The sequence below is a fragment of the Bradyrhizobium sp. 31Argb genome (genome assembly GCF_043638955.1).
Taxonomy (GTDB): domain Bacteria; phylum Pseudomonadota; class Alphaproteobacteria; order Rhizobiales; family Xanthobacteraceae; genus Bradyrhizobium.
On the sequence record NZ_JBEGDB010000036.1, the window covers coordinates 1 to 47278 of the forward strand.

The window sequence follows — 47278 nt, forward strand, 5'->3', positions numbered from 1 at the left end:
CTCATTCTGGCACAACTGATGCCGTAGGGGGCCGTCCACCCCATCAACCACAGGCCGTTGTCGTGTGCTCCGCTGCACCCGCTTGCTCGCGCCACAATAACCGCCTGTGGTTATGCGTCCCCGCTTTCGCGGCGACGACGGCCGTAGGGTGGGCAAAGCGCCTACACGCACCGTCGCTTAAACACACTCCGGCGGAAGCGTGCCCACCATTGTGAGCGCGGCGCTGGATGGTGGGCACGGCGCAAGTGCGCCTTTGCCCACCCTACAGCCTGGATCGTCCGCTTTCGCGACGACGACGGCAGGGCTGTCACTTGTCCGGTGGCGGTGGATCGCTCGCCGCGCTCCGGCTGGCCATCAGCCCCAGCGCCAGCCCGCCGATCGCCAGGATCGGGACCAGCCGTTTCACGCCGATGGCGCGGACGAGCTGCAGGCCGGTTGCTAGCACCGCCGGGTTGGTGAGGAGGGATTGGCGTGCCGCCCGGGCCATCTCCTCGGCGCGCAGCCGCATCTGCCGCTTCCGTGCGACGTAGAGGGCGGCGGCGATCACCGCGACCACCACGAAAAGCGCGGCGCAGGCAAGACATGCCCAAATCGGCCCATAGGTCTGGTGCACCCAGACGAAGAACGCCGCACAGAGGAAGCCGAGCGCAATGAGCGCGGTTGCGGCGATCACGACCGCAAGCGACGTCAGCCGCATGGCATTGCCCGCCTGCTCCCTGACGTCACTGACCAGTCGCTGCAGCATGGGGACGTGTCCGCCGCTACCTTCGCCAGGCCATGCCGATCAGGAAGCCGAGGCCGAGCGCAATGCCGACGGTCGCCAGCGGGCGCTGGGTGATGGCGTCCTCCAGCGTCTCCTCGATCGAGGAGTACGCATCCTGCGCGGCGTCCATCATCGCGCTGCCGCGCTCCGACATGTCGTCGACGGCGGTTTCGGCGCGGTCGCGCGCCTGGTCGTATCCACGGCGTGCCTGCTTTCGCGCGCTGCCGGCGAACGAGTTGAGCGCCTCGGTGATCTGGTCGGTCAGCGCGGCGATGTCGTCCTTCACGGTGGCGACATCCTTCTGCAGGCGTTCATAGGTTGCTTTGTCTGTCATGTTCTTCAATCCGAAATCGCTTGTCACCGACATCGAACAGCTCCCGAACCAATGTTGCTTCACCAATGTTGTTCTTGGCAGAACGCCGCGTCGGGAACTAAGTTCCCGAGCCGAAATCCGGTTCACTCCTCCGGCAGATGCGGCGAATTGACCGGCATCAGATGCTCCTTGAGGATCAGCGCGACGATCAGGAGTGGGGAGGCCAGGAAGGCGCCCATCGGGCCCCACAGCCAGGTCCAGAACGCCAGTGCGATGAAAATGGCGAGCGCATTCAGGGCAAGTCTTCGGCCGATGATGGTCGGGGTGATGAAATGCCCCTCGAGGAAGGTCAGCACCGCAAAGCAGGCCGGCGCGATCAATCCGGCGCTGATGGTCGAGAAGCTGACGAGACCGACCAGAACCAGCACCACGAACATCGCGACCGGCCCGATGATCGGGATGAAGTTCAGCGTGGCGGCGAGCGCGCCAAGGCCCGCCGGGTTGGGCATGCCAGTGACGGCACAGATCAGCCCGGTCCCGATCCCGACGCCGATATTGATCATGGTCACCATGAGCAGGTAGTTGCCGAGATGTCCCTCGATCTCGTTGAGGATGCGCAGGGTGCGGAGCCGCCAATCGCGATCGCCGAAGGCCATAACGAGCCCCCGCCGCAGATCCTTCCAGCTTGCGATGAACAGGATCAGGGTGGCGATGAACAGCAGGAATTCGGCAAAGGTCGGCGACAGGAATTCCACCGTCGGCTGCACCCATTCGAACTTCGGCAATTGCAACGGGGCAAGCGTCTCGGAGCCGCCGATCATGCTCTGCAATTGCTGCCACAGCGCGAGCGGCCGGTCGAAGATGTGCATCTTTTCTTTCAGCGCCGCTGCGAGCTCCGGCAACCGGGCGCTCCACTCGATCGCCGGAGCGGAAATCAATCCGATAATGAAAGTGGCGGCAGCGCTGACGGCGGCCACGATCAGCACTGCGGCGACCGCGCGGGGCACGCGGTAGCGCTCGAGGAAGCTTGCCGCCGGCGACAGCATGGTGCCGACGATGAAGGCCATCGTGATCGGCAGGAAGAAGGCCTTGGCCAGATAGAGCGCCGCGACGATGGCGATAACCAGGAGCCCGACCAGCGACAGGGCGACGAGCTCGGTGCGGCGGATGACCGGCGGCAGCTCGGCGTGGCCATCGGGGGCGGGCGTGCCTTCGGCGCCATTGGACAGGAGACGCTCACTGGGAAAGACACGCACGCTGGTTCTCTCCCGCCACGGGCGCATGTCAAGGCGACGCGCGGGTGTGCGTGCCACGACCGGAAATTCTTGGAGGGCCAACTCCGGGCCGGCCGCCAGGTTCCATCGCGCGATCGTGAGCGGCTGTGTTCTTGACTGATGCGACTCTGCCACGGCGGAGCCGGAACCGCGAAGCGATGGCGCGCGTTTGGTTGGGGCAGAGCATCAGCGTGATGCGTATCCAATGGGGCAGCACATGACACCGTCATCCGCTCTATTCCGCCGATCGTCGCGCGCGGCAAACGCGCTTGTCTTCGCCGTCAGCCTGCTGGTGACGCCTATCGCCCTCTCGAACTCCGCGAGCGCCCAGTCGCTGGGCTACGCCCCCATCCGGCAGGGCGCCTTTCCGTCCGACGAGGCCTTGACGCCCGAGGGGAGGGACGCGGAGGCCGGCGTGCTGCCGGAGCGGTTGCGCCGTGCGGTGGTGCCGTTTGCGAGCAGCGAAGCGGCAGGCACGGTCATCATCGATACCGGCAACACCGCGCTCTACTATGTGCTCGGGCAGGGCCGCGCGATCCGCTACGGCGTCGGCGTCGGCCGCGAAGGCTTCACTTGGTCAGGCGTGCAGACCATTAGCCGCAAGGCGGAATGGCCGGACTGGTATCCGCCCGCCGAGATGATCAGGCGCCAGCCCTATCTGCCGCGGTTCATCGCCGGGGGTCCCGGCAATCCGCTGGGCGCGCGTGCGATGTATCTGGGATCGAGCGAATACCGCATCCACGGCACCAACGATCCCTCGACCATCGGCAAGTTCGTCTCCTCCGGCTGCATCCGGATGACCAATGAGGACGTCACCGATCTGTTTGGCCGCGTCAATGTCGGCACCAAGGTCGTGGTGCTGCCGAAGAATGCGCCAGTGCTCGCCCGCGGTTCGGATACCAGGACCACGATCAGCGTGCGCCCGGCGCCGCCGCGTCCGCAAGCCGCGGCGACCACGCTGCCGTCGGGCCAGCAAGCGATACGACTGAACGTGTCGTCGGTGAATTGAGGCGAAAATGGCCCCGATCTCGCATTGGCGATGGATATTCGGCGCGACGGCGCTCGTCCTTGCCGTCGCCGCGCCCGCGGCGCAGGCCCAGGATTTCTTCTCGCTCCTGTTCGGCGGCTTCGGCCGGCCTCCGATGTTCCGGCCGCCGTTCGACGACGGCCCGCCCGCCGTGCAGCAACGGATTTGGCGGCCGCGCGCCTATGACCGCAGCTATGATCGCGCTTATAGCGGCGGGGGTCAGGCGTTCTGCGTGCGTACCTGTGATGGTCGTTACTTCCCGCTGCCGGTCTCCGACAATGCCAGTCGCGCGCAGAGCTGCAATAATTTCTGTCCGGCGAGCGAGACCAAGCTGGTCTATGGCGGCAGCATCGACAACGCCGAGACGGAGGACGGAACGGCGTATTCGGAACTGCCGAACGCGTTCCGTTACCGAAACGAGATCGTGGCGGGTTGCACCTGCAACGGCAAGGATCCCGGCGGGCTGGCGCAGGTCAAAATCGAGGATGATCCCACCCTTCGGAAGGGGGACATCGTCGCCAGCGAAAACGGCCTGATGGTCGCCGGCCGCCCCGACAAGCGCGGTGCCTCGCTGCAGCTCTCGCCCGCGCCCGACCGCATCCGCGCCAAATATGGGCGCGTGCCGGTGGTGGCGCGGGAGTGAGTGGTGAATAGGGGCTAGGCGGCGCGGATCTTGCCGAGGAAATCGGTGACTTGGTCGCCGAGCCCACGGCTTTGCGTCTCCAGCGTCTCCGAGGCGACGCGAACGTCCGCAGCGGCGGCCGCCGCGGTGTCCGCATCGGCCTTCACGCCGGTGATGTTCTCGGACACGTTCTTGGTGCCCTGGGCGGCAAACTGCGTGCTGCGCGTGATCTCCTGGGTCGCGGCGCCCTGCTCCTGGACGGCGGCGGCAATCGCGGTCGCGACTTCATTGACTTCGCCGATGATGCTGCCGATGCCCTTGATGGCGTCGATGGCTTCGCCGGCGACCTTCTGGATGTCGGCCATCTGCTCGGAAATCTCCTCCGTCGCCTTTGCGGTCTGGCTCGCCAGCGACTTGACCTCGGAGGCGACCACGGCGAAGCCGCGTCCGGCCTCGCCGGCGCGGGCGGCCTCGATGGTGGCATTCAGCGCGAGCAGGTTGGTCTGCGCCGCGATGGTGTTGATGAGGCCGATCACCTCGCCGATGCGGCCGGCGGATTTCGCAAGTCCCTGCACGGTGCCGTCGGTGTTGCGGGCCTGGTTGACCGCGCGGCTGGCGATACCGGCCGCATGCGCCGCCTGCTGGCTGATGTCGTTGATCGAGGCGCTCAATTCCTCGGAAGCCGCTGCGACCGTCTCCACGCTCATCGACGCCTCGCCGGACGCCTTTTCGGCGATCTCGACCCGTTCATTGGTCTGGCGCGACACGGCGGAAAGGTTGGCGGACGTCGCCCGCATCTTGCCGGAGGCGTCGCCGAGATGTTCGAGCGTCTGGCGCACCAGATGCTCGAACTCGCCGACATGGTTCTCGATCGTCTGCTGGCGGGCGGCTGCGCCGGCATTGCGCTCGCGCTCCTGCGCTTCGATGCGGAGCTTGTCCTTGGCCTGCTGCTTGAAGGTTTCAAGCGCACCGGCAAGCGCGCCGATCTCGTCCTTGCGCCCGGCATAGCCGCTATCGACATTGAGGTCGCCGGAGGCGACTTTCAGCATGGCATCGCGGATGTTGTGCAGCGGCGTGATGACGCGGCGGCCGATCGCGATCATGGCGCCGACCGTGAGCGCGATCGCGCCGGCGAGCAGCGCAAGCTGTGTGATCAACGAGCGCTGCGCCAGGGCGTATTGGGCGGCAGCGTGATCCTTCGCCGCATCGAGCGCCGCTTCCGCGACCGCCACGGCCGTCCCCATCCGGCCGACGGTGACCGGGCTCCACTGGTTCGCGGCCATCTCCGGCTTCCCGCCATTGGCAAGCGCCGCCATCAGCCGGTCGCGCAGCCTTTGATAATCAGGATCGAAATAGGCGGTCTTGGAGGCGGGAATCGCAGCCGCGAGCTTCGGCGGCAATTGCATGCCTGAGGTTGCCACCTCGAGCGCCTTCCAGGCGGCATCGATGCCGCCGACGAATTTGGTGTAGCTTTGGTGGATTTCCGGCGTGATACGGCCTGCACCGAGTCCGTCTGACACCAGCGCGGAGGCTTCGCCGGCGGTGTTGCGCAGCAGCCAGGCAGTCTGCTTGATGTTGAGCAATTGGTCGATCACCGCATCCTGGTGATTGACGTCGGCGGCAAGCGTTCCCGACAATTTATTGAGCACGTCGAGCAAGGCCTGCGTCGTTGCCTGATACTCCTTCGCCAGCTCGGCGCGACGCGCTTCCTTCGGCTTGGCCATCTCCTGCCAGAATTCCGTCTGCTCGGCCGTCAGCAGCGAGAACAGCCGTTCGAACTCCGCCACCAAGGTCTTCTGCTGGGCGAAGTCCATGGTCTTGAGCCGGGCGAGCCCGTTCGCCATCGCCAGCATTTCGGCATCGCGGAGATCGCGAAGGTACTTCTCGATCCCGCCGTCCATCGGAGACCCGCCGGTCAGAAGGCGGTTGGTGGACGAACGGTCGGTTCGCAGGCTGTGCATCGCCTTGAAAAGGTCGGCCGAGACGTCGGCAATCGTCGAAATCCGGCCCGCCGCCTGCAGCCGGCCCCAGCTATCCCACGCATTCAGCGAGAAACCGACGACGATGCAGAATGCAGTGCTCAGGATAACGATCTTCAGCAACGCGGATACAGAAAGGCGATTCAGCATGTGGCTCCCCCAAAGCTGTCGCCATTTGGAACAATAAGGGTAAAAATTTCCGGAAACGCTATTGCCGTATATTTACGGAGCGCGCTGAAATGACCGAGCTTTTCGCAAGTGGGCAAGTTCCCCGTCAGGAACCTCGCAGGCTTCCGGCAGTTAAGAAAGTGCTAACACGCCATTCATGACGTCCTCGGGGGCCGCATGCTCATCAGCATACTCATCACGTTTCTGGTCGTTATCCTCGTCCTTTACCTGATCAACCTGCTGCCGCTCGACGCACGCGCCAAGCAGATCGCGCGTGTCGTCGTGATCATCCTGGGCGTAATCTCGCTCTTGAAATACATCTGAATACATCGCGGTGTTCTGACAACACCAAGCAAAAGCCCCGGCGTCGGCCGGGGCTTTTGCTGCGAGAGCCTATCGCAGGCTTCGGAACCAGTCGTCCACATCCTTGCGGATCTGGTCCTTGGCGAAACCGTAGCGCTGCTGCAGCTTGCCTTCGAGCTGCTCGCGGCGGCCTTCGATCACGTTGAGATCGTCATCGCTGAGCTTGCCCCATTTCTCCTTGGCAGCGCCCTTGAACTGCTTCCAGTTGCCCTCGATCCGGTTCCAATCCATTGCCATCTCTCCGATGCTTCAGTTGAGATGGCGTTGAAACGGATTGATGCCGCACGGGTTCCAACCATGCGGCGTCATGCTCTGTAGCTCGGATGAAGCGAAGCGTAATCCGGGGATGGTGGTCCCGGGTTGCGCTTCGCTCCACCCGGGCTACGGCGATGCGCCAGATCAGCCGGCGGCCTTCGCTTCGCGACGGCGGGCGGTGAGAATGAACTCGGTGTAGCCGTTCGGCTGCTCGCGGCCCTTGAAGATCAAGTCGCAGGCCGCCTTGAAGGCGACACCGTCGAAGGACGGCGCCATCGGCTTGTAGAGCGGATCGCCCTTGTTCTGGCCATCGACGACGATAGCCATACGCTTCAGCGACTCCATCACCTGGTCCCTGGTGACGACGCCCTGGTGCAGCCAGTTCGCCAGATGCTGGCTCGAGATGCGCAGGGTGGCGCGGTCTTCCATCAGGCCGACGTCGTGAATGTCAGGCACCTTGGAGCAGCCGACGCCCTGGTCGATCCAGCGCACGACATAGCCCAGGATGCCCTGGCAGTTGTTGTCGATCTCCTGCTTCACGTCATCGGGCGCCCAGTTCGACTGCGACACCGGAATGGTGAGGATGTCGGAGAGTTTCGCGCGCGGCCCACCCTTGGCCAGCTCCTGCTGGCGCGCGATCACGTTGACCTGGTGATAGTGCAGCGCGTGCAGCGTCGCAGCGGTCGGCGACGGCACCCAGGCGGTGGTGGCGCCGGCCTGCGGATGGCCGATCTTCTGCGCCAGCATGTCGGCCATCTTGTCGGGCGCTGCCCACATTCCCTTGCCGATCTGCGCATGGCCGGGCAGGCCGTCGATCAGGCCGATGTCGACATTCCAATCCTCATAGGCCTTGATCCAGGGCTGCGCCTTCATGTCGTTCTTGCGGATCATCGGACCCGCTTCCATCGAGGTGTGGATCTCGTCGCCGGTGCGGTCGAGGAAGCCGGTGTTGATGAACATCACGCGCTTGCCCGCATTCTGGATGCTGGCCTTGAGGTTGACCGTGGTGCGGCGCTCCTCGTCCATGATGCCGACCTTGAGCGTATTCTCCGGCAGCGAGAGCAATTTCTCGACCTCGCCGAACAACTCACAGGTCAACGCGACTTCATCGGGGCCGTGCATCTTCGGCTTGACGATGTAGACCGAGCCGGTGCGGCTGTTCTTCACCTTCGACTTGCCCTTGATGTCATGGATCCCGAGCAGGCCGGACACCGCGGCATCGAGGATCCCTTCGGGGATCTCCTCGCCCTTTGCATCGAGCACGGCGTCGGTGAACATGTGATGGCCGACATTGCGCATCAAGAGCAGGCTGCGGCCGTGCAGCGTCAGATCCTTGCCGTCGGGCGTCTTGTAGACGCGGTCGGCATTGAGCGAGCGCGTCAGGGTCTTGCCGCCCTTCTCGAAATCAGCCGACAGCGTGCCGGCCATGAGACCAAGCGTATTGCGATAGACCAGCACCTTGTCCTCGGCGTCGACGGCCGCGACGCTGTCTTCCATATCGAGGATGGTGGAGACCGCCGCCTCCAGGATCATGTCGGCGACCCCTGCCGGATCGTCCTTGCCGATCGGATGATTGCGGTTGATCGTCACGTCGATGTGCAGGCCGTTGTTGACGAGCAGCACGGCGCTTGGCGCGGCGGCATCGCCCTGATAACCCGCGAATTGTGCGGCCGATTTCAGTGCGGTGGTGTTGCCTTTCTTGAGCTTCACCGCGAGCTTGCCGCCGCTGACGCTGTAGGAGGTCACATCAGTGTGGCTTCCGGTCGCGAGCGGCGCGGCCGAATCCAGGAGCGCCTTGGCCTTCGCGATCACCTTGTCGCCGCGCGCCTTGTTGTAGCCCTTGCCACTCTCGCTCGGGTCGTGCGGGATCGCGTCGGTGCCGTAGAAGGCGTCATAGAGGCTGCCCCAGCGCGCATTCGCCGCATTCAGCGCATAGCGTGCATTGGTCAGGGGCACCACGAGCTGAGGACCGCAGATCTTGCCGATCTCTTCGTCGACATTAGCGGTCTCGACCTGCCTGGTCGGCGGCTCCGGGAGCAGATAGCCGATTTCCTTCAGGAAAGCGGTATAGGCGTTGATGTCGAACTTCTTGCCCTTGTTGGCGCGGTGCCAATCGTCGATCTTGGCCTGCAGCGTGTCGCGGAAGGCGAGCAGCTCGCGGTTTTTCGGCCCCAGTTTTGCGATGATGGCGGCGAGCCCCGCCCAGAAGGCGTCGGGCGCGATCCCGGTGTTGGGGGTCGCTTCCTTGGCGATGAAATCGAACAGGACAGGGGCGATCTTCAATCCGTGGGCTTCGACACGCGTCATGTTGGGCTTTCCAAGAGAAATGGCGTTTACGGACTGTTTTCGGGACGAAAACAGCAAAAAACGCGCCAAAAGGCGGGCGGTTCAGCGCCCTTTTAGCGCTAAAGCCACGGCCATGAGAAGGCCCCCCGGGTGGCCATATTACCCGCAACCGTCATGCCCCGCGGAGGCGGGGCATCCAGTACGCCGCGGCTTCTTCAACTACGATCGTCTCTGGAATACTGGATCGCCCGGTCAAGCCGGGCGATGACGGGGAGGGGAGATTGCCTGCCTAAATATTCGCCGCGAGGTCGGCGACTTCCTCGAATAGGATGCCGGTTTGGGCCAGCATCCGTTCGATCTCGTCGACGGCGTCCGCCACCGACCGATTCGACGTATCGATGGTCAGTTCGTTGCCCGCCGGCGGCTCGTAATCATTGGTGATGCCGGTGAAGGAGGGCAGGCCGCCCGCGCGGGCCTTGGCGTAATGGCCCTTTGGATCGCGGCTTTCGCAGATCTCCGCCGGCGTTGCGACATAGATCTCACGGAACGCGCTGTCGGCGATGCGGCGCGCGGCGGCGCGGTCGGATGCGGCGGGCGAGACCGCGGCGACGATCGCGATATGGCCGTTGCGCGCCAGATGCGTCGCGACCTCCGCGAGGCGGCGGATGTTTTCGCTGCGATGCGCGTGCGAGAAGCCAAGGTCGCTGTTGAGGCCGGCACGCAAGGTGTCGCCATCGAGCAGGATCGGCGAGCCGCCATTCGTGAACAGCCGCCGCTCCAGCGCAAGCGCCAATGTCGATTTGCCGGAGCCGGGCAGCCCCGTGAACCAGAGCACGGCGCCGCCATGACGATAGCGGGCCGCACGCTCGTCGGCGCGCAACGCGGACTCCACCGGCACGATGTCGACGGGCACGGCGCGCTGGCCGGCATCGACCGACAGCACGAGGCCGCCACCGGCGATCCGGCCGTTCACCTCGATCACCAGCCGCCCGGTGCGCGGGCTTTCGCTGTAGGGATCGGCAGCAATCGGCTGCGCCAGCGAGATGTCGATCTCGCCGACATGGTTGCGTGCGATCGAATTGGTTTCCTTGTTGGAGAGCGCGCCGGGATCGACTGCCTTGTCGATCGCGACCACGCTCGCGCGGGTCTCGCGCGTGCCGAGCCGGATCAGGATCTGGTCGCCCTTCGACAATGGCTTATCGTGCAGCCAGAAGATCCGGGCGTGGATGCGGCGGGTGTCGCGCGGGCTCAGGCCGACATGGCCGATGACGTCGCCGCGCTCGATGAAGAGCTCGCGGTCCAGCGTGATGCCGACCGAGCGGCCGGCCGTTTGCGGTCCCTGAAGCGGCGTCACCGGCCAGCTCTCGACGGTCTTGATCTTCGCGATCTTGCCGGCGGGCATGATCACGATCTCGTCGCCGGCCTTCAGGCTGCCGGATTCGATGCGGCCGGCGATGATGCGGCGGTCGTCGAACTTGTAGATCGCCTGCACCGGCAGTCGCAGCGGCAATGTTTCCGCCGGCCGCGCCGGCTCCAGCGCATCCAGCGCCTCGACCACGCTCGGCCCCTTGTACCAGCCGATCCGCGGCGTGTGCGCGGCAACGCCGTCGCCGTCGCGCGCGGAAATCGGAATCACCGCCGATGGCTTCACGCCAAGACCGGTCAGGTGCGCCGATATCTCGTCGCTGATCTCGTTGAAGCGCTCGGCGCTAAAATCGACCCGGTCCATCTTGTTGACGACGACAGCGACCTGCTTGATGCCGAGCAAATGCAGGAGATAGCCGTGCCGCCGCGTCTGGTCGCGCACGCCTTCGAGCGCGTCGATGATCAGCACGGCGCCGTCGGCCTGCGAGGCGCCGGTGATCATGTTGCGGAGGAATTCGGCGTGGCCGGGCGCGTCGATCAGCACCACGTCGCGCGAGCGGGTACGGAAGCGGATCTGCGTGGTGTCGATGGTGATGCCCTGGTCGCGCTCGGTCTGCAGCGCGTCCAACAGGAACGACCATTCGAAGGGCATGCCGCGCCGCGCGCTGACGGCTTTCAGCATTTCGAGCTTGCCATCGGGCAGGCTGCCGGTCTCGTGCAAGAGGCGGCCGACGAGGGTGGATTTGCCATGATCGACATGGCCGACGATGACGATGCGGACTTGCGGACGCGTGGTGCCGTTCGGTGTCGCGGAGATCGCGCTGGGAAGAACCATGTTCATCGAAGATCGCCTTAACTTGCCAAGAGCTCAGAGATAGCCGGCGACACGCAGCCGCTCGAACGCATCCTCGGTCTCATGATCGAGTGCGCGGCCCGCGCGTTCCGGCACCTTGGTGTCTTCGAGCTCGGCCAGGATCTCATCGATATCAGACGCGGTCGACGCGACGGGGAAGGTGATGTCGGCATCACCAAGCGAACGATAGCGCTTGCCGTCCTTCGCCAGATAAAGCGGGATGATCGGGATGTTCTCGCGTCTTGTGTAGGCCCAGATGTCGGCCTCGGTCCAATGCAGGATCGGATGGATGCGCAAATGCGCGCCTTGCGGCGGGGAGGCGTTGAAATGATCCCAGAATTCCGGCGGCTGGTCGCGCACATCCCATTCGCCCTCGAGTCCGCGCGGCGAGAACACGCGCTCCTTGGCGCGCGTGGCCTCTTCGTCGCGGCGGATGCCGGCGATCAATCCGTCAAAGCCGTGCTTGACCAGCGCGAGCTTCAGGCCCTCGGTCTTGCGCGCAGCAGAGCGCGCCGCAGGCGGCAGCGTGGGGTCGACACTATCGATCGGCGGGCAGGGTTCGACGCGCAGGTCGATATCCCATTCCTTCGCGTACTGGTCGCGGAAGGCATACATCTCCGGAAATTTCTTGCCGGTATCGACATGCAAGGCAGGGAAGGGCACGCGGCCGAAGAACGCCTTGCGCGCGAGCCAGATCATCACGTTGGAGTCCTTGCCGAGCGACCACAACAGCGCGAGCTTCTTCAACCGGGCGAACGCCTCGCGCAGAATGTAGATGCTTTGCGCTTCGAGCTCGTCGAGATGATCCATTGAAGGGACGGTCGCGGGTGCTTCGACGAGGATTTTGCGCGACGCCTTTATTCCCTCGCGGGGCTCGGATGAGCGCAACCGTGCTGTGCCGGATTCATTGTCGAGAAGATGCATCTCTGTGCCTTGGCCTTTGGAGGCGAAAATTCTATAGTTGCGATGCAATAGAGAAGAAATAAATTTCTCTTTGCGGGCGCTTGCCGACACATATATAGAATAAAATTCCAGTCAACCCATAAGTTGGGGAAGCGAGCGGCGCATGCGGTTCTTGCCGGTGTTCCTGGATCTGCAAACAGGCGTGGTGCTGTTGGTCGGCGCCGGAGACCTCGTGCGTGCGAAGCTGCGTCTGCTCGCGGCAGCCGGCGCGCGCGTCCGCTGGTTTGCGACCGATGGCAATCATGATGTGAGCGGGATCGATGCGACGCGTGTCGAACTCGCGACAGGCGATCCGCTCGTCGCCGATCTCAGCGGCGTCATCGCGGTGCTCTGCGCGGGCGCCGGCGATATGGGTGTTGCGATGGCGGCGCGTGCGAAGGCTGTCGGCCTGCCCGTCAATGTGATGGACGATCTCGACCATTCCACCTTCATTTTCCCGGCGATCGTCGATCGCGGCGATGTCGTGGTCGCCGTTGGCACCGGCGGCGCTTCGCCTGTTGTGGCGCGCCGCGTGCGCGAGCGGATCGAGGCGGTGCTGCCGGCCCGCATCGGCGATCTCGCGTCTTTCATCGGCCAATTCCGCAAATCAATTCACGCGCGTATCGGCGAATTCGCGCTGCGCCGCCGCTTCTGGGAGCGCATTGTCGACGGTCCGATCGGCGCGCTGGTGCTGGCCGGCAAGAGGGGCGAAGCGGAAAAGGCGCTGCAGCAGATTTCCGATCCCTCCGCCTTTGCCGGCGCGACCGCACTCGGCAAGGCCAAGGGCCATGTGACGCTGGTCGGTGCGGGACCCGGCGATCCGGATCTCCTCACTATCAAGGCGCTGCGCGCGCTGCAGGACGCTGATGTCGTGTTCTACGATGAACTGGTGTCATCGGAGATTCTCGACCGCGCGCGCCGCGACGCATCGCGCATCCCGGTTGGCCGCCGCGTCGGCAAGCCCGGCATCGGCCAGGACGCGATCAACAGACTGATGATCGAGGCTGCGAAATCAGGACAGCGCGCGGTGCGGCTGAAGGGCGGCGATCCCTTCATCTTCGGCCGCGGCGGCGAGGAGATCGAAGCGCTGCGCCAGGCGGGCGTCGCCTATTCGGTGATCCCCGGCATCACGGCGGGCCTCGGCGCCGCCGCACAATTCGAGACGCCGCTTACCTTCCGCCATGAGGCGCTGCGCATCACCTTCCTCACCGCGCACAAGGCGCGCGACGCCGAGACTGTCGACTGGTCGGCGCTAACAGACAAGAAGATGACCGTCGTCGTCTATATGGGCATGACCGCGGCGCCGACGATCCGCGCCGGCCTCCTAGCCGCCGGTCGCTCGCCGCAAACGCCGGTCGGCGTGTTCGCGCGGGTGACGCGGTTGGATGCCAAGGCGGCGGTCGGAACGCTCGAACATTTGCCGTCGCTGGTCGAGAAGATCGATGGCGGCCCCGCCATCCTCGTCATCGGCGACGTCGTCTCCCACTCCGCGCCGTGGCGTCAAGCCAACCTCAACCAAGTGATCTCGGAACTTTTGGAAGCTGCCGAATGACCTCTCCGCTTGAACAGAAGAAAATCAGAATTACCGGGCCTTCGGTAGTGACCGCCAACCGCACTCATGACGGCGTGGTGATCTATCGCACGCCGCAGCATGGCTGGTCGTCGCGCCTCGCTGATGCCGCGATCGTGCGCACATCCGACGATGCGCGGGCGCTGCTTGCCGAAGCGGTTGCCGACGATGTCGGTGCCATCGGTTCCTACATCGCGCCTGTCGAAATCAAGGACAATGGAGAGATTGCGCCCGGCAATCTCCGCGAACATATCCGGTCGGAAGGCCTCACCATCGAGCTTCCGGTTCCGGCTTAAGGTTCTCCCTCATGTACGCATATGACGAACTCGATCGCACGCTCCTTCACGAACGTGTCGAAGAATTCCGCGACCAGGTGAAGCGCCGCCTTTCCGGCGAACTCACCGAGGACGAATTCAAGATCCTGCGATTGCAGAACGGCGTGTATCTGCAGCTCCACGCCTATATGTTCCGCGTCGCGATCCCCTATGGCACGCTGTCGTCAAAGCAACTGCGCGCGCTTGCCTATGTCGCGCGCCGCTACGATCGCGGTTACGGCCACTTCACGACGCGGCAGAACATCCAGTTCAACTGGATCAAGCTCGCCGAGCTGCCGGACGCGCTCGCCGATCTTGCCGAAGTCGGCATCCACGCCATGCAGACCTCCGGCAACAACATGCGCAACGTTACCTCGGACCAGTGGGCGGGCGTCGCGCCCGGCGAGGTCGAGGATCCCCGCATCTGGTCGGAGCTGCTCAGGCAGCACACGACGCTGCATCCGGAATTCTCGTTCCTGCCGCGCAAGTTCAAGATCGCGATCACCGCGTCCGATCACGACCGCGCCGCGATCCGGATCCACGACATCGGCCTGCGGCTGCACAAGAATGCCGATGGCGAGACCGGCTTCGAGGTGCTGGTCGGCGGCGGACTCGGCCGCACGCCGTTCATCGGCAAGACCATCAAGCCGTTCGTGCACGGCCGCGACATCCTGAGCTATGTCGAGGCGATCCTGCGCGTCTACAACCAGTATGGCCGCCGCGACAACATCTACAAGGCGCGCATCAAGATCCTGGTGCACGAGCTCGGCATCGAGAAGTTCGGCAAGGAAGTCGAGGAAGAGTGGCAGCTATTGCGCGACAGCGCGCTGACGCTGGATGATGCCGCGATCGAGGAAGTGCGCTCGCGCTTCAGCTATCCCGCCTACGAGAAGCTGCCGCATATGCCCGACGAGCTCAGGCAGGCGGCGCACGATCCGCTGTTTGAGCGCTGGCGCAAGAATTCGGTGTTTCCGCACAAGGCGCAGGGCTATTCGATCGTGACGCTGTCGCTGAAGCCGGTCGGCGGCCCGCCCGGCGACGCCACCGCCGAGCAGATGGACGTGATCGCCGATCTCGCCGATCGCTATTCCTTCGGCGAGATTCGCGTCGGCCATGAGCAGAACCTGGCGCTGCCGCACGTCGCCAAGCGCGACCTACCGGCGTTGTGGAAGGCGCTCGACAAGGTCGGGCTCGCGACGCCGAACGTGAATCTGGTCTCCGACATCATCGCCTGCCCGGGGCTCGATTACTGCTCGCTCGCGAACGCGCGCTCGATCCCGATCGCGCAGGAATTGACGCGGCGCTTTGCCAATCATGACACCGCGGGCCTGATCGGCCGGCTGCACATCAATATCTCCGGCTGCATCAATGCCTGCGGCCATCACCATGTCGGCCATATCGGCATCCTGGGTGTCGAGAAGAACGGCGAGGAATTTTACCAGATCACGATCGGCGGCCGCGCCGATGAGAGTGCCGCGCTCGGCACGCTGATCGGCCCCTCGGTGCCCTATGCCGAGGTCGCCGACGTGGTCGAGGACATCGTCGAGGCTTATCTGGCGCTGCGCGATTCCCCCGATGAACTCTTCATCGACACGGTCAAGCGGCTCGGCGTCGAACCTTTCAGGGAGCGGGTCTATGCCACTCGTTAAGAACGGAAAAATCGCAACCGACATCTACGTCTACGTCTCCGAGGGCGCGGAGATTCCAGCCGAGGGCGCGATCCTGGTGACGGCGGCGCGCTTCCTCGAAGATTCCGAGGCGCTGCTGCGCCGCCCCGGCAAGGTCGGCGTGGTCTGGCCCAACAACCGCGATCTCGACGAACTCGTGCCCTATCTCGACCGGCTCGCTGCGGTCGCGCTGGTGTTTCCATCGTTCCGCGACGGCCGCGCCTATAGCCAGGCGCGGCTGCTCCGCGAGCGCTATCGTTTCAACGGCGAATTGCGCGCCACCGGCCAGGTGCTGCGCGACCAGTTCGTGTTCATGCTGCGCGCCGGCTTCGACGCGCTCGACGTGAAGAAGGAAAAGGATGCGGACGCCTTCGCGGAGACGGTGAAACGCTACACCGTATTCTACCAGCCGACCGGCGACGGCCGCGCCACCGCGCTGAGCCGCCGCACGCAATTGCGCCATTCCGAAAGCGCCAGCCCATGAACGCGCTCGCGCCCGAGATGCCGGTCGAGGCGCGGTCGGCGCTGGAGCTCAATCGCGCCCTGCGCATGGCGACGCCGTTCGAGGTCATCGAGTCCGCGCTGAAGACGGTCGGCCGCGAGCGCCTTGCTCTGGTCTCGTCCTTCGGCACGGAATCGGCGGCGCTGCTGAAGGTGATGGCCGATGTCGATCCAGCCATCCCCGTGATCTTTCTCGATACAGGCTGGCTGTTCGCGGAAACGCTTGCCTATCGCGACACGCTGATCGACACGCTTGGTCTGACCGATGTTCGCTCGATCAAGCCGCTCGAGGAGACGCTTGGTCGCGAAGATCCCGAGCGCGATCTCTGGTTCTCCGATCCCGACGCCTGCTGCCGCATCCGCAAGGTCGAGCCGCTCTCGCGCGCGCTGGCGCCGTTCGCGGCCTGGCTCAATGGGCGCAAGCGCTTTCAGGGCGGCGCCCGCGCCGACATTCCCGTGGTCGAGGAAGACGGCGTCCGCCTGAAATTCAATCCCTTCGCCAACGCGACGCGCGAAGAGATTGAAGCGATCTACCGGGACGGCAAGCTGCCGCCGCATCCGCTTATTGCCTCCGGATACATGTCCGTCGGCTGCATGCCCTGCACCAGCCGCACCGCATCCGGCGAGGATGCGCGCGCCGGCCGCTGGCGCGGCCGCGCCAAGACAGAATGCGGCATTCATACGATGAAGACTTCTTAGGACAATGACGCTGCCACGCCGCAAACAATGAAATGCGGTTCCGTTGACTAAAGCGCTCTCCGCCGCGAGTTATGTTCCGCGTGCTCCGGTGTTGCTTCATCTGATTTGAATGGAGATAGAGATGGTCCGTCGTATCCTGCCGCTCGTCGCGGGCTTGCTGTGGGCGGGTTCGGCCTTCGCCGCCGATTACTCGCTGCTCAACGTGTCCTACGATCCGACGCGTGAGCTCTATGCCGATTTCAATAAGGCGTTTGCCGCCGCCTATCAGAAGGAGACCGGCAAGACCGTCGAGATCAAGCAGTCGCATGGCGGCTCCGGCTCGCAGGCGCGCGCCGTGATCGACGGCCTGCAGGCCGACGTGGTCACGCTCGCGCTCGCTTACGACGTCGACGCGGTCGCAGCCAAAGGCCTGATCGCACCGGACTGGCAGAAGCGCCTGCCGCAGAATGCCGCACCCTACACCTCGACCATCGTTTTCCTGGTGCGCAAGGGCAATCCCAAGGGCATCAAGGATTGGGACGACCTGATCAAGCCGGGCGTTGCCGTCATCACGCCGAACCCGAAGACCTCGGGCGGCGCGCGCTGGAATTATCTCGCCGCCTGGGGCTACGCACAGAAGAAGTTCGGCTCTGCCGACAAGGCCAAGAAGTTCGTCGCCGACCTCTATCAGAACGTGCCCGTGCTCGACACCGGCGCACGCGGCTCGACCGTCACCTTTGTCGAGCGCGGCGTCGGCGACGTGCTGCTTGCCTGGGAAAACGAGGCGTTTCTGGCGCAGCGCGAATTCGGCAAGGACAAGTTCGAGATCGTCTCGCCGCCGCTGTCGATCCTCGCCGAGCCGCCGCTCGCGATCGTCGATGCTGTCGCGGACAAGAAGGGTACCAGGACGATCGCCGAGGCCTATCTGAAATATTGGTATACCAGGGAAGGCCAAGAAATCGCCGCGCGCAATTCTTACCGTCCGCGCGATCCGGAGATTGCCAAGGAATACGAGAAATCCTTCGCCAAGGTTGAACTTTTTACCATCGACGACGTTTTCGGTGGTTGGACCAAGGCGCAGAAGGAGCACTTCGCCGAGGGCGGCATCTTCGACCAGATCTACAAGAATTGATCTGGTCGGGCCCGTAGGGGCAGAAGCAGGGGGATAGGTGAGCACAGCGGTTGCACGGCGCAGCACTTTGCCGGGATTCGGTCTCACCATGGGACTGACCCTGACGTGGCTCTCCGTTATCGTCCTGATTCCGCTCGCGGGTCTGTTTCTCAAGACGTTTGAGCTGAGCTTTGACCAGTTCTGGGGCATCGTCACCAGCCGTCGCACCCTGAGCGCGCTGAAGATTTCGTTCGGGCTGTCGTTTGCCGCGGCCTGCGTCAATCTGGTGATGGGCACGATCATCGTCTGGGCGCTGGTGCGCTACCGCTTTCCGGGACGGCGGCTGTTCGATGCGATCGTCGACATTCCCTTCGCGCTGCCGACCGCGGTTGCCGGCGTCGCGCTGACCCAGCTCTTTGCGCAGAAGGGCTGGTTAGGCGCGCCGCTTGCCGAACTGGGCATCAAGGTCGCGTTCACGCCGATCGGCATTTTCGTCGCCATGGTCTTCATCGGCATTCCCTTCGTGGTGCGGACGGTACAGCCTGTGCTGATCGATCTCGATCCCGAGATCGAGGAGGCCGCGGCAAGCCTCGGCGCCAACCGCTGGCACACGGTGTTTCGCGTGATCCTGCCGAGCCTGATCCCGGCGCTCTTGACCGGCTTTGCGCTCGCCTTTGCCCGTGCCGTCGGCGAATATGGCTCGGTGATCTTCATTGCCGGCAATCTGCCGAATGTCTCCGAGATCGCGCCATTGTTGATCGTGATCCGGCTCTCCGAATTTCGCTATGCGGATGCCACCGCGATCGCGGTGGTCATGCTGCTGGCTTCCTTCGTCATCATTTTCGCGGTCAATCGCCTGCAGCGCTGGGCGCAGACCCGCATTCCCACCCACTGAGGGGCCAGCATCGATGTCGCTGCAATCGAATCTGGCCTCCTCCACCACGCAGGTGCGGGCCTATGCCCCGACGGCAGACCTCAATGTCGTCTCGCCGCCGTCGCAGCGGGAGAAGGTGCGCCCGCACACGGCGGCCTCGAAGCGGGATCTGCGCACCGAGCCCCGGCCGATCCGCTTCCTGATCGTCGCGCTGGCGCTGATCTTCCTCACCGTGTTCGTGGTGCTGCCACTGGTCGTGGTGTTCGCGTCGGCGTTTTCGCGCGGCGTCACGGCCTATTTCGCCGCGCTCACCGAGCCGGAGGCGCTCTCGGCGATCTGGTTGACGCTTCTGATCGCGGCGATCTCCGTCAGCCTCAACCTGATTTTCGGCGTGATTGCGGCCTGGGCGATCTCGAAATTCGATTTTGCCGGCAAGACTTTTTTGATCACGCTGATCGATCTGCCGTTTTCCGTCAGCCCCGTGATCTCGGGCCTGGTCTTCGTACTGCTGTTCGGCGCGCAGGGCTTCTTCGGGCCATGGCTGCAGGCGCACAACATCTACATTCTGTTTGCGGTGCCCGGCATTGCGCTCGCCACCATCTTCGTGACCTTCCCCTTCGTTGCACGCGCGCTGATTCCATTGATGCAGGAGCAGGGCACGCAGGAGGAGGAGGCGGCGACTTCCCTGGGCGCGTCAGGGCTGCAGACCTTTTTCCGCGTCACTTTGCCCAACATCAAATGGGGCCTGCTCTACGGCGTCCTGTTGTGCAACGCGCGCGCGATGGGCGAGTTCGGTGCGGTGTCGGTGGTCTCGGGCCATATCCGCAACGAGACCAACACCATGCCGCTGCTGGTCGAAATCCTCTATAATGAATATCAGTTCGTGGCGTCGTTCGCGATCGCGTCGCTGCTTGCGATGCTGGCGTTGATCACGCTGGTCGTGAAGACGATCCTCGAACGGCGTCTGGACGAAGGGCAGATGGTCAGTGACGATTGAAGTCAAAAATATCGTAAAGAAGTTCGGCGATTTCGCAGCGCTCGATAATGTCAGCCTGAAGGTCGGCGACGGCGAGCTGTTGGCGCTGCTCGGGCCGTCCGGCTCCGGCAAGACCACGCTGCTCCGGATCATTGCCGGTCTCGACTGGCCCGAGGCGGGCGAAGTGACGATCGACGGCGAGGATGCGCTTGGCCGGGGCGCCAGCGAGCGCCATGTCGGCTTCGTGTTCCAGCACTACGCGCTGTTCCGCCACATGACGGTGTTCGAGAACGTCGCCTTCGGCCTGCGCGTGCAGCCGCGCGCGATCCGCAAGGACGAGAAGGCGATCCGCGCCCGCGTCAAGGAGCTGCTTGATCTCGTGCAGCTCGACTGGCTGTCGGATCGCTTTCCCAGCCAGCTATCCGGCGGCCAGCGCCAGCGCATCGCGCTCGCCCGTGCGCTCGCAATCGAGCCGCGCATCCTGCTGCTCGACGAGCCCTTCGGCGCGCTGGATGCCAAGGTGCGCAAGGAGCTCAGGCAATGGCTGCGCTCGCTGCATCAGGAAATTCACGTCACCTCGATCTTCGTCACCCATGACCAGGAAGAGGCGCTCGAGGTCGCCAACCGCGTGGTGGTCATGGACAAGGGCCGTATCGAGCAGATCGGCACCCCCGGTGAGGTTTATGACAATCCGGCGACGGCCTTCGTCCACGGCTTCATCGGCGAATCCATCGTGCTGCCGGTCGATGTCAGCGACGGCGCGGTCCGGCTCGGCGGCAGGCCGCTCAACATCGCCGCCAATGGCGCGGCGCCCGGCGCCTCCAAATTGTTCGTGCGCCGCCATGACATGCAGATCGGCCCGGCGGGGGGCGGATCGCTGGAAGGGGCGGTGCGCCGTGTCCGTTCCTTCGGCCCGATCCAGCGTGCCGAGGTCGCGCTTGCCGACAGCGAAGGCAAGACCGTGATCGAGATCGATGCGCCGCGCGACCGGGAACTGCAGGCCGGCGAAGTCATCTCGCTGGAGCCCCGCCGCTACCGCATCTTCGCAGTTCACGATTAGCCCTGTAGCCCGGGTGAAGCGAAGCGCAACCCGGGATCTGCATCCGCTTGCGAGAAAGCCCCGGATTACGCTTCGCTTCATCCGGGCTACGGGACCTCGCGGACGGCAACCGCCGCCGCAAAAAATCGTCCCGCGTTCACCATTCAGCCACGGTTGGTATGCAACAACGGCGGACCAACCTTGGGGGAATCCTTTCAGTGAAACGGACGACGGTCGCCCTTCTTGGGCTTCTGGTGCTGGGCGGCTGCGCGACAGACACTCCACTTCCGGAACAGCCGGCCATGTATGTCAACATGGCTGCACCCGGCGCTGTCCTGGACACCCAGGCCGCCGCGACCATGATCTCGCAATATCGCCAGAACAACGGCCTCGGCACCGTGGTGGTGGACCCTGCGCTCGTGAAGCTCGCCGAGCAGCAGTCGCAGGCCATGGCGGCCCGCAACAAGATGGACCATGACGTGAAGGCGCCGCTCGGCAAAAGGCTGGAAGGCTCCGGCTATCCAGCGACGGTGGCGGTCGAAAACGTCTCGGCCGGCTATCATACGCTGGCGGAAGCGTTTTCCGGCTGGCGCGATTCGCCGCCGCACAAGGCCAATATGCTCAAGGGCGGTGTCACAAAATTAGGCATCGCGGCGAGCTACGCACCGAACACCAAATACAAGGTGTTCTGGACGCTGATCCTGGCGTCAACCTAACTCTGTGTGATCGAAAGCCTCGATCACGCCGATTGACGCGGTCGCGAACTGCGGCCACGGTGCACGCCATTATGCCCCACTGATTGACGGTCACGATGGATACTTCCGATCCCGCGCCCGCCACGACGCCCGCCAAGGCGCAGCGCGTATTGGTCCTGCAGGGCGGCGGCGCCCTTGGCTCCTATCAGGCCGGAGCGTTTCAGGCGCTCTGTCGCGCCGGCTTCGAGCCGGAATGGATTGCCGGCATCTCGACCGGCGCCATCAATGCTGCGATCATCGCCGGCAACGAGCCGGACAAGCGCTTGCCGCGCTTAAAGGAATTCTGGGAGATGGTATCGCGTCCGGTATCCTGGAATCCGGTGACGCCAGGCGACCGCGCCCGCACCTTGTTCAACGAGACCAGCGCCGCCATCATCGCGACATTCGGCGTCCCCGGCTTCTTCGCGCCGCGGATCCCGCCGGCGCCGTTCTGGCCCATGGGCAGCTCGGAGTCGCAGAGCTATTACGACACCGCGCCGCTGAAGAAGACGCTGGAGCGGCTGGTCGATTTCGACCGCATCAACGATCTCAAGACCCGGCTTTCGGTCGGCGCGGTCGGCGTGACCTCGGGCAATTTCAGGTATTTCGACAATTACGAGTTCAAGAAGCTCGGCAAGAAGATCGGCCCCGAGCACATCATGGCCTCCGGCGCGCTCCCGCCCGGCTTCCCGTCCGTCCTCATCGAGGGCGAGCATTACTGGGATGGCGGCATCGCCTCCAACACTCCGCTCGACTTCGTGCTTGATGAGGAGACCCGCCGCGATCTCCTGATCTTCCAGGTCGACCTGTTCAGCGCCCGCGGGCCGTTGCCGAACTCGCTGCTCGAAGCGGCCGAGCGCGAAAAGGACATCCGCTATTCCAGCCGCACGCGGATGAACACCGACAAGAACAGGCAGATCCACAATGCGCGCATGGCGGTGCGCGACCTCATCGGCAAGCTGCCGGATTATCTGAAGAACGACCCCTCCGTTGAATTGCTGCGGCAGGCCTCCAAGGAGAACACCGTCACGGTGGTGCACCTGATCTACCGGAGCAAGAACTACGAGACGTCGTCGAAGGATTACGACTTCTCCCATGTCGCCATGGTCGAGCACTGGGAGGCGGGCGTCCGCGACGTGCATTTGTCGATGCGTCACAAAGAATGGCTAGAACGACCGCAGTCCGGCGAAACCATGGTGACCTACGATCTCACGGGGGACGTCGATCCGTTCCCCGCACGCAAGAAGGAGTGAAGCAGATATGGCTACGTTGACAGGCAAGACCGCCGTCGTGACCGGCTCAACCAGCGGCATCGGATTGGCGATCGCGCGCAAATTCGCCAGCGCTGGGGCCAATGTCGTCATCAATGGCATGGGCGTGCCGGCCGATATCGAGCGGGAGCGCTCCGGCATCGAGACTGATTTCAAGGTCAAGGCCGCCTATTCGCCGGCCGACATGACCAAGCCCGCCGAGATCGCCGAAATGATCGCGCTCGGCGAAAAGACCTTCGGTTCGGTCGACATCCTCGTCAACAATGCCGGCATCCAGTTCGTCTCCTCGATCGAGGAATTTCCGATCGAGAAGTGGGATGCGATCATCGCGATCAACCTGTCGTCGGCGTTTCACGGCATCCGCGCCGCGATTCCGGGCATGAAGAAGCGCGGCTGGGGCCGCATCATCAACACCGCCTCCGCGCATTCGCTGGTCGCCTCGCCCTTCAAGTCGGCCTATGTCTCCGCCAAGCACGGCATCGCCGGCCTCACCAAGACGGCGGCGCTCGAACTCGCGACCTTCAAGATCACCTGCAACTGCATCAGCCCGGGCTATGTTTGGACGCCGCTGGTCGAGCACCAGATTCCGGAGACCATGAAGGCGCGCAACATGACCAAGGAGCAGGTCATCAAGGACGTGCTGCTCCAGGCCCAGCCCACCAAGGAATTCGTCACGGCCGACCAGGTCGCCTCGCTCGCGCTGTTTCTGTGCAGCGACGACGCGGCCCAGATCACCGGCTCGAACTACTCCATCGATGGCGGCTGGACCGCGGAGTAGGGCCTTTCTCGCGTGTCCCTCTCGACGTCGGTCGGGAGGGGACATGACCCTATCACTCCAACCCGGTTGGAACGAAGGGACGCCGCGACGTGTGGCGGATGCGTAGAACGTCGACGGCATCGCCGCGGACTCGATAGAAAATCCTGAACGGATAGCGGACGACTGCAACGACGCGGACAGAGGAGCGTTGGGAGACCCGTGGCGCTGACTCGGGTGCGCGGCGAATGCGGTCTAACACGACCAGAAATCGATCCTCAATGGATCTGGCTACAGTCGGACTGGCGTTGGTCGAATAGTAAGTCGCGATTTCGGTCAGATCAGCGAGCGCTCGCCGAGACCAGACAAGCTTCATTTCGGACGAAACTTCGCAAAGGCGGCCTCGACCTCGCGCTCGGTAGCGACTTCGCCGGCGTCGATCGAGGCTATCGCGGCATCGATCGCCAGCAGTTCCTCATGCGTCGCGACATACTCGTCGCTTCGCAGTTCATTCTCGATTTGCTCTGCGACGGCAACGAGCTCATCCTGCGCGGCTTCGGGCCACGTCCGAACACGTTCCAGAAGATCTTTTAGGTGTGCTGCGGTCATGTTGAAAATATACGCCGCGTCAGCAGGAATTGCTATGGCCTGGAACCGATCTTCCCGAACGCCAGCACGTGCAGCCCGAGCCGCCGGCGGACGATCCAGAACAAGAGCACCGTCTCAAAGCTTAGCGAGGTCGATATAGCTATGGCGGCGCCATGGCCGCCGAAGTGCGGCACCAGCGCGACGCACAGTACCAGGTTCATGACGAAGGCGAGCGCGTAGGCGAGCGCGCAGATCTTCTGGTGGCCGAGCATGTTGAGGAGCCGCTCGACCGGGCCGATCGCGGCGCGCACCACGAGCCCGATCGCCGCCAGGAACATGATGTCATAGCCGACGACGAATTGCGGCCCGAACAGCCAGAGCAGCGGCTTGCCGAAGGCGAGCAGCAGGATGGTCGCGGCGAGCGAAGGCCAGAACGTCCACTGGATCGCATGGGCGACATAGGCCGACAGCCGCGCCTTGTCGCCGAGCGCGTTGTATTCGGCGAAGCGATGCGCTGTCGTTGCCGCCATCGCGTAGTGGATGAAGGACACCAGCGCCAGCGTCTTCACCACGGCGAAATAGACGCCGACCTCCTCGGAGGAGCGGAACTGCTGCAGCACCAGCACATCGGTGTAGGACAGCAGGAGATAAAAGCTTTCGACCAGCAGGATCGGCAGCGAGATCGCAAGCCAGCCGCTGACGTCGTAGGCCTTCTCACCGGGCTCGACATGGGCCGCGAGCCTGCGGTTCAGCACCAGCATCTGGCCGATCATGGCGATCCACACCGCCGCGGCGCTGGCGAGCATCGCGGCGGTGGCGCCGAGATCGAAGCCGAGCACGACAGCGCCGGCGGTGAAGCCGATGATCAGTGCCTGGCGCACGATGAATTGCGGCATCAGCCCGAGCCGCATCCAGTCATGCGAACGGGCAATCCCGTCCTGGGTATTGGCGACCACGAAGGCCGGGAGCGTCAGGCAGCCGATATAAAGCGGCACGATCGTGTCCGTGCCGACCCATGGCGACAGCAGCCTGACGAGGCCTGCGAGCAGCAGCGAGACCGCGGTCGACACCGCAAAAGTCAGCCAGCGGCTGCCGGAGAGAAAGCCGCGCAATAGCGCGTGCTCGCCTGCCGCGCGGTACTCCGGAATGAGCTTCTGCGCGGAGGCCGAAATGCCGAAATCCATCATGCTGCCGAGCAGCAGCACCCAGGTCCAGACATAGACGTAGACGCCATAATCCGAACTGCCCATCCAGCGTGCGAGCAGGATTTGCGAGAGATAGGCGGCGACCGCGCTGACGACGCGGATGACGAAGATCGTCCCCGCGAGCCGCCGCGTGACGGATGCCTCGCCCGAGCCGCCGATCAGGCCGCGCATGCGCGCCATCATGCCCGTGGGCGAAGCGGTTGCGGATTGGGCGTCCATCACGGCCAAGGCGAAGTTCCGGAAAAAGCGGCGGCGAGGGCCGTGAAGTATCAACGAAACGTTAAGAATGGGTTCGGTGGATAGCGGTGAAACCGTAGCCCGGATGGAGCGAAGCGCAATCCGGGGCCGGTCTTTCTGCGTGCGCCGCTGTTCCCGGGTTGTGCTGCGCTTCACCCGGGCTACAGGGGTCAATCCAGATTGGTGTTGAACTCGTAGGCGCGGTCGCCGCCGACCAGGGTCAATTTCAGCGCGGCACCGTCCGGATTGGCGCCCGGCGGCAGGCCGTCGAGCTCGAAGGAGAACCGTTTCACCCCGGGTGGCGAGTTCGGCTCGAGTTTCGGCACCGGCAGGGCCCAGTCCGGCGTCGGTCCCTCGACGAACAGGCTGACCTCTTTGCCTTCGGGCGCAGCGACATCGACCAGCACGGTCGACTTGCCGCTGCGTTTGACATCGCGGATCGTGACCGGGTTGGGATCGCCGATATTGGCCGGCTTCGGCACGGTGTCGAGCGCGGATGACAGCGCGCCGTCCTCGGTAGAGGCGACGCTCGCAAAGGCAAGCTCGACGCTGGTCTCCACAGGAATGCACAGCTTCTCGCACACCGCATAATTGATGTTGGCGCGCAGCATCAGCGGCTTGTCGGCACTCTTGGCGACGATCCGAAGCGGCAGCACCACCTGGTGCTTGTAGCCGAGCGAGGTGCCGCCGGCGCCGTCGTCAAATTTCATCGGCGCCGGCCATAACACCGTCACCGCGTCGACATTTTCTGACTTCGAGAAATCGAAACGCGGCGGCACGCCGGAATCGCCGGGGGTACGCCAATAAGTTTTCCAACCGGGCTCGAGTTGGATGGCTATACCGCCTAGCAAAACCGCGCCGCTGCGCGAGCCTGCGAGCAGCCGTACCGCCGAATGGTCGTCCCGCTGCCAGGGCGAGGAATCCTCGGCACGTACCTCTGTCGCAGGCCAGACGACTGAAAGAGTGGCTAGCAGGCCGAGCGCAACCCGCATGGGAACTATGGCGATCATGGAACGTCTTTACCGGCTGGTTATTGCGTAAACCATTGAATTGCGTGTGATGGATGGCGCGAATACGGCGTTGAGCTTGATTGACAGAAGCCTCACCCAATATCAGGATGTCAAATCAGCATGGAGGCCTTTCAGATGACTCCTGAAGGCAAAGCACCAAAGACCGCCCGCGGCAAGGTGGCCGGCGTCGGCGACAATTCGTCGGGCAGCGGTTATCTCGACGGCCAGATCCTGATCGCCATGCCGGTTATGAGCGATCCTCGCTTCGAGCGCTCCGTCATCTACATGTGCGCGCATTCCGCCGAGGGGGCGATGGGCATCATCGTTAACCGTCCGGCCGGAAGCATCGATTTCCCGGGGCTGTTGGTGCAACTCGACATCATCCAGAAGGCCGACCAGATCAAGCTGCCGGAAAATGCCGAGACCATGAAGGTAATGAAGGGCGGCCCGGTCGATACCGGCCGCGGCTTCGTGCTGCACTCCAGCGATTTCTACATCCAGGATGCGACGCTGAATATCGACGACGAGATTTGCCTGACCGCAACCGTCGATATCCTGAAGGCGATCGCCAAGGGCTCCGGCCCCAAGCATGCGATCCTGGCCCTGGGCTATGCCGGCTGGGCCCCGGGGCAGCTCGAAAGCGAGATCCAGCACAATGGCTGGCTGCATTGCGACGCCGATCCGGAATTGATCTTCGGCGACGACGTCGAGGACAAATACGACCGTGCCCTGCGCAAGATCGGCATCGACGTCGGCATGCTCTCGAACGAAGCTGGCCACGCGTAACTCCCGCTCTTTCTTGTTTCCCTGCAATAACCGCTTGCTCTACTCCGCCTCTCCCCTTGTGGGAGAGGCCGGATCGCATGCAGCGAAGCGGAATGTGATCCGGGTGAGGGGTCTCGGTCTACCGAGGGACGAACGCACGCGGAGGCAAACCCCTCACCCGGTATTTCCCGCGTGCCGCGTGAAATCCCGGCCTCTCCCACAAGGGGAGAGGCGGGGAGTTTGCGGCTCCAGTCTCACCTCATAGCACACTTGTGGTTATGGGGCCCAGCTCAAGCCCGGGACGACAGCTACTCCGCAGCCTGCTGCGCCACGGTCGGCTCGGTGCCGGCCACGGTGGCGCGGCGCATGTCGCGCGGCTGCGACTGGTCGTAGCGGCGGACGCGATGCATGGTCTGGCGATTGTCCCACATCACGAGGTCGTGCAGCTTCCACCTGTGGACATAGACGAATTCCGGCTGGGTCGCGTGCTCGGTGAGGTCGCGCAGCAGCAGCCGGCCTTCCGGCATGCTCATGCCGCGCACCGCGCCCGCGTGCGATGAAAGGTAGAGCGACTTGCGGCGATGCACCGGATGGGTCCGCACCAGGCGCTGCAGCACCGGCTTGAACATTTCCTTCTCTTCGTCGCTATAGTCGAGGAAGCCGAGCGAGCCGCGTGAATACATCAGCGAGTGCTCGCAGATCAGGTCCTCGATGTCAGCCTTGGTCTCGTCATCAAGCGCGTCATAGGCCGCGCGCATGTCGGCGAATTCAGTGTTGCCGCCCTTCGAGTTCACCACCCGCGCCGACAACAGCGAGAATTTCGCCGGGATCGGCCGGAACGAACTGTCGGAATGCCACAGGCAGTTGCCGAGATTGAACAGATGGGTGCGGTGATCCTTCGGCAGCGGCTTGCCGTCCTTGCCGAGATTGGAGACGTCGTTCAGCCCTGAGGACAGGCGATAATCCTCCTTCTTGGTCACGTTGCCGCCGCGCGCGTTTTCGCGCTCGCCGAAGTTCAGCGCAAAGGCCAGTTGCTGCTCGTCTGTTATGTCCTGGTCGTGGAAGACGAGCACCGCGTATTTGTCCATCGCCGCCTCGACGTCGATCGCTTCCTGCCTGGTCAGCGGCTTTCGCAGATCGAGGCCTGTGACCTCACCGACAAAATGCGGGTGGAGCTGCCGGATCGCGATGGCCATGGCGTTCTCTCCTCATGTGCAGGCGGTTTTCCGCTTCGTTTGAGGAAAGGCTATCCTGTGACGTTGCCATGTCAACGCGGCGCCGGCGCATGGCCCCTTGCACGAGGATGCTCGGACACGCTGCAGCGCATCACGCGTTTCGCGCCATCAGCCCGCCATCCACCGGGATCACCGCGCCGGTCAGGAATGACGCCGCCGGCAGGCACAGGCTCAAGGTCATGTGCGCGACCTCCTCCGGCTCGCCATAGCGGCCGAGCGCCGTGCGGCGCTTGGCATAGATCGTCTTATGCTCTTCCGGAATCCGGTCGGTAATTCCAGTGCGGATCGGGCCCGGGCAGACGCAGTTCACGGTGATGCCCTCGCGGCCCAGTTCCACGGCAAGCGAGCGTGTCAGCCCGGTGACGCCGGCCTTCGCCGCGGAATAAGGACTGTGCAATGCGGTAGCGCCGAGCGCTTCGGTGGAAGCGATATTGACGATGCGCGGGCATTTCGATTTTCGCAAATGCGGCAAAGCGGTGCGGATGATGCGCTGATGCGCGGTCAGCATCACAGCGATCGCCTTTGCCCAGGCCTCGTCATAGCCGTCGTCGTCGATCGCGACCCGCACGGAGATACCTGCGTTGTTGACGAGGATGTCGAGCCCGCCGAAATGCGCGGCGACGCCGTTAATCACGGCCGGGATTGCATCGCGATCGGCGACGTCGAGCACCCACGCCTTTGCTTTCCCTCCGCTGTTGCCGATCTCCTGCGCAACCGCCTCCGTGCCTTCGGCGGTGATGTCGGTGACGGCGACGTTGGCGCCCTCAGTGGCGAATACCAACGCGGTGGCGCGGCCCATGCCGCTGGCGGCGCCGGTGACGAGAACGGTCAAGCCTTGCACAGAGCGGCTGAGCTGTTTGAATTCGGACATCGCGTGACTCGTGGGATGAGGGAACAGGTTGCAGGATTGACAAGGCTGGCATCGATCCGCAGACAGGTCAAACAAGCAAGAAGCAAGGGAGAAAGCGTGCGATGAACGAACTCGATTTCAGCGGCGGGCAGGTTCTCGTGGTGGGCGGCTCCAGCGGCATCGGCAACGGCATCGCGCAAGCATTTCGCGCCAAGGGCGCGCGCGTGCATGTCTGCGGCACGCGCGCCAAGGCGAGCGACTATTCGGCCGAAGAAGGTTCGCATCTGGAAGGGTTGGAATACTCGCAGCTCGACGTCGGCGACATTCATGCGATCGAGCAATTCAAGCCGACCTTCGACCGGCTCGATGTGCTGGTGCTGGCGCAGGGCGCGGTGATCTACCGCCGCGGCGAGTTCGAGATGGAAGGCTTTCGCAAGGTCGTCGAGGTCAACCTCATGAGCTTGATGGCGTGTGCGACCAAATTCCAGGCGATGCTGAGCGCGAGCAAAGGCTCGCTCATCATCGTCAGTTCGACTGCCGCCTATCATTCGACGATGGGAAATCCCGCTTACAACGCCTCGAAGACCGGCGCGGTCGGATTGACGCGGACGCTTGCCGAGGCCTGGGCCGAGGATGGCATCCGCGTCAATGGCATCGCGCCGGGTCTGGTCGATACCAAGATGACCAGGGTGACGACGGCGAACCCGAAGCGGCTCGAAGGCGCGCTGGAGCGCATTCCGCTGAAGCGGCTCGGCACGCCGCAGGACATGGCGGGTGCCGCGCTGTTCCTGGCCTCGCCGCTCGCCGCCTACATCATCGGCCAGACCATCGTCGTCGACGGCGGACTGATTTTGTAGAGCATGATCCGGAAAAGTGGACGCCGGTTTTCCGAAAAGATCATGCTCAAGCAAAAGATGGCGCAGGAACCGCGGCTGGGCTCGCCGGTTACTTTCCCGGAGAAGGAGAGGAGTAACCGCGATGGATACTGATCGGATCGCTGGTGCCGCCAAGGAGTTTGCCGGCAAGGCGGAAGGCGCCGTTGGTGAAATGACCGGTGACAGCAAGACGGAAGCATCAGGCCGCGCGCGCGAAGCCGCCGGCGCGGTGCAGAATCTTTACGGCCAGGCCAAGGATGCCGCGGACACCGCCGTCAACTACGCCAAGGAGACTTACGAGAATCGCGGCGAGACTATTCGCAGCGGCCAGCAGGCGCTGACCAAGACCGTGCAGGACAATCCGATCGGCGCCTTGCTGGTTGCCGGCGGCCTCGGTTTGGCGCTCGGGCTATTGCTGTCGCGGCCGCCGCGCCGCCCGCCACCGCGCTGGCGCTACTAGATTAGGGGCGTAAGGGTGGGCAAAGGCGCCCTTCGCGCCGTGCCCACCATCGATGGCTCCGCTCGGAATGGTGGGCACGCTTCCGCCGGCGTTCGTTAGAACGGCGGTGCAAAAGTCGCTTTGCCCACCCTACGCCGTCACCATCTCAGGAAATTGCCGAACGGTGCTTCCGCGGATCGCCCGACGTCCGCCGGTGGACGTGGGACGATCGGCGTCGGCGGACGCGGCGGCGCCGTCTGCTGGCGTGGCGAGCCGAAGAAATCGCCAAAGGTCGAGGCAGGCGGCGGATTGGTCTGAGCCGGCCGGAACACACGCTTCTGCGGTGCCGGCTTTGGCGGCGCGGGAGCTGCGGCCGTCGGCGCCGGCGCCGTTCCGGCGCCAGTCCCCTCGGGGGTGGTCGCGGCAACCGGCGTTTCGCCCTTGGCCTGCTCGCGACCGATTTCGCGGCGCGGCCAGGCAAAATCGTCGGCGCGGCCGGCGGGCGGCGCGAGCGGTTCGCCCTTCACCAGGGTTCGTGCCGTGAGCGGATCGACCGCGGCTGGACGCGAGCCGGGCCCGCCGAGCAACTGATCGGTGCCGACGGAGGAGGCGACCAGCGGCACGATTGGTCCGGCCAATGGCCGCGCAGGCTGGCCGGGCGCAGCATTGGCGTCCGGCGTCGCCGGCTCGGTCGGCAGCGCGACCGGTGTGGAACGCGCGAGCAGCCGTGTCACCTCGCGCTCCACGTAATGCGCCAGCTTGCGCGCGCCGGCCTTGGTGAAGAAGACGCCGTCCGAGGTGCGGAGCTGGCGGGTCTGGCCTTCGAAATCCGGGCCCTTCTGCATGAAGCGACCGGCCTCGTCGACGAAGCCGTCCCAGACATCGACATAGGTGATGCCGGCCTTGGCCGCGCCTTCCCGGTACAGCGCATCCAGGAACAGCATGTCCGACGTTCCCTTCTGGCCGCGGATCGCCGGCAGGCCGACCCACAAGACGGGCACGCCCTTGCTCTTCAGCACGCCGATCAGTTCGTCGATCTTCTTGTTGTAGAGCTCGACCCAGCGTTCGTCGCGGAATTCATAGACGCCGTTCGCCGAACGCGCGCTCCGCTCTGGCGTCGCGGCCTGCGGCGCGTCGGCGGCATCCTCGGGCGACAATTCGGTATCGACCGGCTTGTCATCCGGCTTGGCGGGGCCATCCGAAGGCTTGGTGTCCTTCGCATGGGTGTTCTTGTCATCCTTCTTCTCGGTTTTCTTGTCGTCCTTCTCGACGACAGGCTGGCGGATCGAGACACGGTCATTGAGGCCGAGTATCACCACGATCGCATCCGGCTTTTCGGTGGCGAGGATGCTCCGCGCGGCGGCGGCCCAGTCGGAGGGCTCGCCCTTGGGCTGGTATTTGATCAGGCCGGACACGGTCTTGTGCTTGCGGATCACGCCCATGTCGGGCTGTTCGGAATAGGTGTCCTCGAGGCCATAGGCGAGCCAGTCCGCCATGGCATCGCCAAGCACCAGCACGTTGCGCTCCGGCGCCGTGTCGCGCTTCGCCGGCGGTGGCGCTCGCGAAAAATCCTGACGCGGAGCCTGTTGCTGCTGCTGTTGTTGCTGCGGCGCATGCTGGAAGGGAGCGAAGAAATCCCCGCCGAACCAGCCGCCGCCATTGTTGCGCGGCGCCTGGCGCTGCGGTGGGCCGCCAAAGCCCGGAAAGCCGAAGAACTGCGCCGAGGCGGGACCGGCGATCCCGACCAGAAGCGCGATCGCAACCGCGAGCGCGACCAGCGGGCCGCTCTCGGTGAACACGCGCAGGAAGGACTTTGGCTTCGGCATCAAAGCTCGGTCGAAATGGATTTTGAAGACAACGCCATACTAGCGGAATCGGGCCTCAAGCGGGCATATTTTCCAGCATGGATCCGGCACCCGCCCAAGTCGTCAAGGCGGCGGCCAAACAGCGGTATTTAGGTGATTTTTTGGGGTCCTATCGCCCCCTCAGGCGCTCCAGCATGTCGGAGGTGGCAAATCCGTCGGCGGGCGTTCCGATCGAGGCCTGGAAACTGCGCAGCGCTTCCCTGGTCTGGCCGCCGATCTGGCCGTCCGGCGTGCCGCGGTAGAAGCCGCGCTGGGCGAGCAGTTGTTGCAGTTCCAGCCGTTCGGCGCGCGACAGCACCCGTTCCTGGCGTGGCCAGGGCTGCACGAAGGGCGGCCCGCCGCGCAGGCGGTCGGCGAAATGGCCGATCGCCAGCGCATAGGCCTCGGCCGGGTTGTACTTCATGATCACCCGGAAATTCTGCATCATCAAAAAGCCCGGGCCTTCGGCGCCGGCAGGGGCGAGCAGATAGGCCTTGTCGGTCGAGCGCGGGAACGGCTGGTTGTTGGCGCGCCGCAGTCCCTGCTGCTGCCATTGCGCGAGCGTCATCGCCTTGGCGCGGTCGGCCATCATGTAGTTGAAGTCCTTGGGAACGACGACTTCGTAGCCCCAGCTCTGGCCGGTCTGCCAGCCGTCCTTTTTCAGGTTGTTGGCGGTCGAGGCGATCAGATCGGCCGGGTTGTCGACGACATCGCGCCTGCCGTCACCGTCAGCATCGACCGCGAAGCGCTTGAACGCGGTCGGCATAAACTGCGTTGGCCCGAAGGCGCCGGCCCAGGAGCCGCGGAGCTGCTCAGGGCGCAGATCGCCACGATTGAGGATCTCCAGCGCCGAGAGGAATTCGTCCTTGAAGTAGTCCTGCCGGCGGCCGATGCAGGCGAGCGTGGCGGTCGATTGCACCACGCTGCGGTCGCCCATCTGGGTCGAATAATTGGATTCGATGCCCCAGATCGCCGCGATCGCGTAGCGGTCGACGCCATAGGCTTTTTCCGCGGCGTCGAATTGCGCCTTGTACTTGGCGAGGATCTCGCGGCCCTTGGCGAGACGGTTGTCGTTCACGAGGATGTCGAGATAGTCCCAGATCGCCTTGGTGAATTCGGGCTGCGAATCCAAGAGATCCATGATGCGCAGGTCGGGCGTGAGCCCCGCGATGAAGCGCTCGAAATTCTCGCGTGTGACGTTGCGTCGCGCCGCGTCGGGCCACATCGAGGCGACACAATTGTCGAAATTGGCCGCTGCCTGCCGAATCGCGGCCGCCGTCATCAGCGGGTGACCGGACGCGCCGTCCTCGCCGCTCCAGGGCGGAGCAGAGCCGTCGGTGCCAACGGCAGCCTCCGGTGGGGGCGAGGATTTGGATCCCGGAAACAAGCCGCCGAGCAGATCCGCGAGCCCGCCCTGGGACTGAGCGAGAGCCTGATTGGAAACAAGCAGAACCGCCGCGATTATCATCGCGATGGTTCGGCTCTTGGTCGCTGTTCCCGTCCGCCGCATGGCTCGATCTGCCCGTTCCAACGATTGGTTCAGAAGGCCTTGTGACGGTTTCCAACAGCTTAACAAAGGCGAGATTTTGTTTTGATCTGTCACAACGACAAAAGCGACGTGGCATCACACATCCGCCTTTGTTCCCGGCTGCAAACCGGATAGCAAGATGCGATATCCGTCTCACACATTTCAAGGCGCCCGACATTCCCATGAGAATCCGTAAAGCCGTCTTCCCCGTCGCCGGTCTCGGCACCCGGGTCCTGCCCGCCACCAAGGCAATGCCGAAGGAAATGCTGACCATCGTCGACAAGCCGCTCATCCAATACGTGTATGACGAGGCGAAGGAGGCCGGGATCGAGCATTTCGTCTTCGTCACCGGCCGCAACAAGGCCACCATCGAGGACCATTTCGACCGGATGTTCGAGCTCGACACCACGCTGGTTGCGCGCGGCAAGAAAGCGGAGATGGATGTCCTGGCGCAGAACCAGCCCGAAGCGGGCGCCGTCAGCTTTACCCGCCAGCAGGCGCCGCACGGGCTCGGTCACGCGGTGTGGTGCGCCCGCGACATTATCGGCAATGAGCCTTTTGCGGTGGTGCTGCCGGACGAGCTGGTGCTGAACACGCCGGGCTGCCTCGCCCAGATGATCGAGGCTGCGGGCAAGCTCGGCGAGAAGTCAAACCTGATCGCGGTCGAGGAGGTGCCCGACCATCTCACCCACCAATACGGCATCTGCGGCGTCGGCCCGCGCCACGCCCATCCCACGATGTTCGAGATCAACGGCATGGTGGAGAAGCCGCCGAAGGGCACGGCGCCCTCCAACCTCTCGATCACCGGCCGCTATATTTTGCAGCCGGAGATTTTCGAAATCCTGGCGACGCAGGAGCGCGGCGCCGGCGGCGAGATCCAGCTCACCGATGCCATGATCGGGCTGGCGAAGACGCAGAAATTCTATGGCGTGGAGTTCGAAGGCGAGCGCCACGATTGCGGCTCCAAGGCCGGCTTCCTGCGCGCCAACCTCGCCTATGGCCTGCGCCGCCCCGAACTGCGCGACGGCCTGCTGGCGGAGATGAGGAAGTATATGGAGAAGTAGTGTCCAACTTGCTGTCTATCGCTGTCATTGCGAGCGAAGCGAAGCAATCCATTTCGCCACTTGCGGAGCCATGGATTGCTTCGCTGCGCTCGCAATGACGAGTGCGGGAAGAGAAATGGCAGAGGCAGCGTTCGACAAGGTCAAGGCCGGGCTGGATGAGGCCAAAGCCTATCTGGATCGGTTACGAGACCGACGCAAAGACTTAGCCGACGCTCCGGCTGAGAAATGTCAGGCTCCGACTGAGAAGCAGTGACGCGGCGCCTCACGCTACCAGCGACAGCGCCTGCAGGCTGGCGACCACGCTCTGGTTGCGGCCATTGGCCTTGGCGGCATAGAGCGCCCTGTCGGCGGCTTCCACCAGATCGCTCCAGTTCTGGCCGGCCAGAGGCGTGAGACTCGCGACCCCGATGCTGACCGTGGTGATGGTCTCACCGTCGCACCATTGCTCGACTTTTCGGCGGATCATCTCCGCCACGCCGAATGCTTCCACGGCGCTCTGGCCGGGCAGCAGCACTGCGAATTCCTCGCCGCCCAGGCGTGCCGTGCAATCGCCGGCGCGCCGGACCGAATCCGAAATGCAGATCGCGATGCCGACCAGCACTTGGTCGCCGGCCTGGTGACCATAGGTGTCGTTGAAGGCCTTGAAATGGTCGGCGTCGATGATGAGCAGCGCGAGCGGCGTCTCATGCCGGCCGGCGCGGCGCCATTCCGTATCGATATCGGCATCGAACTTGCGCCGGTTTCGCAGGCCGGTCAGTGCATCGGTGGTCGCAAGCTCCTCGAGCTTCTCCTCGGCCTCGGCGCGGCGGCCGATCTCGCGCGCCAGGAACAGCGTGGTGCCGAGCACGAACAGGACCAGTGCCGCCATGATGGCGCCGATCCGGGTCGCCTCCTTGCGCCAAAGGCTGAAGACGCCGTCCAGGGGTTTTCCGACCACGGTGAACAGCGGGCCGTTTCCGCTGCGACGGACATAGAGCCGCGGGGTCGGGTCGATCGGGCCCGCACCGGAGTAGGAGCCGTTGTTCTTCAGATTGTCCGACGTCCAGTTGGGTCGCTCCGCCAGATTGGTGCCGATGACATCGAGATCGAACGGCGTGCGCATGATGATCGTGCGGTCGCGACGCAGCACGGTGATGGCGTCGCCGGGGGCAAGCGTCAGCCGTCCGAACAGTTCGTGGAAATAGCTGAAGCGGATCGAGCCTGCGACGACGCCGAGAAAGCTTCCGTCTTCACCGCTGATGCGCCGGCTCAGCACGATCGCGTAGGCCCCGCGGTGGAGCATCGGCTTTGAGACGTAGAGGCCGGTATAGGGCTGGTCGCGATGGATGTGGAAATATTCTTCGTCGCTGCGGTTCTCCGCCAGGGGATCGAGCGTCGATGCATCGTCCACCAACCGCCCCGTGCTGTCGAACACCTGGATCGCGCCAAAGTGCTTTGCGGTGGCTGCGTGGTCGAACAGGATCAGGTGCCGGACCTCCTTGCTGACGTCCTTGATCTCCGGCATTACCATGGCGCCGGCGACCGCGCGCAGCGAGAGGTCGAACAGTTCGATATTGCGGCCGATATCGGCGTCGATGCCTGAGGCGAGGTTTTCCAGCGTCTGCCGGGCCAGTTCCTCCTCGCCGTGGCGCATGTCGAGCATGACGCTGGTGCAGATGGTGGAAAAGCCGATCACGGTCGCGACCGAGGAAGCGATCAGGAGCTTCGTCGATAGCCGCCAGCGCCGCTTTGCTTGTTGTCGCCGTTCGTGTGGCATGTTTCGTCCCGGGCCACCCTTCATGCACCGGAAACATTGTTGCGGCCTTAAGCGGCGACAGCGAACCGCGAATGGGTTAACGATTGGTTGGCGTGCATGACGTTTTTCGGCGATGGCGCGAGTCTTGAGGACCTGAAGTGAACGATTACGGCCCGTTGCGGGACTATCTGAAGAAGCAGACGCTGACCGAACTGGTGCTCAGCTTCGAGGAGATCGAGACCATCATCGACGCGTCGCTGCCGCGCGCGGCGCAGCGCGCCTCCTGGTGGGATAGCCTCCGCAGTCCACAGGAAAGGATGCCCCAGCGCGAAGCTTGTCTCGAGGCCGGCTACGCCGCCACGCGTCAGGCCGACGGCAACAGCGTGAAGTTCAAGCGGCTTCCTCGCGATGTCCGTCGTTCCCGCGAAGGCGGGAGCCCATAACTACAGGGCTTGTTGTGGCGCTCGGCCGTCGCAAACGTAAGGGTGGGCAAAGCGCAGCGTGCCCACCATTCCGGAACGAGAATGTGGAGAGATGGTGGGCACGCTGCGCTTTGCCCACCTTACGGGTCTCCGCGGGGCATGACAGTTGCCGGCTCAAGGCCGGGACGACGGATCAGCTCGCGGCTTCCAGCCGCTCCTCGGTGAGCAGGCGCATTGCGGCGTCGGCATCCATCGGCTCGCCGAAGGCGAAGCCCTGCGCGTATTCGCAGCCGAGCTGGTAGAGCTCGACCGCATCCGAATCCGTTTCCGCGCCTTCCGCCACCACGTCCATGCCGAGGTCGTGGGCGAGCGCGATGATCGATTTCAGGATCACGGGCCGCGTGCCGCGGCTGGTGGTGCGGACGAAGGACTGGTCGATCTTGATGGTGTCGAACGGGAAGCGCTGCAGGTAGGACAGTGAGGAGTGGCCGGTGCCGAAGTCATCCAGGGAGAGGCCGGTGCCGAGCTCGCGGATGCGCGCCAGCATCTGCGCGGCGTGCTCCGGATTCTCCATCACCAGCGATTCCGTCAATTCCAATTTCAGTGTGCCGCGCGCGACCGAGGAGCGCGACAGCACGGTCCTGATGTCGTGGATCAGGTCGTGGCGCAGCAATTGCCGCGATGAGACATTGACGGAGGCAAAGATCGGCTCGCGTGACCGCATCGCGCGCTGCCAGATCGAAAGCTGCCGCGCGGTCTGGTCCATCACGAAGGTGCCGAGGTCGACGATCAGGCCGATCTCCTCCGCGATGGAGATGAATTCGGACGGCGACATCCGCCCGAGTTTCGGATGGTCCCAGCGCGACAGGGCCTCGAAGCCGGCAATCGAACGGTCCTCGAGCCGCACGATCGGCTGGTAGAGGATCGTGATCTCCTGCCGCTCGATGGCGCGGCGCAGCTCGCTCTCCAGCGTCAGGCGGTCGGTCTTGCGCGCGCGCATCGCCGGCTTGTAGACGTCGATGCGGTCGCCGCCGATGCGCTTGGAGTGATACATCGCAAGCTCGGCGTCCTTGATGATCTCGTCGGTGAGCTGCGTCTGCGGGTCGGAGAGCGCCAGCCCGATCGAAGCGGTCAGGAAGATCTCGCGGTCGTTGAAGGCGATCGGCGCGCGGATGGTCTTGCGGATGGTTTCGGCAAAGGCGGTGATCCGCGCTGGGTCCTGCTCGGACAACAGGATCAGGCCGAACTGGTCGCCGGCCAATCGCGCCAGCGTGTCCTGCGGTTTGAGGATGCGGGTCAGGCGGCGCGCCAGCGTCAGCAGGATGGAATCGCCGACCGCCATGCCGACGGAGTCGTTGACCTGCTTGAAGCGGTCGAGGTCGATCACCATCAACGTCGGCCGCAGCGTCGGCACGGTCTTTGCGAGATTGGCGACCGCGCTGAGCCGGTCCATGAACAATTTGCGGTTCGGCAGGCCGGTCAGATTGTCGTGGACCGAGTCATGCAGCATCCGCTCTTCGGAATTCTTGATGTCGGTGACGTCGGTAAGCGTGCCGACCACGCGCGAGACCTCGCCGTCGGAGCCGACGACAGGCCGCGCCTTCAGCGCGAACCACATGAAATGGCCGTCCGGGGTGCGCAGCCGGAAATCCTGCACCAGGCGGCCGCGGCGCTGGTCGAGCACGCTGTCAAGTGCTGCACGGAAACGGTCCTGGTCGAGCGGATGCAGCACCTCCAGCCATTTCGCCGCCGGCCCTTCCAGCGTGCCGCGCTTCAGGCCGAGCAGGGCCTCGGTCTCGGGGCTGGTGAACACCTTGTCGGCAGAGACGTCCCAGTCCCAGATCAGGTCGCCGGAGCCGGTCAGCGCCAGCGCCCGCCGCTCGACATCGGAGACGACGCCCGTGGTGGCGCCGCCGCCGGCAAAGGCATGCTGCATCACCGTGAAGCCGATCAGCATCACTATCAGCACGAGGCCGCCGAGCAGCGCCGGACCAACGATGTCATTGGTGACACTGCCCGCCACCGTCATGCCGGCCGCGACCACCCAGACCACCAGCAGGAACCAGGTCGGGATCAAGAGAACGGCGCGGTCAAAACCGTGGGTCGAAAGATAGACGATCAGCGCAAAGCCGGCGAAGGCGATCATGACGAGCGACATGCGCGCGATGCCGGAAGCCACCGCGGGATCGAACAGCGCCAGCGCCACCAGCGATCCCAGGAACAGCAGCCAGCCGATGGTGATGTGGGAATAGCGCACATGCCAGCGGCTCAAATTGAGATAGGCGAACAGGAACACGAGCAGCGTCGCCGCCAATATCGCCTCGCCCGCCGCGCGCCAGACGCGCTCGGCGTTGTTCGACATGTCCAGCACCTTGCCCCAGAAGCCGAAATCGACGCCGATATAGACCAGCACCGCCCAGGCGAGCGCGGCGGCCGCCGGAAACATGATGCTGCCCTTGACCACGAACAGGATCGTCAGCACCAGCGCCAGCAGTCCGGAAATGCCGATCACGATGCCCTGGTAGAGCGTGAAGGAGTTGACCTTGTCCTTGTAGGACTCGGGCTCCCAAAGATAGAGCTGCGGCAGCTTGTCGGTGCGCAATTCCGCGACGTAGGTGACGACCGCGCCCGGATCGAGCGTGATGCGGAAGACATCCGCGGTCGGGCTCTCCTGCCGCTCGGGACGGTCGCCGACCGACGGTGTGATGGTGGCGATGCGCGACAGGCCGAGATCCGGCCAGAACAGGCCGGACGAGACGATGCGGTAATGTGGCGCGACGATCAGGCGGTCGAGCTGGTCATCGGTGTTGTTGGCGAGCGCGAACACCACCCAATATTGCCCGCCCTCGCGCGCGCGGACCTCGATGCGGCGGACGATGCCGTCGGTACCGGGCGCGGTCGAGACCTGGATGCGATCGGTGTCGCTGCGCTGGTGGTCGAGAACGGCGGTGAGATCGATCGCGGGCGCGTCGCTGCGGACGCTGACGGCATCAACTGCACGCGCCGGGGCCGCGCCGACAACCATCATGAGGGCCAGCGCAAGCGGCGCAAGCCACCTGATCAGACGCAATGTCAGTACTCCGCGCTTTCACGATTCATGCGGGCGAACCAGCGCCCTGCCGCTCCCGGATAAATGCCACGAAAGCGAAGGAAATCAAAGGGTTTCCGGTTGGGCCGGGCGGTGGAAGCGTTAAACGACCAACACAATTTTGCCAATATGCGCACTGGTTTCCATCCGCCGGTGGGCGTCGGCAGCCTTTTCCAACGGGAAAGTGCTGTCCATCAGCGGTTTTACCCGCCCCTCGCGGAGTAGCGGCATCACCTTGGCCTCGATCGCGGCGACCATCGCCGCCTTGTCCGCATGACTACGGGGGCGGAGCGTCGAGCCGGTATGGTGCAGGCGCTTCATCATCAGCTTTGCAAAATTGGCGCTCGCCTTCGGCGCTCCGGCCAGGAAGGCGATCTGCACGATTCGCCCTTCGACGGCGGCTGCGTCGTAGTTGCGATCGATATAGTCGCCGCCGACCATGTCGAGGATGACATTGGCGCCGGCGCCATCGGTTGCGGCCTTCACCTCGGCGACGAAATCCTCGCTCTTGTAGTTGATCGCGCGATCAGCGCCGAGCTTCAGGCAGGCCTCCGCCTTGTCCTGCGAGCCGACGGTGACGATCACCTTGGCGCCAAACGCTTTCGCAAGCTGGATCGCCAGGGTGCCGATGCCGGAGGAGCCGCCATGGATCAGCAGCGTCTCGCCTTTTTGCAGAGCGCCGCGCTCGAACACATTGTGCCACACCGTCATCAGCGTTTCGGGAAGTGCGCCGGCTTCCTCGATCGACAGTGACGGCGGCACTGTCATCGCTTGCGCGTCCTGCGCGATGCAATATTGCGCATAGCCGCCCCCGGCGACCAGCGACATCACGTTATCGCCGACCTTGTGCCTGCTCGCGCCGGGCCCGACCGCAACCACTTCGCCTGATATCTCGAGGCCGGGCAGGTCGCTGGCGCCGGGCGGCGGCGGATAGGAACCGGAACGCTGCGCCACGTCAGGCCGGTTGACGCCGGCCGCCTTCACCTTGACCAAGATTTCGCCTTGGCCCGGCTCCGGCACCGGGCGCGTCTCCGGCAGCAATACTTCCGGCCCGCCGGGCTTGCTGATGCCGACGACGGTCATTTGCGCGGGCAGCTTTTCCATGGTTTTTCCTTGGCGAAATGGGAGGATTCCAGACGCGGCACGTTGATTACCCAGCCTGCATCGCGCTGGCAACCGCTGCAACGGGATCGTGACAGAGCATGACCGGAAAGTGGAGACCGGCTTTTCATGCTTAGGGCAAAACACGGAGGAAGCGCATGGCGATGGAAGATGACGAGCGGCCGCGGAAGAAGATTTCGCACGAGATCGGGCAGGACCTGTCGCTGCTCTCGGTCGAGGAATTGAGCGACCGCATGGCGATGCTCTCGGCCGAGGTCGAGCGCCTGCGCGAGGCGGTCACCAAGAAGCGCGCCTCGAAGGACGCCGCCAACAGCTTCTTCAAGTCGTAGCGCTCACCCGTAGCCCGGATGGAGCGCAGCGTAATCCGGGACACCGGTGCATCCGGCTCGCACCGGTCCCCGGATTGCGCTGCGCTCCATCCGGGCTACGAAACTGGAGGCCTGTCCCAAACTAGGCCAATGGCCGATATGGCAAACGAAGCTTAAACAAAATCGCTCATTTACGATCAATTAAGCTTTCTCGTTTATGACTGCATCGTCCTCGTTTGGACACCGAGTGGCTCCTGTCCACTCTGTTTGACGCCTCCCTGTTATCAACTTCAAAGCCGCCGGAAACGGCGGCTCTTTTTTGGCGTTGTCACAGGCTTGTCGTTTCCAGCATTTGGCTGGAAACCATAATTCCGCTTGCGGCTGGACTCTTCGTCCCGCAAGCGCAATGATTTGTTCATCATAAAGCTGGCGCAAAGCCGGCGGTGTTCAAAATCAAAAGTGGCGTGAGGGCGTTAACCATGCTGGAGCGGTCGTATAGCGATTCCGCGCTTGTTCTGTTCAGCGAGCGGCTGACCAATTCTGCGGCATTCGGAGCTTTGTTCCGCGAGGGCATGGATCTGGTCGAGGAGACCGCCGCCTATCTCGATGGCGACGGCCGCAGCCAGGCCAAGGCGCTGGAACGGTCCGTCAGCCTGACCTATGCAACCGAAAGCATGCGCCTGACCACCCGTTTGATGCAGCTTGCCTCCTGGCTGCTGCTCCATCGCGCGGTGAAGGAAGGCGAGATGACGCTGACCCAGGCCAATCGGGAGAAGACCAAGGTGAAGCTCTCCGCGGCCGATCCGGGCTCGGCGGAACTGATCGAGAAACTCCCGCAACAATTGCAGGACCTGATTTCCCGCTCGATGAACCTCCAGGCGCGCGTGCGCCGGCTCGACAGCACGATCCATGCGCCGCAGGCTGATCGCGCCGCGATCGGCAACCCGCTGGTGCCGCAGCTCAACCGCCTGAAGGCCGCGTTCGAGCGGTAACGGCCGTTTCCCGTCGACCCCCGTCATTGCGAGGAGCGAAGCGACGAAGCAATCCATGCCGCAGCGAGCGGAGAGATGGATTGCTTCGCGTCGCTCGCAATGACGCGTGAAAACAGAAACGCCCCTGACTTGGCAGGGGCGTTTGTCGGACGATAACAGGAAAGAGCGAGCCTTTGCGCGCTCACTCCTTTTTCAAAAAGCCGGAAAACTTCTTCTGGAACCGCGACACGCGGCCGCCGCGGTCGAGGAGCTGCTGCGAGCCGCCGGTCCAGGCCGGGTGCGACCTGGGATCGATATCGAGCTGCAGCTTGTCGCCTTCCTTGCCCCAGGTGGAGCGGGTCTGGTACTCGGTGCCGTCGGTCATCACGACCGTAATCGTATGATAATTCGGGTGAATATCGGCTTTCATGGCAGTTCCTTCGGCGCGCCGGCGCCCGTCGCAAGTGGTCCAAAGATACGGGATTTGGCCGGTTCTATAGCCTAAGGAGACCCCCAAAACAAGCCACCGGGGGGTTACCGGATTAGGACTCTTCCGGATTTGCCAGCCGCTTCCGCGGGGCCTATCTGGAAAACATAAAAACTGGTCCTTGTCCCGATGAGCGCAGCCGAACAGCTTGACCACCCGCCCAGCCCGATGCCGCCGCGGCGCGATGCGCTGCTCGAAGGCGAAGCGCTGGTCGAATCCACCTTGACCGAAACGGAAGGGAAGAGCCGCGCCAGGCTGAAGCCGCTGCTGGCGCTCGCGCCCTATGTAGCGCGCTACCGTGGACGGGCCATCCTCGCTTTTATCTCTCTGACGGTTGCGGCGATCACGACGTTGATCGTGCCGGTCGCGATCCGGCGCATGATCGACTTCGGCTTCACGGCCGAAGGCATCGCCATGATCAACAGCTATTTCAGCGTGATGATCGCGGTGGTGGCGGTGCTCGCCTGCGCCAGCGCCTCGCGTTATTATCTGGTCATGACGATCGGCGAGCGCATCGTCGCCGATCTCCGCCGCGACGTGTTCGCGCATCTGATCTCGCTGTCGCCTTCCTTCTTCGATTCAGCGCGCAGTGGCGAATTGGTGTCGCGCCTGACCGCCGATACCACCCAGATCAAATCAGCGGTCGGCGCCTCCGTGTCGATCGCGCTCCGCAACATGATGCTGTTCCTCGGCGCCGCCGCGATGATGGTGGTCACCAGCGCGAAGCTTTCCGGCTTCGTGCTCTTGGCGATCCCGATCATCGTGATTCCGCTGGTCGCGTTCGGGCGCTGGGTGCGCCGATTGTCGCGCAATGCGCAGGACACGCTCGCGGAGGCCAGCGCCTATGCTTCCGAGCTGGTCGGCGCCATCAGGACCGTGCAGGCCTTCACCAGCGAGCGGCTTGCCGCCACGCGCTTCGGCCGCGAGGTCGAGCAGGCCTATGACGCCGCACGCAACTCGACCCGCGCACGGGCCGTGCTCACCTTGATCATCATCTTTATCGTGTTCTCGAGCGTGGTCGTGATCCTCTGGGTCGGTTCGCACGACGTGCTCGCAGGTGCGATGACGCCGGGACGGCTCAGCCAGTTCATCCTCTACACCGCCTTTGCCGCGACCGCCCTCGGTCAGCTCAGCGAGGTCTGGGGCGAAATTTCCGCGGCCTCGGGTGCGGCCGAGCGGCTGTTCGAGATTCTGCGCGTCAAGCCGGAGATCACGGCGCTGGCCACGCCGCTCGCGCTGCCGCAGCCCGCCCGCGGCGACGTTGCGTTCGACAATGTCAGCTTTGCCTATCCGACGAGGCGGTCCGTGAAGACCGTCGACGGTGTCTCGTTCTCGGTACGATCAGGCGAAAAGGTCGCGATCGTCGGTCCCTCCGGCGCGGGCAAGAGCACGCTGTTCCATCTGTTGCTGCGCTTTTACGACCCCGCTTCGGGCACGATCTCGTTCGACGGCGTGCCGGTGCGGCAGGCGGATCCAAGCGCGCTGCGCTCGCGCATGGCGCTGGTGCCGCAGGATACCGTTGTGTTCGCGACGTCGGCGCGCGAGAACATCCGTTTCGGCCGGCCCGATGCGTCAGATGCCGAAGTCGAGCACGCCGCCGATCTGGCGCACGCCACCGAATTCCTGCGCCGGCTGCCCGGCGGCTTCGAGGCCCAGCTCGGCGAACGCGGCGTGACGCTGTCGGGCGGACAGCGTCAGCGCATCGCGATCGCACGCGCCATCCTGCGCGGCGCGCCGCTCTTGCTGCTCGATGAAGCCACCTCCGCGCTCGACGCCGAAAGCGAGACCTTGGTGCAGACCGCGCTGGAAGAATTGATGCGCCACCGCACCACGCTGGTCATCGCGCACCGGCTCGCGACCGTGCTCTCCTGCGACCGCATCCTGGTGATGGAGCACGGCAAGATCGTCGAGCAGGGCACCCACGCCGAGCTGGTCGCCGCGAACGGGCTCTACGCAAGGCTGGCAAGGTTGCAGTTCGAGGGGGTTTGAGTTCGCGCTCTGCGCCACAAACTCCGCCGTCATCGCCCGCGAAGGCGGGTGATCCAGTATTCCAGAGACGGACGTGGGATACGGAGAAACTGCGGCGTACTGGATGCCCCGGTCAAGCCGGGGCATGACGGCGGTGTTTGTGGCAAGCAAGTCCCGTTACGGCTTCCACGCCATCCTCAATACCGGACGTCCTGACGTCGGGTTGACGTCCTCGCCGGCATGCACAAAGCCGTTGCGCTCGTAAAAACGGATGGCCCGCGCATTGTCCTTGTTCACGAGCAGCGTCACGCCATCAGGCGAAATGCGCTTGGCTTCATCTACCAGCGCGCTTGCCAGCTTCGAGCCCCAATGCGCGGGATCGACCACGAGCTGGTCGAGATAGCCGCTTGCATCGATGGTCACGAAACCGACCAGCGCATCCGCCTCTTCCGCGACGATGATGGTTGCCTTCGGCACCAGCTCGCTGCGCCAGCGCTCGCGCCACCACGCCACGCGCGCATCAAAATCGATCGACGGATAGGCCTGCTGCCAGGTTTGCCGCCAAAGCTCGATCGCGGCGTCCTCGTCCTCGGCGCGATAGGGGCGAAGCTTGAACCCGCTCGTCACTACCGTTCCGTCAGCTTCAATTCGATGCGGCGGTTACGCTTGTAGGCGTCTTCCGTCTGCGCGGTGTCGAGCGGCTGGAATTCGCCAAAGCCGGCGGCGACGAGCCGCTGTGCCGGCACCCCGAGCGAGATCAGATATTGCACCACCGAGATTGCGCGTGCGGCGGAGAGATCCCAGTTCGACTTGAACACCGGGCTGTTGATCGGCCGCACGTCGGTGTGGCCGTCGACCCGCAGCACCCAGGCGATCTCGCTTGGGATCTGCTTGTCGAGGTCGATCAGGGCAGCCGCGAGCTTGTCGAGCTCGGCGCGGCCTTCAGGCAACAGCGTGGCCTGTCCGGTATCGAAGAAGACTTCGGATTGGAACACGAAGCGGTCGCCGACGATGCGGATGTCCGGCCGGTTGCCCAGGATGGCGCGCAGGCGGCCGAAGAACTCCGAGCGGTATCTCGACAGTTCCTGCACCCGCTGCGCCAGCGCCACGTTCAATCGCTGGCCGAGATCGGCGATGCGTCCCTGCGATTCCTTGTCGCGTTTCTCGGAAGCGTCGAGCGCTTCCTCGAGCGCGGCAAGCTGACGGCGCAATGCGCTGATCTGCTGGTTCAGCACCTCGATCTGCGCCAGCGCCCGCGAGGAGACCTGCTTCTCGGAATCGAGCGCCTTGGTGAGCTCTGTAGCTCGGCCCTGCGCGTCGCTGCCGGCATTGGCCAGGCCCTCATAGAGTCCCTTGATGCGGTCGCGCTCGCCTTCGGCCGTGACAAGCCCGGCGCGGAGCTGCGCTATCTGTTCGCCGAGGCTGAGCTTGCCGAGCTTTTCCAGCGACAGCATGTCGTTGAGCTGGGCGATCTTGGCGTTGAGCTGCTCCAGCGCCTTGTCCTTGCCGGAGACTTCCTGCGACAGGAAGAACTGCACCACCAGGAACACCGAGAGCAGGAATACGATCGACAGCACCAGCGTCGACAGCGCGTCCACGAAGCCCGGCCAGTAGTTGAAGCCGGATTCACCGCGGCGGGCACGGGCAAGGGCCATTTTGACTCTCTACTAGCGTTGGTGTTTGGACGGCCGCCGCGGGTTTCCGTCGGCTTTCAAGATCGGCACCGTCTCTCTAGGGTCTGTTGGGATTCATCGGGAGTTTATCACGGCAGCGGTCAGATGGATCATGGCTGCGAAGCTTTGATCTGTCTTGTCTGCGCGCAGCGCGATGCGCTTGAA

At 64.2% G+C, this 47278-nt stretch carries 45 protein-coding genes; 23 read left to right on the forward strand and 22 right to left on the reverse strand.

The window, feature by feature from the left end:
* Window positions 1-307: 307 nt before the first annotated feature.
* The 3 genes from AAFX91_RS09915 to AAFX91_RS09925 form a co-directional block, all read right to left on the reverse strand.
* Window positions 308-745, reverse strand: a complete 438-nt coding sequence (locus tag AAFX91_RS09915; RefSeq protein ID WP_130579417.1) for a phage holin family protein — start codon at window positions 743-745, stop codon at window positions 308-310.
* Between the two features lie 16 nt (window positions 746-761).
* Window positions 762-1130: a YqjD family protein gene (locus AAFX91_RS09920; protein ID WP_130579419.1), complete on the reverse strand. Its 369-nt coding sequence runs from the start codon at window positions 1128-1130 to the stop codon at window positions 762-764.
* An 89-nt stretch (window positions 1131-1219) separates the two neighbouring features.
* On the reverse strand, window positions 1220-2332 hold the full coding sequence (locus tag AAFX91_RS09925) for an AI-2E family transporter (RefSeq protein ID WP_394566326.1): 1113 nt from the start codon (window positions 2330-2332) through the stop codon (window positions 1220-1222).
* A 235-nt stretch (window positions 2333-2567) separates the two neighbouring features.
* Here AAFX91_RS09925 and AAFX91_RS09930 point away from each other — a divergent pair, with 235 nt between their 5' ends.
* A complete protein-coding gene (locus AAFX91_RS09930; protein ID WP_394566327.1) occupies window positions 2568-3359 on the forward strand; it encodes a L,D-transpeptidase in 792 nt (263 codons plus the stop codon).
* 7 nt (window positions 3360-3366) lie between these two features.
* Window positions 3367-4020, forward strand: a complete 654-nt coding sequence (locus AAFX91_RS09935) for a DUF2865 domain-containing protein (protein ID WP_394566328.1) — start codon at window positions 3367-3369, stop codon at window positions 4018-4020.
* A gap of 14 nt (window positions 4021-4034) precedes the next feature.
* On the opposite strand, the gene AAFX91_RS09940 is transcribed toward AAFX91_RS09935, so the two are convergent.
* The gene (locus AAFX91_RS09940) at window positions 4035-6128 is read right to left on the reverse strand and encodes a methyl-accepting chemotaxis protein (protein ID WP_394566329.1); all 2094 of its coding nucleotides are present in this window, start codon (window positions 6126-6128) and stop codon (window positions 4035-4037) included.
* A 195-nt stretch (window positions 6129-6323) separates the two neighbouring features.
* Between AAFX91_RS09940 and AAFX91_RS09945 the strand changes: the two genes are divergently transcribed.
* A complete protein-coding gene (locus AAFX91_RS09945; RefSeq protein ID WP_394566330.1) occupies window positions 6324-6470 on the forward strand; it encodes a Thivi_2564 family membrane protein in 147 nt (48 codons plus the stop codon).
* 69 nt (window positions 6471-6539) lie between these two features.
* On the opposite strand, the gene AAFX91_RS09950 is transcribed toward AAFX91_RS09945, so the two are convergent.
* From AAFX91_RS09950 to cysD, 4 genes are all read right to left on the reverse strand, one after another.
* Entirely contained in the window at window positions 6540-6740 is a 201-nt protein-coding gene (locus tag AAFX91_RS09950) for a CsbD family protein (RefSeq protein ID WP_394566331.1), read from the reverse strand.
* A 168-nt stretch (window positions 6741-6908) separates the two neighbouring features.
* Complete coding sequence (locus AAFX91_RS09955) at window positions 6909-9071, reverse strand: malate synthase G (RefSeq protein WP_394566332.1); 2163 nt, start codon at window positions 9069-9071, stop codon at window positions 6909-6911.
* A gap of 268 nt (window positions 9072-9339) precedes the next feature.
* Window positions 9340-11256 (reverse strand): adenylyl-sulfate kinase, encoded by a 1917-nt coding sequence (gene cysC / locus AAFX91_RS09960; protein WP_394566333.1) that lies wholly within the window; start codon window positions 11254-11256, stop codon window positions 9340-9342.
* A 27-nt stretch (window positions 11257-11283) separates the two neighbouring features.
* Window positions 11284-12078, reverse strand: a complete 795-nt coding sequence (gene cysD, locus AAFX91_RS09965; protein ID WP_394566334.1) for a sulfate adenylyltransferase subunit CysD — start codon at window positions 12076-12078, stop codon at window positions 11284-11286.
* Between the two features lie 256 nt (window positions 12079-12334).
* Between cysD and cysG the strand changes: the two genes are divergently transcribed.
* From cysG to AAFX91_RS10025, 12 genes are all read left to right on the forward strand, one after another.
* Window positions 12335-13762 carry a siroheme synthase CysG gene (gene cysG / locus AAFX91_RS09970; RefSeq protein ID WP_394566335.1) on the forward strand — a complete coding sequence of 476 codons (1428 nt, stop codon included), beginning with the start codon at window positions 12335-12337 and terminating at the stop codon, window positions 13760-13762.
* A complete protein-coding gene (locus AAFX91_RS09975; protein ID WP_130579440.1) occupies window positions 13759-14076 on the forward strand; it encodes a DUF2849 domain-containing protein in 318 nt (105 codons plus the stop codon). Before cysG ends, AAFX91_RS09975 begins: the two co-directional genes overlap by 4 nt.
* An 11-nt stretch (window positions 14077-14087) precedes the next feature.
* Window positions 14088-15743: a nitrite/sulfite reductase gene (locus AAFX91_RS09980; RefSeq protein ID WP_394566336.1), complete on the forward strand. Its 1656-nt coding sequence runs from the start codon at window positions 14088-14090 to the stop codon at window positions 15741-15743.
* A complete protein-coding gene (locus AAFX91_RS09985; protein ID WP_394566337.1) occupies window positions 15730-16245 on the forward strand; it encodes a DUF934 domain-containing protein in 516 nt (171 codons plus the stop codon). Before AAFX91_RS09980 ends, AAFX91_RS09985 begins: the two co-directional genes overlap by 14 nt.
* Entirely contained in the window at window positions 16242-16961 is a 720-nt protein-coding gene (locus tag AAFX91_RS09990) for a phosphoadenylyl-sulfate reductase (RefSeq protein ID WP_394566338.1), read from the forward strand. The genes AAFX91_RS09985 and AAFX91_RS09990 overlap by 4 nt, the downstream gene beginning before the upstream one ends.
* 121 nt (window positions 16962-17082) lie before the next feature.
* Window positions 17083-18072 carry a sulfate ABC transporter substrate-binding protein gene (locus AAFX91_RS09995; RefSeq protein ID WP_394566339.1) on the forward strand — a complete coding sequence of 330 codons (990 nt, stop codon included), beginning with the start codon at window positions 17083-17085 and terminating at the stop codon, window positions 18070-18072.
* Window positions 18073-18139: 67 nt separating this feature from the next.
* Window positions 18140-18946 (forward strand): sulfate ABC transporter permease subunit CysT, encoded by an 807-nt coding sequence (cysT, locus tag AAFX91_RS10000; protein ID WP_165421146.1) that lies wholly within the window; start codon window positions 18140-18142, stop codon window positions 18944-18946.
* Between the two features lie 13 nt (window positions 18947-18959).
* Window positions 18960-19922, forward strand: coding sequence for a sulfate ABC transporter permease subunit CysW (cysW, locus tag AAFX91_RS10005; RefSeq protein ID WP_394566340.1), 963 nt, complete (start codon window positions 18960-18962; stop codon window positions 19920-19922).
* Window positions 19912-20961: a sulfate/molybdate ABC transporter ATP-binding protein gene (locus AAFX91_RS10010; RefSeq protein WP_130579450.1), complete on the forward strand. Its 1050-nt coding sequence runs from the start codon at window positions 19912-19914 to the stop codon at window positions 20959-20961. The genes cysW and AAFX91_RS10010 overlap by 11 nt, the downstream gene beginning before the upstream one ends.
* Window positions 20962-21119: 158 nt before the next feature.
* Window positions 21120-21656: a CAP domain-containing protein gene (locus tag AAFX91_RS10015; RefSeq protein ID WP_207234479.1), complete on the forward strand. Its 537-nt coding sequence runs from the start codon at window positions 21120-21122 to the stop codon at window positions 21654-21656.
* A 95-nt stretch (window positions 21657-21751) separates the two neighbouring features.
* Window positions 21752-22927 (forward strand): DUF3734 domain-containing protein, encoded by a 1176-nt coding sequence (locus AAFX91_RS10020; protein ID WP_394566341.1) that lies wholly within the window; start codon window positions 21752-21754, stop codon window positions 22925-22927.
* A 7-nt stretch (window positions 22928-22934) separates the two neighbouring features.
* Complete coding sequence (locus AAFX91_RS10025; RefSeq protein ID WP_130579453.1) at window positions 22935-23723, forward strand: 3-hydroxybutyrate dehydrogenase; 789 nt, start codon at window positions 22935-22937, stop codon at window positions 23721-23723.
* Between the two features lie 52 nt (window positions 23724-23775).
* Here AAFX91_RS10025 and AAFX91_RS10030 read toward each other — a convergent pair whose 3' ends face one another.
* From AAFX91_RS10030 to AAFX91_RS10045, 4 genes are all read right to left on the reverse strand, one after another.
* Entirely contained in the window at window positions 23776-24075 is a 300-nt protein-coding gene (locus AAFX91_RS10030; RefSeq protein WP_394566342.1) for a type II toxin-antitoxin system RelE/ParE family toxin, read from the reverse strand.
* Entirely contained in the window at window positions 24072-24308 is a 237-nt protein-coding gene (locus AAFX91_RS10035) for a hypothetical protein (protein WP_130579455.1), read from the reverse strand. The genes AAFX91_RS10030 and AAFX91_RS10035 overlap by 4 nt, the downstream gene beginning before the upstream one ends.
* Window positions 24309-24340: 32 nt before the next feature.
* Window positions 24341-25720: a lipopolysaccharide biosynthesis protein gene (locus AAFX91_RS10040; protein ID WP_394566343.1), complete on the reverse strand. Its 1380-nt coding sequence runs from the start codon at window positions 25718-25720 to the stop codon at window positions 24341-24343.
* Between the two features lie 179 nt (window positions 25721-25899).
* Complete coding sequence (locus AAFX91_RS10045; RefSeq protein ID WP_394566344.1) at window positions 25900-26739, reverse strand: protein-disulfide reductase DsbD domain-containing protein; 840 nt, start codon at window positions 26737-26739, stop codon at window positions 25900-25902.
* Between the two features lie 135 nt (window positions 26740-26874).
* Between AAFX91_RS10045 and AAFX91_RS10050 the strand changes: the two genes are divergently transcribed.
* Entirely contained in the window at window positions 26875-27525 is a 651-nt protein-coding gene (locus AAFX91_RS10050; RefSeq protein ID WP_130579457.1) for a YqgE/AlgH family protein, read from the forward strand.
* Window positions 27526-27812: 287 nt separating this feature from the next.
* Here the strand turns inward: AAFX91_RS10050 and AAFX91_RS10055 are convergent, their stop codons facing one another.
* Window positions 27813-28700 (reverse strand): TauD/TfdA family dioxygenase, encoded by an 888-nt coding sequence (locus AAFX91_RS10055; RefSeq protein WP_130579458.1) that lies wholly within the window; start codon window positions 28698-28700, stop codon window positions 27813-27815.
* 130 nt (window positions 28701-28830) lie between these two features.
* Window positions 28831-29610 (reverse strand): SDR family NAD(P)-dependent oxidoreductase, encoded by a 780-nt coding sequence (locus tag AAFX91_RS10060; protein WP_165421145.1) that lies wholly within the window; start codon window positions 29608-29610, stop codon window positions 28831-28833.
* 101 nt (window positions 29611-29711) lie between these two features.
* Here AAFX91_RS10060 and AAFX91_RS10065 point away from each other — a divergent pair, with 101 nt between their 5' ends.
* Together AAFX91_RS10065 and AAFX91_RS10070 are read left to right on the forward strand one after the other, a co-directional pair.
* Window positions 29712-30446 (forward strand): SDR family NAD(P)-dependent oxidoreductase, encoded by a 735-nt coding sequence (locus AAFX91_RS10065; RefSeq protein ID WP_130579459.1) that lies wholly within the window; start codon window positions 29712-29714, stop codon window positions 30444-30446.
* Window positions 30447-30567: 121 nt separating this feature from the next.
* Entirely contained in the window at window positions 30568-30924 is a 357-nt protein-coding gene (locus AAFX91_RS10070; protein ID WP_130579460.1) for a CsbD family protein, read from the forward strand.
* 137 nt (window positions 30925-31061) lie between these two features.
* On the opposite strand, the gene AAFX91_RS10075 is transcribed toward AAFX91_RS10070, so the two are convergent.
* Window positions 31062-32729: an SGNH family hydrolase gene (locus AAFX91_RS10075; RefSeq protein ID WP_394566345.1), complete on the reverse strand. Its 1668-nt coding sequence runs from the start codon at window positions 32727-32729 to the stop codon at window positions 31062-31064.
* 148 nt (window positions 32730-32877) lie between these two features.
* Complete coding sequence (locus AAFX91_RS10080) at window positions 32878-34257, reverse strand: lytic murein transglycosylase (RefSeq protein ID WP_394566346.1); 1380 nt, start codon at window positions 34255-34257, stop codon at window positions 32878-32880.
* Between the two features lie 200 nt (window positions 34258-34457).
* On the opposite strand from AAFX91_RS10080, the gene AAFX91_RS10085 reads away from it, so the two are divergent.
* Entirely contained in the window at window positions 34458-35339 is an 882-nt protein-coding gene (locus AAFX91_RS10085) for a UTP--glucose-1-phosphate uridylyltransferase (protein WP_130579028.1), read from the forward strand.
* Window positions 35340-35601: 262 nt separating this feature from the next.
* On the opposite strand, the gene AAFX91_RS10090 is transcribed toward AAFX91_RS10085, so the two are convergent.
* On the reverse strand, window positions 35602-37095 hold the full coding sequence (locus AAFX91_RS10090) for a diguanylate cyclase (protein WP_282527430.1): 1494 nt from the start codon (window positions 37093-37095) through the stop codon (window positions 35602-35604).
* Window positions 37096-37232: 137 nt separating this feature from the next.
* Between AAFX91_RS10090 and AAFX91_RS10095 the strand changes: the two genes are divergently transcribed.
* Window positions 37233-37517: a hypothetical protein gene (locus AAFX91_RS10095; protein WP_130579026.1), complete on the forward strand. Its 285-nt coding sequence runs from the start codon at window positions 37233-37235 to the stop codon at window positions 37515-37517.
* Window positions 37518-37689: 172 nt separating this feature from the next.
* On the opposite strand, the gene AAFX91_RS10100 is transcribed toward AAFX91_RS10095, so the two are convergent.
* Both AAFX91_RS10100 and AAFX91_RS10105 read right to left on the reverse strand, forming a co-directional pair.
* Window positions 37690-40566 carry an EAL domain-containing protein gene (locus AAFX91_RS10100; RefSeq protein WP_165421127.1) on the reverse strand — a complete coding sequence of 959 codons (2877 nt, stop codon included), beginning with the start codon at window positions 40564-40566 and terminating at the stop codon, window positions 37690-37692.
* 120 nt (window positions 40567-40686) lie between these two features.
* Complete coding sequence (locus AAFX91_RS10105; RefSeq protein ID WP_130579024.1) at window positions 40687-41688, reverse strand: NAD(P)H-quinone oxidoreductase; 1002 nt, start codon at window positions 41686-41688, stop codon at window positions 40687-40689.
* Between the two features lie 155 nt (window positions 41689-41843).
* Between AAFX91_RS10105 and AAFX91_RS10110 the strand changes: the two genes are divergently transcribed.
* Together AAFX91_RS10110 and AAFX91_RS10115 are read left to right on the forward strand one after the other, a co-directional pair.
* On the forward strand, window positions 41844-42035 hold the full coding sequence (locus AAFX91_RS10110; protein ID WP_130579022.1) for a DUF1192 domain-containing protein: 192 nt from the start codon (window positions 41844-41846) through the stop codon (window positions 42033-42035).
* 458 nt (window positions 42036-42493) lie between these two features.
* On the forward strand, window positions 42494-43006 hold the full coding sequence (locus AAFX91_RS10115; protein ID WP_165421126.1) for a DUF1465 family protein: 513 nt from the start codon (window positions 42494-42496) through the stop codon (window positions 43004-43006).
* A 181-nt stretch (window positions 43007-43187) separates the two neighbouring features.
* Here AAFX91_RS10115 and rpmE read toward each other — a convergent pair whose 3' ends face one another.
* Window positions 43188-43415 (reverse strand): 50S ribosomal protein L31, encoded by a 228-nt coding sequence (gene rpmE / locus AAFX91_RS10120; protein WP_130579020.1) that lies wholly within the window; start codon window positions 43413-43415, stop codon window positions 43188-43190.
* 186 nt (window positions 43416-43601) lie between these two features.
* Between rpmE and AAFX91_RS10125 the strand changes: the two genes are divergently transcribed.
* Window positions 43602-45461 (forward strand): ABC transporter ATP-binding protein/permease, encoded by a 1860-nt coding sequence (locus tag AAFX91_RS10125; RefSeq protein WP_394566347.1) that lies wholly within the window; start codon window positions 43602-43604, stop codon window positions 45459-45461.
* A gap of 156 nt (window positions 45462-45617) precedes the next feature.
* On the opposite strand, the gene AAFX91_RS10130 is transcribed toward AAFX91_RS10125, so the two are convergent.
* Both AAFX91_RS10130 and AAFX91_RS10135 read right to left on the reverse strand, forming a co-directional pair.
* The gene (locus AAFX91_RS10130) at window positions 45618-46067 is read right to left on the reverse strand and encodes a GNAT family N-acetyltransferase (protein ID WP_394566348.1); all 450 of its coding nucleotides are present in this window, start codon (window positions 46065-46067) and stop codon (window positions 45618-45620) included.
* Entirely contained in the window at window positions 46067-47095 is a 1029-nt protein-coding gene (locus AAFX91_RS10135) for a peptidoglycan -binding protein (RefSeq protein ID WP_130579015.1), read from the reverse strand. Before AAFX91_RS10135 ends, AAFX91_RS10130 begins: the two co-directional genes overlap by 1 nt.
* Window positions 47096-47278 lie beyond the last annotated feature (183 nt).

What these genes read in the sequence shown, in the direction of transcription:
- AAFX91_RS09915 (WP_130579417.1), bottom strand. Translation starts at nt 745, where the DNA reads ATGCTGCAGCGACTGGTCAGTGACGTCAGGGAGCAGGCGGGCAATGCC.
- AAFX91_RS09920 (WP_130579419.1), bottom strand. Translation starts at nt 1,130, where the DNA reads ATGTCGGTGACAAGCGATTTCGGATTGAAGAACATGACAGACAAAGCA.
- AAFX91_RS09930 (WP_394566327.1), top strand. Translation starts at nt 2,568, where the DNA reads ATGACACCGTCATCCGCTCTATTCCGCCGATCGTCGCGCGCGGCAAAC.
- AAFX91_RS09935 (WP_394566328.1), top strand. Translation starts at nt 3,367, where the DNA reads ATGGCCCCGATCTCGCATTGGCGATGGATATTCGGCGCGACGGCGCTC.
- AAFX91_RS09940 (WP_394566329.1), bottom strand. Translation starts at nt 6,128, where the DNA reads ATGCTGAATCGCCTTTCTGTATCCGCGTTGCTGAAGATCGTTATCCTG.
- AAFX91_RS09945 (WP_394566330.1), top strand. Translation starts at nt 6,324, where the DNA reads ATGCTCATCAGCATACTCATCACGTTTCTGGTCGTTATCCTCGTCCTT.
- AAFX91_RS09950 (WP_394566331.1), bottom strand. Translation starts at nt 6,740, where the DNA reads ATGGATTGGAACCGGATCGAGGGCAACTGGAAGCAGTTCAAGGGCGCT.
- AAFX91_RS09955 (WP_394566332.1), bottom strand. Translation starts at nt 9,071, where the DNA reads ATGACGCGTGTCGAAGCCCACGGATTGAAGATCGCCCCTGTCCTGTTC.
- cysC (WP_394566333.1), bottom strand. Translation starts at nt 11,256, where the DNA reads ATGAACATGGTTCTTCCCAGCGCGATCTCCGCGACACCGAACGGCACC.
- cysD (WP_394566334.1), bottom strand. Translation starts at nt 12,078, where the DNA reads ATGGATCATCTCGACGAGCTCGAAGCGCAAAGCATCTACATTCTGCGC.
- cysG (WP_394566335.1), top strand. Translation starts at nt 12,335, where the DNA reads ATGCGGTTCTTGCCGGTGTTCCTGGATCTGCAAACAGGCGTGGTGCTG.
- AAFX91_RS09975 (WP_130579440.1), top strand. Translation starts at nt 13,759, where the DNA reads ATGACCTCTCCGCTTGAACAGAAGAAAATCAGAATTACCGGGCCTTCG.
- AAFX91_RS09980 (WP_394566336.1), top strand. Translation starts at nt 14,088, where the DNA reads ATGTACGCATATGACGAACTCGATCGCACGCTCCTTCACGAACGTGTC.
- AAFX91_RS09985 (WP_394566337.1), top strand. Translation starts at nt 15,730, where the DNA reads ATGCCACTCGTTAAGAACGGAAAAATCGCAACCGACATCTACGTCTAC.
- AAFX91_RS09990 (WP_394566338.1), top strand. Translation starts at nt 16,242, where the DNA reads ATGAACGCGCTCGCGCCCGAGATGCCGGTCGAGGCGCGGTCGGCGCTG.
- AAFX91_RS09995 (WP_394566339.1), top strand. Translation starts at nt 17,083, where the DNA reads ATGGTCCGTCGTATCCTGCCGCTCGTCGCGGGCTTGCTGTGGGCGGGT.
- cysW (WP_394566340.1), top strand. Translation starts at nt 18,960, where the DNA reads ATGTCGCTGCAATCGAATCTGGCCTCCTCCACCACGCAGGTGCGGGCC.
- AAFX91_RS10015 (WP_207234479.1), top strand. Translation starts at nt 21,120, where the DNA reads ATGCAACAACGGCGGACCAACCTTGGGGGAATCCTTTCAGTGAAACGG.
- AAFX91_RS10020 (WP_394566341.1), top strand. Translation starts at nt 21,752, where the DNA reads ATGGATACTTCCGATCCCGCGCCCGCCACGACGCCCGCCAAGGCGCAG.
- AAFX91_RS10025 (WP_130579453.1), top strand. Translation starts at nt 22,935, where the DNA reads ATGGCTACGTTGACAGGCAAGACCGCCGTCGTGACCGGCTCAACCAGC.
- AAFX91_RS10030 (WP_394566342.1), bottom strand. Translation starts at nt 24,075, where the DNA reads ATGAAGCTTGTCTGGTCTCGGCGAGCGCTCGCTGATCTGACCGAAATC.
- AAFX91_RS10035 (WP_130579455.1), bottom strand. Translation starts at nt 24,308, where the DNA reads ATGACCGCAGCACACCTAAAAGATCTTCTGGAACGTGTTCGGACGTGG.
- AAFX91_RS10045 (WP_394566344.1), bottom strand. Translation starts at nt 26,739, where the DNA reads ATGATCGCCATAGTTCCCATGCGGGTTGCGCTCGGCCTGCTAGCCACT.
- AAFX91_RS10050 (WP_130579457.1), top strand. Translation starts at nt 26,875, where the DNA reads ATGACTCCTGAAGGCAAAGCACCAAAGACCGCCCGCGGCAAGGTGGCC.
- AAFX91_RS10055 (WP_130579458.1), bottom strand. Translation starts at nt 28,700, where the DNA reads ATGGCCATCGCGATCCGGCAGCTCCACCCGCATTTTGTCGGTGAGGTC.
- AAFX91_RS10060 (WP_165421145.1), bottom strand. Translation starts at nt 29,610, where the DNA reads ATGTCCGAATTCAAACAGCTCAGCCGCTCTGTGCAAGGCTTGACCGTT.
- AAFX91_RS10065 (WP_130579459.1), top strand. Translation starts at nt 29,712, where the DNA reads ATGAACGAACTCGATTTCAGCGGCGGGCAGGTTCTCGTGGTGGGCGGC.
- AAFX91_RS10070 (WP_130579460.1), top strand. Translation starts at nt 30,568, where the DNA reads ATGGATACTGATCGGATCGCTGGTGCCGCCAAGGAGTTTGCCGGCAAG.
- AAFX91_RS10075 (WP_394566345.1), bottom strand. Translation starts at nt 32,729, where the DNA reads ATGCCGAAGCCAAAGTCCTTCCTGCGCGTGTTCACCGAGAGCGGCCCG.
- AAFX91_RS10080 (WP_394566346.1), bottom strand. Translation starts at nt 34,257, where the DNA reads ATGCGGCGGACGGGAACAGCGACCAAGAGCCGAACCATCGCGATGATA.
- AAFX91_RS10085 (WP_130579028.1), top strand. Translation starts at nt 34,458, where the DNA reads ATGAGAATCCGTAAAGCCGTCTTCCCCGTCGCCGGTCTCGGCACCCGG.
- AAFX91_RS10090 (WP_282527430.1), bottom strand. Translation starts at nt 37,095, where the DNA reads ATGCCACACGAACGGCGACAACAAGCAAAGCGGCGCTGGCGGCTATCG.
- AAFX91_RS10105 (WP_130579024.1), bottom strand. Translation starts at nt 41,688, where the DNA reads ATGGAAAAGCTGCCCGCGCAAATGACCGTCGTCGGCATCAGCAAGCCC.
- AAFX91_RS10110 (WP_130579022.1), top strand. Translation starts at nt 41,844, where the DNA reads ATGGCGATGGAAGATGACGAGCGGCCGCGGAAGAAGATTTCGCACGAG.
- AAFX91_RS10115 (WP_165421126.1), top strand. Translation starts at nt 42,494, where the DNA reads ATGCTGGAGCGGTCGTATAGCGATTCCGCGCTTGTTCTGTTCAGCGAG.
- rpmE (WP_130579020.1), bottom strand. Translation starts at nt 43,415, where the DNA reads ATGAAAGCCGATATTCACCCGAATTATCATACGATTACGGTCGTGATG.
- AAFX91_RS10125 (WP_394566347.1), top strand. Translation starts at nt 43,602, where the DNA reads ATGAGCGCAGCCGAACAGCTTGACCACCCGCCCAGCCCGATGCCGCCG.
- AAFX91_RS10135 (WP_130579015.1), bottom strand. Translation starts at nt 47,095, where the DNA reads ATGGCCCTTGCCCGTGCCCGCCGCGGTGAATCCGGCTTCAACTACTGG.